Annotated in this window: 23 protein-coding genes; 7 read left to right on the top strand and 16 right to left on the bottom strand. The window is 62.6% G+C overall.

Annotated features, from left to right (window positions below; genetic code table 11):
* Positions 1 to 9: 9 nt before the first annotated feature.
* From GA615_RS26050 to GA615_RS26030, 5 genes are all read right to left on the bottom strand, one after another.
* Entirely contained in the window at positions 10 to 969 is a 960-nt protein-coding gene (locus GA615_RS26050) for a glycosyltransferase (RefSeq protein WP_152054281.1), read from the bottom strand.
* 33 nt (positions 970 to 1,002) lie between these two features.
* Complete coding sequence (gene asnB / locus GA615_RS26045; protein ID WP_152054280.1) at positions 1,003 to 2,976, bottom strand: asparagine synthase (glutamine-hydrolyzing); 1,974 nt, start codon at positions 2,974 to 2,976, stop codon at positions 1,003 to 1,005.
* A 33-nt stretch (positions 2,977 to 3,009) separates the two neighbouring features.
* Complete coding sequence (locus GA615_RS26040) at positions 3,010 to 3,861, bottom strand: WecB/TagA/CpsF family glycosyltransferase (protein ID WP_152054279.1); 852 nt, start codon at positions 3,859 to 3,861, stop codon at positions 3,010 to 3,012.
* Positions 3,862 to 3,897: 36 nt separating this feature from the next.
* Positions 3,898 to 4,839, bottom strand: coding sequence for an exosortase/archaeosortase family protein (locus GA615_RS26035; protein WP_152054278.1), 942 nt, complete (start codon positions 4,837 to 4,839; stop codon positions 3,898 to 3,900).
* Positions 4,840 to 5,003: 164 nt separating this feature from the next.
* Entirely contained in the window at positions 5,004 to 7,397 is a 2,394-nt protein-coding gene (locus GA615_RS26030) for an exopolysaccharide transport family protein (RefSeq protein WP_152054277.1), read from the bottom strand.
* A gap of 334 nt (positions 7,398 to 7,731) precedes the next feature.
* On the opposite strand from GA615_RS26030, the gene GA615_RS26025 reads away from it, so the two are divergent.
* On the top strand, positions 7,732 to 12,105 hold the full coding sequence (locus GA615_RS26025; protein WP_152054276.1) for a tetratricopeptide repeat protein: 4,374 nt from the start codon (positions 7,732 to 7,734) through the stop codon (positions 12,103 to 12,105).
* A gap of 514 nt (positions 12,106 to 12,619) precedes the next feature.
* On the opposite strand, the gene GA615_RS26020 is transcribed toward GA615_RS26025, so the two are convergent.
* Positions 12,620 to 13,285: a PEP-CTERM sorting domain-containing protein gene (locus tag GA615_RS26020; RefSeq protein WP_161602577.1), complete on the bottom strand. Its 666-nt coding sequence runs from the start codon at positions 13,283 to 13,285 to the stop codon at positions 12,620 to 12,622.
* 421 nt (positions 13,286 to 13,706) lie between these two features.
* Between GA615_RS26020 and GA615_RS26015 the strand changes: the two genes are divergently transcribed.
* Complete coding sequence (locus GA615_RS26015; RefSeq protein ID WP_152054274.1) at positions 13,707 to 13,985, top strand: hypothetical protein; 279 nt, start codon at positions 13,707 to 13,709, stop codon at positions 13,983 to 13,985.
* A 44-nt stretch (positions 13,986 to 14,029) separates the two neighbouring features.
* Here the strand turns inward: GA615_RS26015 and GA615_RS26010 are convergent, their stop codons facing one another.
* Complete coding sequence (locus GA615_RS26010; RefSeq protein WP_161602576.1) at positions 14,030 to 14,809, bottom strand: exosortase-associated EpsI family protein; 780 nt, start codon at positions 14,807 to 14,809, stop codon at positions 14,030 to 14,032.
* Between the two features lie 90 nt (positions 14,810 to 14,899).
* The gene (locus tag GA615_RS26005) at positions 14,900 to 15,628 is read right to left on the bottom strand and encodes a sugar transferase (RefSeq protein ID WP_201750328.1); all 729 of its coding nucleotides are present in this window, start codon (positions 15,626 to 15,628) and stop codon (positions 14,900 to 14,902) included.
* Between the two features lie 2,518 nt (positions 15,629 to 18,146).
* Here GA615_RS26005 and GA615_RS26000 point away from each other — a divergent pair.
* The 3 genes from GA615_RS26000 to GA615_RS25990 all read left to right on the top strand — a co-directional run bounded on the left by GA615_RS26000 (position 18,147) and on the right by GA615_RS25990 (position 20,999).
* Positions 18,147 to 19,037, top strand: a complete 891-nt coding sequence (locus GA615_RS26000; RefSeq protein WP_152054272.1) for a ParA family protein — start codon at positions 18,147 to 18,149, stop codon at positions 19,035 to 19,037.
* Between the two features lie 150 nt (positions 19,038 to 19,187).
* Positions 19,188 to 19,655 (top strand): hypothetical protein, encoded by a 468-nt coding sequence (locus tag GA615_RS25995; RefSeq protein ID WP_152054271.1) that lies wholly within the window; start codon positions 19,188 to 19,190, stop codon positions 19,653 to 19,655.
* 195 nt (positions 19,656 to 19,850) lie between these two features.
* Positions 19,851 to 20,999 carry an acyltransferase family protein gene (locus tag GA615_RS25990; protein WP_152054270.1) on the top strand — a complete coding sequence of 383 codons (1,149 nt, stop codon included), beginning with the start codon at positions 19,851 to 19,853 and terminating at the stop codon, positions 20,997 to 20,999.
* A gap of 41 nt (positions 21,000 to 21,040) precedes the next feature.
* Here the strand turns inward: GA615_RS25990 and GA615_RS25985 are convergent, their stop codons facing one another.
* Together GA615_RS25985 and GA615_RS25980 are read right to left on the bottom strand one after the other, a co-directional pair.
* Positions 21,041 to 22,579, bottom strand: coding sequence for a replication initiator protein A (locus GA615_RS25985; RefSeq protein WP_152054269.1), 1,539 nt, complete (start codon positions 22,577 to 22,579; stop codon positions 21,041 to 21,043).
* Between the two features lie 1,040 nt (positions 22,580 to 23,619).
* On the bottom strand, positions 23,620 to 24,744 hold the full coding sequence (locus GA615_RS25980) for an FHA domain-containing protein (protein ID WP_390622258.1): 1,125 nt from the start codon (positions 24,742 to 24,744) through the stop codon (positions 23,620 to 23,622).
* A 610-nt stretch (positions 24,745 to 25,354) separates the two neighbouring features.
* Here GA615_RS25980 and GA615_RS25975 point away from each other — a divergent pair.
* Positions 25,355 to 25,813, top strand: a complete 459-nt coding sequence (locus tag GA615_RS25975; RefSeq protein WP_152054267.1) for an Hsp20/alpha crystallin family protein — start codon at positions 25,355 to 25,357, stop codon at positions 25,811 to 25,813.
* A gap of 136 nt (positions 25,814 to 25,949) precedes the next feature.
* On the opposite strand, the gene GA615_RS25970 is transcribed toward GA615_RS25975, so the two are convergent.
* The 6 genes from GA615_RS25970 to galE form a co-directional block, all read right to left on the bottom strand.
* Positions 25,950 to 30,707, bottom strand: a complete 4,758-nt coding sequence (locus GA615_RS25970) for a LamG domain-containing protein (RefSeq protein WP_161602575.1) — start codon at positions 30,705 to 30,707, stop codon at positions 25,950 to 25,952.
* Between the two features lie 532 nt (positions 30,708 to 31,239).
* Positions 31,240 to 33,510 (bottom strand): tetratricopeptide repeat protein, encoded by a 2,271-nt coding sequence (locus tag GA615_RS25965; protein ID WP_152054265.1) that lies wholly within the window; start codon positions 33,508 to 33,510, stop codon positions 31,240 to 31,242.
* Positions 33,507 to 34,844, bottom strand: coding sequence for a glycosyltransferase family 4 protein (locus GA615_RS25960; protein WP_152054264.1), 1,338 nt, complete (start codon positions 34,842 to 34,844; stop codon positions 33,507 to 33,509). The genes GA615_RS25965 and GA615_RS25960 overlap by 4 nt, the downstream gene beginning before the upstream one ends.
* A 39-nt stretch (positions 34,845 to 34,883) precedes the next feature.
* A complete protein-coding gene (locus GA615_RS25955; RefSeq protein ID WP_152054263.1) occupies positions 34,884 to 36,158 on the bottom strand; it encodes a polysialyltransferase family glycosyltransferase in 1,275 nt (424 codons plus the stop codon).
* 85 nt (positions 36,159 to 36,243) lie between these two features.
* Positions 36,244 to 37,326: a glycosyltransferase family 2 protein gene (locus GA615_RS25950; protein ID WP_201750327.1), complete on the bottom strand. Its 1,083-nt coding sequence runs from the start codon at positions 37,324 to 37,326 to the stop codon at positions 36,244 to 36,246.
* Between the two features lie 28 nt (positions 37,327 to 37,354).
* A complete protein-coding gene (galE, locus tag GA615_RS25945) occupies positions 37,355 to 38,353 on the bottom strand; it encodes a UDP-glucose 4-epimerase GalE (RefSeq protein ID WP_152054262.1) in 999 nt (332 codons plus the stop codon).
* A gap of 869 nt (positions 38,354 to 39,222) precedes the next feature.
* On the opposite strand from galE, the gene GA615_RS25940 reads away from it, so the two are divergent.
* Positions 39,223 to 42,720, top strand: a complete 3,498-nt coding sequence (locus GA615_RS25940; protein WP_161602574.1) for a CARDB domain-containing protein — start codon at positions 39,223 to 39,225, stop codon at positions 42,718 to 42,720.
* Positions 42,721 to 43,570: the final 850 nt, after the last annotated feature.

Raw genomic sequence — 43,570 nt, 5'->3', positions numbered from 1 at the left:
AGCGGTAGATCAGGCGTACGAGCGATTCGACAGCGCACCGGAAGGCGGAGCGTCGGGAGACCACTGAGCGGCCAGTCGCTGCTCGTAGTTCCGGGTGGTCCGAGCCTTACCAAAGAGCAGGCAGCGGCGCTGATAGCCGCGCAGGAAGCGGCGGAACTTGGCGTCGTTGTAGCGATCGGCCCCTCGGAGTAAGGCCCCGAAGTATCCGGAGAGCATGGCCAGCCCCCCAACGACGAGCGGTGGCCGTGTCATCCGAAACAAGGCACTGGCAATCATGTACGAGGGGATCGTCCCCATGTAGTACTGACCGAACCCATGCCGGGCGCGTCCGGTCCACCACCCCTTGTGACTGCTTCCCATCGGCCGGAGGTGCTCGAAGCGCAAGTCCGGGTCATCCCAGCTCGCGGCGATCCAGCCGAGCATCCGGCAACGGTGCCCGTCGATCCCGTCCCACATGACTTCCTCGACGAACCCGCCGATCTGCTCGAAGCACTGGCGGCGGTAGAGCTTGGTCATGCCAACCGAATTTTCATCGCCGCACATCTCGCTGACGAGGTGCTCCCCCTGGCGAAAGTAGGGCTTGCCGCTACAGGTGCCGATCCGGGGGTCGGCCTCCATCCGGTCGATGAGGATCTCGAAGTAACGAGGGGGAAGGTCCAGATCGAGATCGAGCTTGCAAATGTAATCAAACTCAAGCGACCGAATGGTTTCATAGCCGGCATAGAACGCGTCGATCACACCAGGGCCGACCTTGCGGATCCCGCGATCCGGTCGCCGGATGACCCGAATGCAGTCGTGCTTCCGAGCGTAATCCTCGAGAATTTCCGGCGTTTCGTCGGTCGAGCCGTCATCGACGATCACCCAGAGATCCGGCGGCCGGCTCTGACCGAGTACGCTGTCGAGGGTCCGACGAGCATACGCGGCTTCGTCTCGGCAGGGGGTGATGAGGCAAAGGCGGGGACGGCACATGGCGAATGGTGAAGCAGCTCGGAGCAGGGGGGGTCAGGACAGGACGCCGTGAGTATGGCACCAACGAAGCAGAACGTAAATCGACCAGACTCGCGACCAGTAAAGCCCCGGCGCCCCCGATCGGTAGCCGTCCCACAGGAGTTCGACGGTCGGCCCATCGAGGCCAATCGCCGACGCGGCCGAGTGATCCCGCATCAAGGTATCAATCTCATCCCCCAGGCTCTGATCGATCCAGCGATTGAGCGGCAACTCGAACCCACGCTTCGGCCGGTCAAACAATGCAGGGTCGAGCCCGACCAGGCCCGACCGCCTCAGTGCCATTTTACGACCGATCGGATTGTATCGCGAATCGGTCGGCATCCGAAAGACATGCTCGGCCAGGACCGAATCGACCAGCGGCAAGCGAATCTCCAGCGACGGGGCCATGCCGGCGGCATCCGAGTCTCTCAGCAGGCGTTCTCCCAGGAAACAACGATGCTCCAACACACTGATGGTGTCGAGTACGTCCCGGCTGCGGATCTCGTCGGCCAGCTCGTCGGCCAGGACGGCCGGCAAGCCGTGTTGCAGGGCGGTTCCGCCAGGAGCATCGGGCATCAACCGGCCTTGCAAGTCGGGGAGAAAGAGGGCGTAAGAAAGCTGGTACAAGCGAAGCAAATCCTCTCCCGCAGCTGCCATTTCCGGCAGTTTTGCCCAGCGCGTTTGAGGAGGGATCGGCCCTCGACGCCGGGCCCCCTTCGCCGAGGAGACGATGCTCGCCGCAAGTTCTTTGAGCCGAGGCGGCACTCCTCGCGATCGCCGGGACCACTGGCAAAGCGTCGGCAAGACCCGGAAACTATCGTAACCGCCGAACAGCTCATCCCCTCCCGTCCCGACCAGGGCCACGGTCAAGCCGGCCTCTCGAACAGCCGTGGCCATGAAATACGTGTTCAGAGCATCAAACGTCGGTTGGTCGATCGCGTCGAGTGCCCGGGGCAGGTCGGCCACGAACCGCGATTCGCTCAGGACGACCTCGTGATGCTCCGAGCCGATCGCTTTGGCAATCGCCCGGGAGAAGGGGGCCTCGCTCAGTTCCCCTTCCTCGAAGGCCAGCGTGAAGGTCTGCAAGGGCCGGTCGGACGACCGTTGCGCGAGGTTGGCCACCGCTCCGGAATCGACCCCGCTCGACAGGAAGACCCCCAGCGGAACATCGCTGACCAGATGCAGGCCGATCGAATCGCGCAGGGCCTCGCTCAGGGAGTGGTCGATCGCCTCGTGCGAACCGTTGGCCGACCCGGATCCGGGGTCCGGTCGAGGGATCGACCAGCATCGATCCGATTGGATGGTCTTCCCGCCGGCGTCGACGATTCGAACCGCTCCCGGTCGGAGCGACTCGACCCCCTGAACCGCTGTGACTGGGCCGGGGATGAAGCCGTTCCAAAGGTAGCAGGCCGCGGCCACCGGATCGAGCCGGGGCTTTCCCAAAAGACCCGAGGCCAGCAGGGCGCGGACTTCCGAGGCAAAGGCCAGCGACCAGGCGGCGTCGGGGCCTCGGTCGGGATTCCGGGCGACGTACAATGGCTTGATCCCGAGCGGGTCACGGGCCAGGGTCAGGCGGCGGGTCGGCTCATCCCACCAGGCGAAGGCGAACATCCCCCGCAACGAGGGAACGGCCAACGCCCCTCGGAGGCTCAGGAGCTGGAGCAGGACCTCGGTATCCCCGGTCGATCGGAACGTCTGTCCCTCGGCCCTCAGGTCGTCCCGGAGGCTCCGGAAGTTGTACAGCTCGCCGTTGAAGACGAGGGCCGAGCCGGATCGAGGGTCGATCATCGGCTGATCGGCCGCGTCGGAGAGGTCGAGGATCGACAGCCGACGATGAGCCAGCAGGCAGCCGAAGCCATTCGGGTCAGGCGTCGAGGTCCATCGGCCGTCGCCGTCGGGACCGCGATGGGCCATCGCCGAGGCCATCCGGTCGAGCGCTTCGCGGTTGCGATCGTCGATCCGGCCGAGGATCCCGGCAATACCGCACATGAAGGAGTTGATCCGATCAGGTTGCTGGGATCGTCAGGAGACGGGGCCGGCCGGAGGAGCGGTCAGGCCGGTCGAGGAGCCGGCCTCGGCCAGTTGCGGAGGGGTGTTCGGAGTCCTCGATTCCGGCTCGGGACCGGGACCGCGACGGAGATCACCCAGGACCATCCACAGCAGGAAGGCGGCGTTGCGGGCGTATCGAGGGCCGAGCCGGACCGGATCGGTGCCGATCCGCCAGGCCCACTCCATGCCGATCCGCTGCACCCAGCGGGGAGCCCGGCGGACACAGCCGGCCACGAACTCGAACGAGGCTCCCACCTGCACACAGACCGGCACGCCCAGCTCGTCAAGGTGCTGGCGAATCCAGCGCTCTCCCTTCGGCTGGCCGAAGGCGACGAAGAGCAGGGCGGGCCTGGCGTCTCGGATCTGACCGATCAAGGCGGCCTGTTCCGTGTCGCTCAAAGGGCGAAACGGGGGACAGGCCACTCCGGCGACGATCAGGCCGGGATAGCGTTCCTGGAGGCGATCGGCCGCGGCCTGGGCCACGCCGGGAGGCCCGCCGAGAAAGAAGACGCGGTCCCCTCGGGCGGCGGCCTGGGCGCAGAGATCATAGATCAGGTCGGAGCCGGCGACCCGCTCGGGCAAGGGGGCGCGGCGCCACCGGGAGGCCCAGACCAAGGGGGCGCCGTCGGCCAGCAGGAAGGCGGCGTCCTCATTGATGGCTCGCAAGGTCGGATCGCCGTGCGAGACCATCGCGTAGTGCGCATTGGCCGTGATGAAGTAGGACGGCTGGCCGGCGTCGATCAAGGCCGCGACCGCCTCGGCGGCTTCGGATCGAGAGAGCGGGGCGAGGGGCAGGCCCCAGACGCGGGTCGGCGAGGGTCGCATGGGCTTCTCGGGCTGAAGTCTGGCCAGTTCACTGACTCATCGAGGCGGACGAGCCAGGGCGGCGGTCGTCAGCAGGGTGGGCGAGATCGGCTTGGCTTCCTCTTCCTCGGTAACCAGCCATGAGAGCCAGGCCAGCTCGATCAGGACCAGGATGAGGGCCAGGGGCATCATCAGCCATCCGGCGACGTCGTGGGCGATCTTCTCGCCCTGGGTCGAGCCGAGCAAGTGGTAGGCCCAGGCCGTGCCGGAGATTCGCAAGACGTTGCATAGCAAGGCGATCGGCACAACGCTCAGCAACAGGATGACCCGCTTCCAGTTGGCCATCGGCACGAGGATGATCGTGGCCGTGATCGTGGCCGCGAGGCTCATCAGCATGGCCAGGCCGTTGCAGGCGGCGGCCACCTCCAGCGTTTCCCCACCAACAACCAGAACGTTCCCCTCGTCCATGACCCACAGGCCCAGCAACCGCAACAGCGCGGCGCTGCTGACGCAGGCCATCCGTTGCAGCGGGAGCGAGACGTTGCTGTTCAGGGCCGGGGGGATCGGATACATGAAGACCAGGAACGCCACGGCGGGCCAGGTCCGCTTCAGCAGGGGCCAGCCGCCATAGGCCAGCACCAACGCGGCGACGGTCGGGACCAGGGTGAAGCCCTCGATCCAGAACTTCCCGTACTGCAAGGCGGCGTACCGGGCTCCCACGACCCCGACCAGGAGGACCCATCCCCAGACGGACGGGCGGAGGCGGTCGACCTCGGCCCCTCGGGGCCAGAGCCACCAGAACATGAAGCCACAGACCGGAATCACCAGGTATCCGTGCGAGTAGTTCGGGTCGTTTTCCCAGGTTTCGACCAGCTTCGCAAGCTGGGGAAGATAGGCCCAGACCAGGACCGACAGCACGGCGGCAACCGCGACCAGGTGGGTCGCAAGGGCCGCGGGTGCCGGCCCGCGTTCGGGCCGGGAGTCAGTCGGTTGGCTCATGGTTCGGGTCGCTCCAGAGGCACGATCAACAAGGAAAGAGAATCAAGGCAAGCGATCTGGGACCAGGGCCGCCGGCACCCCGATTGGTCCCGGCGAATCGAAAGGCAATGAGCGAGGCGATCACCGGACCCGATCCGCCCGCTCTTGGGCATAAGAGCGATCGATCAGACGACCGGGGAGGTTCCGGAGTCTTCCGGAACACGATCGCTTCGCGAGGTGTAGGCCGCGTAGTAGTCGCCTCCCGTGACGCGAGAGCCGGAGGGCCGGGCGCCGTTGACTACCACGCCGAGGACCGGGATACCGGCGCCGGTCAGCAGGTTGTTGGCCCGCTCGACGGCCGGGAAACGGCTCTGGTCGTGCCGGGTGGCGATGACGGCCCCGTCGGCCAGTCGGCCGAGGATCAAGGCGTCGGGAACAGGAAGGACCGGCGAGGTGTCGATGATCACCACGTCGAAGGTCCGTCGCAGCCGTTCGAGCATCGGGGCGAAGTTCTTGCCCCGCAGGATGCGGTTCGGGTTGGCCTCGGGCGATCCGGCGGGCAGGAGCTGGCAGCCGCCGACCTGGTTGATCGGCACCAGGGCGTCTTCGAGCGTGGCATCACCGCGAAGGACGTCGCTGAGTCCGGGGCAGTCGGGCACCTCGAAGAGACGGCCGAGGGTCGCCCGGCGGAGGTCGGCGTCGATCAGGACGGTCGAAGCTCCGGCCTCGGCACACCGGACGGCGAGCTGAGCGGCCAGGGTCGTCTTGCCTTCGCCGCCGACGGCGCTGGTGATCAAGACACAGCGGCCCCGGCCGTCGTGTCCGCCTTCGCCGCAGAGGGCAACCCGCACGTGGTCAAGCTGCTGGACGAACTGCTCGAACTTCGGATCGCGTCCAGGGGCTTCCAGGCTGCCCTGAGCGTTGGAGCGAACCGTCGGCAACGGCGGCACCGAGAAGACATCGGCGCCGAACCGGCCGGAGAGGTCATCGGGACCGCTGACCCGTCCGCCTCGCATCTCGACCAGCGTGACCAGACCCAGCACCAGGCCGAGCATCGCCAGGGGCGTGACGGCCATGAACTTGTCTCGCTTGTTGACCTGAAGCTCGGCTTTACTGGCTTTACTAATAACGGTGAAGGTCTTCGTGACTCGCAAGCCTAGCCCTTCCAGATTCTGGAGGGGAAGACTGTCATCGGAGTCGAACTTCAGCGCCTCGAGCCGACGATCCACGGTTTCCTGCATCTTGCGCTGCTGAGACAGTTCCGTAAGTAAGAAGTTCATTTCCAGGGCTTTGACACCCTGGCTCTGCTCTTCATGCTTCACGCGGTCGAGCTTTTTCTGGATCAGATCGCGCTGCAACAACAGGTTGTTCAGTTGTTGCTCCGCCTGGCGGACGAGGACGGTGGGGTCGTTTTCGTCCATGGAGAGCTGGGCGCGGAGGGTCGGCTCAAGATCGTCCCAAAGTTGATTGTAACGTTCGATCAGCCGCTGGCGGTCGGCTTGCAGACGGTTCAGAGCAGGGTCGCCCGGATTGCGGATGCGGCGGCGGGCCTCATCGTACTGAACATCGAGGTCTCGGAGGGCGTCTCGCAACGCTCGAACGGTCTCGTTGGCCAGGAACGCCTGTTCCACGCGGTCTTCGATCCGGGATCGGGGGTTCGCCGTTGCCGCCTGGCGTCGAACGGCTTCCAGTTCGGAACGTGCTTCGATCTCGGCGTATTCCAGATTGAGCAGTTCCTGATGGAGTCGCTTGAATTCACTGACCTCCACGGTGATCTTGCCGTCCGATTCGCCCTGGTCCTGGGAATCAGGGTCAACGTCGGTCAGGGTGGTGGTGTCCTTGAAATTGCGCAAAATCGAGGGAAGGTCCGATTCCTTGGCCAGTTCCTTTACTTCGTTTTCCAGGCGTTCGACCTCGTCGACCAGCTTATTTCGATAGTCTTCCATGTTTGCAATGGCCCCTTGAACACGGGCATTGGCCAAATCATCATCCAAATCCAGAAAGGCGTCGACGACGGCGTTGACAATGGTGGTCGCTTCGTCTTTTCCAGGGGTCTCGGCAGCAACTTCGAACAGCAACGCGGAGCCTTTGCCCGGAGTGACGGTGATCACGTCATTCAAAACGGCTTCGGGGTTCTCCGCCTGGCGAATCCAGTCAATCGACGCGATCATACTGTCGGGGTCATTAATAACGCTGGACAGGACTCTTTGGCTATTGACCAGTTGCAGGTGAGTCTGCATTCGGGGATCGGCAAGACCGCGGTTCGTAATGTCCCGACTCGAAGAATACGGGTTGGAGTTATCGACATTGACCATCACCTGGCTGGACGCTCGGTAGGTCGGCTCATATTTCAGATAGACCAGCGATGCCAATGCGGCCGAGCCGATGATCCAGAGCAACAGCGCCTGCCACCAGTGCCGGGCCAGGCCTCGGAGGACAAGCCGGGGGCTGATCGGCAAGCCGCCACTGCCGACCGGAGAGGTCGGCGAAACCGGCGGCAAGGGGGTGCGCAGGGCCGGAGGCAACTCGGTCAGACGGGCGAGTTCATAACGAGGGCGAGGCGTGTCGGCTGTATCCATCGCGGTGTGTTACCTGGGGCGGGACGATCGATGGTGCCGAGACGGTCGGCAGAGTCGGGCTAATCACATGAATGAGAGCGGGGCTCTGGTCAGTCTATCCCTCTGCCTCGAAGACGGTCAAATTGAAATTTCGTGACGCTCGGCCTGATGGGAACCCTTCGGTGCAATCCGAGGACCGTTGACACACGAGACAGCTCTAGCCGTATCATTTGGATTGATTTCCAACCGATCGTTTGTGTGCGTTGTGCGTCGAGCCCTTTTCAATCCTCCACCCCGGTTCTTGCACGTGGCTGAGACGAATCCTCCGACGAAGTGGCGGCTGAATCGGCGCGCCGTGGCAACTCTTGTCATTCTGTCCCTGGTCCTGGGGGGTGTGCTGTTCACCTTGCAGCTCACCCGGCCTGCCCGGCTCGGCAATGAAGCGGCCCGGCAAATTCGGTCGCTGGTCGCCGAGAGTGAACGATTGCTCGCCGAGAGCCGAGAGGCCGAGGACGCGGAAACAGCCGAGGCGAAACTCCGCCGGGCAGCCCGTCAGTCTGACCAGGCGCTGCGGCACCTCAACTCCTATCTCGAACGCAACCCCGACGATCCGGAGATGGCGATCCTTCGGGCCGAGTTGATGGCCGAACGCGCCACCGGAGCCGGACCGTATGAGGAGCGTGTTGCCCAGATTCACCAGCGGATTCTTGTGCGCTTCTCAAATCTGCCCAAGGAAGAACTCGACGAGGTCCGTTATCGCCTGGCCGATCTTTACATCCGCCTGAGTGACGCGCTTCAGGCCGATTACCAGCAAAGCGGGCTGGCCGAGCAAGTGGTGGCCCAGGGCCGCTATCCCGCCGCGATCGAGCTGGCCCAGGCCCTCGACCCGAACGACCCGCGGACTCAGGCACTGCTGGGCAAAGCCTACGAAGGCCAAAGGGACATTCCGACGGCGCTGGATGCCTATGAACGTGCCTGGGAACTCTATCCTGAGGCTCTGGCCAAGGCCCCGGATGATGAGAAACCCATCGAGGGCATTCTGGAGGTCGCCTGGCGGATGGCCCGGCTTTATCGGGATCACCCCGAGGTTGACGGCAACGCCGATGAGGTCCTGACGGAACTCGCCTCCATCCTTCCCGATTCCGCCGAGGCCTTGCTCGTTCGCTTTTTCTTCTACCGAGAGTCGGATGATCCCGAAAAGGCCGGTCAAGCCCTGGAAGACGCGCGGGACCAGGCCCCTGAGGATCCGAAGGTTCTGATCACACTCGTCGAACACAGCCTCGAACAGGGGGACACGGCAACTGCCAAAACCGCCTTTCAGGCCATCCCCGAGGACTACCACCGTGAAAACCGCCAGCGCGTCGCCATGCTCGGCGGCCTGATCGATCACTACGAGCGACGAACCGCCGATGCCATGACGCAGTGGGATGAGGGCCTGAAAGTCGCCGGCGGCAACGATGCCGATCTCGCCTGGTGGCTCGCCTACGTCTCCCTCAAAACGGGGGAAATCGAGAAGGCCAAGCAACTGATCGACCAGTTCAAGCGGCTCTCCGGCGGCAACGACAACGACCCACGTTATCAATTGCTCCTGGCACTCGATGCCAACGCTCGCGGAGACGTGCAAAACGCGATCACGATCCTCGAAGCGCTGAGAGCGCGGAGGGGAAACCCGCCGCTGGTTCAGAATAAGGCGACCCAGGAGCTGGCCTCTTGCTATGTGCTGGTCGGCAAAAACGAGGAAGCCGAAGCGCTGTTCCAGGACGTGGAGGCGGCCGATTCCGGTTCGTCGCTGGTTCTGGTGATCAGCCATGCCGACGTGCTGGAAAATCTGGGCCGCACACGAGAGGCCATCGACCTGCTGACGACAGCCCGAACCACCTTCGACGATGATCCCGCCTTGCTTCTGCTCCTGCTCCGGCTTCGTCTCAGCGAGCAATCCAGGCAGGAACCGGCCACCCGATCGTGGGCGGCGTTCGATCAGGATGCGGAACGGGTGCAGGAGATGTCGGAGGACGTTCTGCCTCCCCAAAGCCTCCAGCGTCTTGAGCTGGAATTGATGCGAGCCGATCGGCACCTTCTCGCCAACCAGCCCGACCAGGCCGACGATCGGCTCAAGGAGGCGCAGAAGACCTGGCCGACCAACTCCCGCCTCTGGGCCGCCCGAGCCGAGTTGCTCAAGCGATCGGGAGACCCCGAAGCGGCCCTTGCGTTGCTCGAAGAGGGGATGAAGCAAGCCGGCGACGGCCCGACGCTTCGATTGACCCTGGCGCGCTTGCTGGTCGATCTGGGCCGAGGACGAGAGGCTCAGCAACGGTTGATTGACGGCATCGACCAGCTTGGCTCCGACGCACAACGGGAACTCTGGCAAGCGCTTGGCCGACTCCGGATGGCCCAGGGGGATTACGACGGAGCCCGAGCCGCCTTCCTCTCCTGGAGCAAGCTCGCCCCCAACGCTCCGGAACCGATCCTGGAGCTGATCGAGGTTGCCTTGCTGGCTAACCGGATTCCCGAGGCGGAGCTTTACCTCGATCGCCTCAAGCTCTCCAACGGCGAGAACGCCATCTCCACTCGGATGGCCGCCGCATCGATCCTGCTGCACCAGGTCGAACGCGGCGACACCGAAGCGCGGGACCGATGTCTTACGCTGGTCGGGGAAGTTCTGCAGGAGGTCCCGGGGTTGTCCTCGGCTCACATGCTCAACGGACGCATTCAGGAAGTGATCGGGAATCCTGAAGGCGCGGCCGAAGCCTACCGAACCGCCTGGAAACAGGGGAACCGGGAAGCCTTGCTTCGCCTGGTCGATCAGTTGGTGAAACTCGGCCAGGTCGAGGAGTTGGAACAGCTCACGGCCGAATCGGGGCCGGGATCTGCCGCCGGAATCCGTCGCGTCTCGGCCCAGGCTTTGCTGGCTGTCGGTGCGGGGCTCGACGGCGCGGATCGGCTCCAGGACTCGGCGGTAGAGGATCCCGGGGCCCCGGCCGTCGCCAATACCGTGCGGGCCCGGGCGCTGTTGCTAGCCGGCCGCTATGATGAGCTGGAACAGTTGCTCGATGAGCAGGCCGAAAAGCAGGCGACTCCGAAGAACGCGGCGCCGTGGTTGGAATTGATCACCACTCAGGTCCGCCTCGGCCGCGACCAGGCCACTCTGGAGCGAACCATTGATCGCGCGCTCGAACGCTCGACGGGCATCCCGTCTGAACTGCTGGAAGCCCGGCTCCGCTGGGCCATCGGCGACCTTCAGGCGGCGGACAAGGTCCTGGAAGATGCGCTGGACAACGAAATCGTCAACCCGGACCTGATAATCGGTGCCGCCTCGTTCTACCAGCAGACCGGCCGTCCCGATCGGGCCGAACCGCTGCTCGAACGCCTGATGGACAACCCGAGCGTGGCCGCCGGCGCGGCGTTGCAACTGGCCATGGTGCTGACCGAACGCGCCCCCGGCGATCCGGAAACCTGGAAGCGGGCTCGGGATCTGGCCAGCAACGGCCCGATGACTCCCGAGCGTCGGCTGGCGATCGGCGTGGTGCAGTCTCGGGCACCGAAGCCCGAACAACGCCGCGAGGCGATTCCGGTGTTCGAAACCTTGATGGCCGACCTGCCGCTGACGGATGGCCGGGCGGTTCAGGCACGAAACCAACTGGCCCGGCTGCTCATCGAACTGGGAGAGTTCGACCGTGCGGCCCAGATCACCGAGATCTCGGCCGACCTCTCGACCGCTCCTGCCGAGGCGATCGTGCTTCACGTGCGAGCCTTGCTCAAGGCGGATCGACTGGCCGAGGCCGGTTCGCAGCTCAGCCGACTGGAATTGCTCCGCCCCGGAGATCCGGAGGTGGCCGACCTTCGCTCCGATCAGCTGATCCGAGCCAATGCCGGGAACCCAAGCGATCTGGTCGAGCAGGTTGCCAATCGATTAACCTCCCCCGGTGGCGACCTGTTCGCCCGTGCCGCCGCGTTGCAATTGCTAACCGTCGGCACCCCGGAAGCCCTGGAAGCAGCCGATCAGATTGCCCAGGATCTGGCTCAGACCACGCCGGGTTCCCAGTGGGTTTCCGGCCTGGTGCTGGCCGTTCGAGGCCGATTTGAAGAAGCTCTGGAACAGTGCGCCGCGTCGCTCGAAGCGGTTGATCTGACCGACCAGACTGCCCGGATCGGCCTGACCGAGGCCGTACTTCAGGCAGTTCAGGCTGCTCCCATCACCCAGCGCGTCGATCAGGTCGCCCGTGCCCGCCCCATCATCGCAACGCTGCTCAACAAGCGACCAGGAGACCCGGATTTGCTGACCGCCTCGGCGATCCTCTACCATCATGCGGGAGATTACCAGAAGGAGGCCGAGCTTTATCGCGAGATCCTCGAGCGACGCCCCGGCGACCTGCTGGCGCTGTACAACCTGGGCCTTGTCCTCTCGGAAGGGCTTGAACAGCCCGAGCAAGGGCTGGCGGAGATCGACCGCATGGAACGCCGGGTCGGGCCGGTTCCCGCGGTTCTGGGTGCCCGAGGCGTGATCTTGATTCGTCAGAAGCGCTTCGACGAGGCGATCCAGGCGCTTGAGCAAGCGGTTGCGATCGAGCCCACCGCCGCCCGACATTATTATCTTGCCCTTGCGTCGCTGAAATCGGGCCGAAACGATCAGTTCCGCACCCATCTTGACCAGGCCCGCACCCTCGGTCTCGATCCCAACACGATCGACCCGTGGCATCAGGACGAGCTGCAAGACATCCTCGCTCGCTGATCCGCGGTTGAGCAGCGTCTGAATCGAGTCCACGCAGCTCGGCCGCCCCTCCCTTGATTCACCATCAAGGGAGGGGTCGGGTCTTGACTTGCGCGATGCTCCTGATGCCCCCCAACCTCAGGGGATCAAGGCAAAAGCCGTTCGACTCCTTACGCTCTCACAAACGAATGAACGAGACTCGAAGGAGTGAACGAGACTCACATGAACCGGTCAGCCGACGACCGGTCACGACCGCTCGCTCCTGAGAACCTCGACCCCAAGGGTTGAGCCTTCCCCGCTCGCGCCTCCAGCCAACGGGCGACAGCGCTCATGCCGGGGGAGAACCTTCAGGGCCAGGAAATCTCGATGGCTACGCTTGACCGAAGTTCCCGAGCGTCCGGCAAACGAGCCGAATACTCGGACAAAGACCCGGCATTGAACGCTGGGAAATAAAAAAACGCCGCTCCGGCCAGAGAAGGCCGGGACGGCGTTGAGTTGTTGCACTGAGGGTTGCTCAGCTCAAGTCAAACTCAGATCAGTTGGCGGATCGGCGACGGCGAGCGGCCCGAACAGCCAGCGGCAGGGCGAAGATGCCCAGACCGGCCATGGCCAGGGTGGCCGGCTCGGGGATGGCGGAGAAGTCACCCGAGAGTCGGTCAGCCGAGAAGTTCTGGAACACGCCATTGTTGGCCAACAGGTTGGTGAAGCCACCAATGATGCTGAAGTTGAACTCCTCCCTGATCACCGGGAAGAAGATGTCCGACGTGAAGTCGACCGAGCCGGTTTCGAAGGCCGCACGGCCCGAACCCCGCTGGCTCAGCAAGGCCGAGTCGAAGGTGCCGCTCAGGAGGTTTTCGCCACCCGAGCCGATGATGGAGAACGTGCCGAAGAATCCTCCCTGAACACCGGCCGCGGCAGCCGTGTTGGATTCGGCCGTCAGGGTGAAGGTGGCGCCCGTGTAGTTGGTCGGGCCCAGCGGATCGATCATGAAGACCGGGTTGTTGATGGTGAAATTGACCTCGGTCGTGGCCGTGAGGTAGGCCGGCAGCGCACCACCGTTCGACGAGTAATCAATCGAGCTGGCGCCAGCAGACTGAGAGAAGCCGGCGAAACCAATCGTCGCGGTGCCCTGAGCCATTGCACTGGAGGCGAACGAGGCCACCAGCGCGAGCGCGGCCAGGAAGGTAAATCGTTTCGTCATAATGTTGATGACCTCGAAGGGAAAGGGAAACACCCTGGTGTCACATCGGTAACCACTGCTCGATTCCCACTCTGGGTCTCGTTCCAACAGTGATCCCGTCGCTCGACTACTGATCTTGCCGAGTGATTGCTGAAAGATCAACGGTGCGACCGAAACCATGCCCCGCCGCTCGGGCGTCGACCCGACTCAGCGGAACCCATTTCAGTTTTTTAATACTGGAAACCGCCATAAAACACGATTTTAGAGAGGAATGCCCATGACTTCGTTGTGTTCTTGACGTAGAATTTGTGAATTGAGGGGGCCACGTTTCCCCGATTCGCGTGGCATGATGTTGCAGAAACGCAACACGGGTCCATTTGTGTCCTATGGTCAGAGAGGGGTCAGGATTGACCCCATGATTCGAGCATGAGGAGTCGGATCCATGACCACGGGTGAGATGCGAGGCAACGAAGAGGACGTCCAACGCGGCAGGGATCCGCTGCGCCGGGTGATCTTGACGCTTCTTGCCATCTATCTGGCACCGGTTGCGGTTGTCGTGCTGGTGATTGGTGGCCTGGGAATGCTCTGCTGTGCGGTTGCGAAACGGCTCGAACACGAGTTGATATCGCAACGGGGCGGGTTGCGTCGAGATGGGACGGCGCGGATGCTCTCTGTGCCGCACCTGCATGGTGTGGTCAGAAGTCGATCGCATGGTTCGTAGGTTCGTCCCGGGGTCACGCATAAGGTGTCTGGATCGGCTTTCGGTCACTCGCTCACGTGGGGATCAGGATGATTGATCCACTCGTCGATGCGTTGGTTGAGTTCCGTGACCAGGGCCGCCACAAACTCTTCACTCGGGCTCTGAGAGGATTCTCGTTCCCTGGAGGTGATCGTCCGATCGACCTGAACCTTGAACATGGCCGGCCGATGCTGAAACTTGCGTTTCGTCTCCTTGGCGTCCGGGTCCCAGCGACCGTCGTGCCAAAACGAATAATGGGATTCGATGAACTCTTCCCGTCCCGCTTCAGGACGGCTGAAGGTCATCGCCCGGAAGGGAATGGTCGCGGTCGGCTCGGACTCGGAAGCAGGGGTCACGTCGGAGGTCTTCACCGGCACATTGACGCGCCGGGCCTTGCCGGTGGCTTGATACCCCTGAGAGGGGAAGCAAATCTCCGGCGAGTGAGGAAAGACCTGAGTGGCCGGCCCAAAGGCCACCAGCACCTTGAGCATGACTCCTGTGTGGGAGTTGGCATAGAACCGATACATATAATCCGTGCATCCGGCGATCTGTTGCGTCTCGGCTTCCAGCTCTTCCTCTCGAATCATCTCCCAGTGCCCACCCAGCACTTGGGGCAGGTCTCGCAACGGAAACGGCGATTGTTTCACACTCAGCGAGGCGTCGGCGAACAGTTGTTCTTGACGAACGCGCACCAACCCCGAGGCTGCCACCAGCACACAACCCACGATCATCCAGATCCAGGGAGACGGCCCAAGGGGGCGGCGCACGACCGGAGCGGACTGGTCAAGTTGAGGCTGATCAGGCACGAAACATCTCCTCCCAAGGCCACTGCGGGCCATGCAAGACGAACCGAGCAGAGCGCGAATCCGCCGAGTCTTCACGTCTGTTGAAATGCCTCAGCAGGCACCACGAGCAGACAGAACGGCCGGGACCGTCAGGACCAGAATTTTCAGGTCAGCCGAAAGGGACCAGTTCTCGACATAATCGAGATCCTGATGAACCATCCCGGCGGTCCCATCACTGCGGCCACCAATCTGCCAGGGGCCGGTAATCCCAGGCATCACACTCAAACGACGGTTGAACGCTTCGGGATCGAGCGCCTCGAGCCGGTACGAGTCGCGAAGCTGCAACGGCCGAGGACCGACCAGGCTCATTTCACCTCGGAGCACATTGATCAGTTGCGGCAGTTCATCGAGACTCGAACGCCTCAAGAAGCGACCCAGCGGGGTCACTCTCGGATCGCGCCGAATTTTGAACAGCACACCACCGGCCGCTTCATTGTGCGATTCGAGGTCACTCAGGCGACGCTCGGCATCAGCCACCATGGTGCGAAACTTCAGCACGTAGAAAGGTTCGCCACCGCGACCGAGACGGAGCTGTCGAAAGAAGACCGGTCCAGGAGAGCTCAGCTTCACCACTGCGGCGATCGCGAGCATCAGCGGCGCCAGCAGCACCAGCCCAAGGGCCGAGGCCGAAAAATCAATGGCCCGCTTGAAGCGTGAGGCAATCGTCGTCGGGGCAACGGCAAGCGAAGGTCCTGGCAACGCCTGTTTCGCAGACTCCCTCTCCACCATCCGGGCAATTTGCTCGGACAAGAGAATGGATTGGGGCGCCGTAGTGCTCATCGGGCGGTATCTCCAGGGTGGGTGCTCAGGAGTGAGATTCAGCAGGAGGTTCTCATGACCGCGGACTGAAGGGGGCTTCAGTGACAGTCAGAAAAACGCTTCTTGAAGCCAGGAAGAGAGGTGATCGGTTGGAAGATCGCTGCGAGCTAACAACTTGTGTTGATAATCATGCGATCAGAAAATGCCTGAACCGAAGCGTTCGGAGGATAACCGTGTCGGCAGCATAGCAACGCGTCCAGGCATCGTCAACTAGCAGCGAAGCATCACCGCTCCCATGTCGCTTCAACGCAACACGCAGAAGGATTGCGAAGAATCGATGAGCAGCCGCGGAACTCTCCAGCGGCGGCCAATGCCCAAGATGGTCGGTTCCCAACGTCCAGCACTCGCCATGCCATTGCTCGCTCAACGGTCTGAAACACCATCTCACTCCTCAGCCGGCACTCAAATCGTTAAGTCCTAAACGTCCATGTCGAGACCACGCTTCACGCCGTGGCCTCCCTTGTGATAGAGACCAACCCGGTGTTCGTGACACCGGTTCTCCTGTTTTTGGTCATCGCAAAACCGATCGTGGTCATGGCAGCACCACGATTCGCTCCGACTGAAGACGATCGAGTCCTCCGGTTTGTGCCTGTCTCGATCGCACCACTGCCCACCAAACGCTCACCGAAGAACCAGGACGCGAACCGGACAACGTCGTCCTTCACCATTCTCCCACCCCGGCTCCGAGAGTTACCTGATCTCCTGTTCGGAGCCTTCCTCGCAGAGGTCGTTGGCACGTCGGCGCTTGAAGACCGTTGTCCAGTGACAGCAAACCTAAGCACGCCGGAGCCGATTTTCATAAGCCTCCACCAATGCGACCATAATATTGATTATCGGACCGTAGAATCGCGTCTCAGAACGCCAGTCGCGCCAACCGTTTCCAGGCGGTTCAGACGGCCGGAATCCCTCACGATCACCCCTCAATGACACACCAGGAAGACAGGTCGAGGCCGTCGGCGATCGGGTCCGTGAGTGTTTCGACACTTAAGGCAAAGAATCTCCGCCTTGCTCCGGATGGCCACGCGACCGCTCAAGACACTATCAGGAGTCCACAAAACGGATCTTCTGCTGTCCATCGCTTCCGGATCACCGCCGGCTCGAACCTGTTGCGCCAGGCTGTGACCGGCGAATAGATCAAGGACCCGCTCAAACACACCGACGACCGCGCGACGGATCGGCCGAACCGAACCACCCAGGAGATCCGCCGCCGCCGTGGTGAGTCGCGCTCGCGGTGAGACCTGGCAACGGAACCTCGGGCCTCCATCTCGGGCTGTCCCCCCCTGCCCTGGTTCTGCGCTCTCCCTTGTTTCTTCATGACCGTCCTGCGCTGACCTCTGCTCGATCTCTGTCGGATTCGAACCGGAACGGCCCTCTCCCCTGCCCTTCACGAGGGACGGCAAGACTGACCGTTCGGCCCCGGTTTCACGCCCGCCTTCGCCCAACAACGCACCGAGGAATCAAGGGCCCTCGAAACCTTGACGCCTTGGTCACCTGGCACCCTGACAACGCATCACTTTGATACCTTGGTTCAAGAGGAACCAGGTTCACTGGGTCTTCTTGCGGACCTTTGGTTTTCAGGAACCAAGGCGTTTTGACCACACTGGCACCGTGTGAACCAATTTTCCTCAGGTTCCAGGTCGTCCATAAACATGACAAACCATGATGCTCAAGCGACCTGGAATCCAAGTCGTCAAGGAACGCCTGGCACCTTGAAACCAAGGCAACCATATCTTCTTGGCCCCATGATTCCCTTGGACCTGGAAAGATTGCCAATGATGGCACCTCTGACACCAAGGCCATGAATGGTCCTTGGAATCAAGGCACCGAGGCTTCAAGACGCCCTGGCAACATCGGTTGCTTCGTCTTCTTGGTTACCAGGGCCATTGAAGACCTTGGCGCCTTGGTTAATAGATCACTTGGCTTCTAGCGTTCGAGACGCTTAGAGAAACTTGGCTTTTGGATCGTCAAGGTGACTCAGGTTTCAAGTGAACTTGGTTGCCAAGCCACCTTGGCAACTCGGGATAAGTGACGACCTTGGCGTCTTGGTTATGCAGCCACCAAGACCACCCCTCCACCTACGATTCCGAGGAACCAAGCCGCCTTTCTCACCAAGTTCTCATGGGAATCAAGGCTTCCTGGTGCATGGTCGAACCGTCAAACCAAGGTGTTCCAGCCAACTCGGTTGTCAAGGAACCGAGTCTGACTGGCACCTTGATTCCCGGGAACATTGGAGTCGAGCGTGATGGCGAACCGATACGCACAAGGACAATGGTTCCCAGGAACCAGGATGCCTTGAACGTTTGGTTGCCTGTTGTGCAAGGTTTCAGGAAACCTGGTACTCAAGCAAACCATAAGCCAATCTCACGCCGTAACACGATCTCTAGTCGTTATTTACGGCCGAACCCCAAACGTTTCCGGCCGGCGAGGTCTGCCGATCGAGAAGACGGGCAGGGGACTACCGATCGGGGAGGAACGGTCGATGCGGAGCGTCGCCGTGACCAACGCAAAAGGGGGGGTCGGTAAGAGCACGACCGCCATCAACCTGGCAGCCAGCCTGGCTGACCTGGGACGGCGAGTCCTCTTGATCGACGCCGACCCGTCGGGCAATGCGTCGCTTGGCCTCTTCCCGGCGGGGTTACCGTCGGAAGGATTGGCCGACCTCTTGCTCGACGACGCAGAAATAGCCGACGTGGTCTTGCCCACCTGTGTCGAGGGACTCGACGTGATCCCCCCCGGAGATCGCCTCGGTTCCTGCTCCGATCAGATGGGGGGCAGCCAGGGGCTTGGCCAGGGCAGAGAGTTCCGGGTCCGCCGCGTGCTGCGTCGGGTCTGTGATCACGATGTCGTGATCCTCGATACCAGCCCCGTGCAAACGCCGCTCAACGTGGCCATCCTTTACGCTGTCGGCGAGGTCGTCATCCCGATCGATCCGTGCATCGCCGCCCTGGCCGGGGTCAAGACGCTTGAAACCTTGATCCGAGAGGTCGGCTCGCTTCGCCAGGAATTCACCGACGCCGGGCCTTTGATGCTCACCGGCGTCCTGATCACCCGGGTCGATCGAACCCTGGTGGCCCGCCAGATCGAAGCCGAAGTGCGCGACTACTTCGGCGACCTGGCCTTCGAACGGTCGGTGCCGACCTCGGTTCGCTTCCGGGAAGCTTATGCCCGGGGCGTTCCTCTGGTCCGTTACGACCCTTACGGAGCCGGGAGCCGCGCCTATCAGGCCGCGGCCGAAGCGTTCCTGATCCGGGGGGGCGAGTCGGTCGAACCGACACGCAGCGATCCCGACGGGGACGTGCCGCACGAAGCACCCTCCGAGGATGACGCACCGATCGAGGAGCAGGGCGGCGCCTCTGGCGCCGCTGCGTGAGAGCCGTCGACGCGGCGCGACGGCCGGCCACCGGGCGAGGGTGACTGGCCGTCGCGGCGACGGTTCAACCAACGCACCAAATCCAAAACACACGCCGAGCCAGGCCAAAGCGCTCAACGAACCATGATCAAGGGCAGGGGGGGCATTCGAATGAGTACAACCAGACGTGGGGGAATTCCGGGCCCCGAAAGCCGAACCGGACTGGTCCGACCCGCGATGACCGAGGCCGAGTTCGAGCGCCGGATGGCCGCCGCCGAGGCCACCGCCGGCCCCCGCTCCTCCTCCTCCATGAGCGACGGCGACGACCGTCAATCAGTCGATTCGGAGCCCGCCGCCGAGGTCGAATCGGCCCCGAAGTCGTCAGGGGCATCCTCCTCGACAGGATCATCTCGGTCCAAAGGCCGGGGCAGGGGATCTTCCAAGCTCCGGCGTGTTCAGCGCATGTTCGCCATCGAGGAGGAGCTGGACAAGAAACTCTGGCTCTATGCAATCCACGTGGGTAAGGACCGCTCCGAGGTGGTCAACGATCTGCTCCGGCCGCTCGTCGGGTCGATGGTCCTCTACGACTCTCGCGATCGACGTTCCAACCGCCAAGGGGACGGCGACTCGGAGAATTGACCTGGTCCCCCCGTGACGAAGCCGTCAAAGCGGGGGATCGGGAATCGCGCCGCTGACCTCCACTCTGTGGGGCGTGGCCAGTGCCAGGGGGCATCCGGTAAGCTGCTTCCCGATCTTGATTGCTCAATCGGTGACGACGACACGTCCCGAAGGCCGTTCCTTTGATTGTGCCACCCCCCCCCGGACCGACCTCGCATGCTCGACACCCAGGCCCCGCCGGCCACGGCCCCGCCCCCTCGATCCGATCGCCTGCTTTCGATCGACGCCCTCCGAGGGTTCGACATGCTCTGCATCGTCGGCGGCGATCGCCTGGTCCTGGCCTGGGCGGCCTGGTCCGGGTCGGCAACCGCCTCGACCCTCGCCCGGCAATTCGAGCATGTCGACTGGGAAGGATTTCGCTTTTACGACCTGATCTTTCCCCTCTTCCTGTTCCTCGTCGGAGCCGTCTTGCCGTTCTCCCTGAGCAAGGCCGCCGAGCAGGGCAAGGGGGCGGTCTCTCGTCGGATCGGACGACGGGTGATCCTGCTGTTCGCCCTCGGCCTGCTCTGTAACGGTGTGTTGCAGTTCGACTGGGACAATCTGCGGATCACAGGGGTCCTGCAACGGATCGCCCTCTGCTACGGGATCGCCGCGTTGATCGTGATGTCCACTTCCATTCGCACCCAGATACTCATCTGCGCGGCCATTTTGCTCGGCTACTGGGCCTTGCTGGCTGGGGTTGCTCCCCCGGGAGGGATGGCGGGCGACTTCACCAAGGAAGGAAACCTTGCCGGATGGGTCGATCGCCACTACCTGCCGGGGAAGATCCTCGAACCGTATTACGGGTTCGGTGATAATGAGGGATTGCTCTCGACGATCCCGGCCGTCGCCACAGTCCTGATCGGCGCGTTCAGCGGCGCCTGGCTGCGATCGAGGCAACATTCCCCCTGGCAGAAGGCACTCGGCCTGCTCCTGGCCGGCATCCTGAGCGTAATCGTCGGCACCCTCTGGGGGGCGTGGTTTCCCATCATCAAAAATTTATGGACAAGTTCGTTCGTGCTCGTTGCCGGAGGATGGAGCCTGATCCTGCTTGCCGCCTTTTACACCCTGATCGACGTCTTGAAGTGGCGGCGATGGTCCTTTGTTCTGGTGGTCGTCGGCGTCAACGCCATCACCATCTACGTGGTTCCGCGGTTCCTCGACTTCGATCAGATCGCGCGGTTCTTTCTGGGAGGGGTCATTACGCTCTCAGACCGTCTGGTTCCCGGCAACTTCTTTCCCGTGGCCACCGCGATCGGGACCCTGCTGGTCCAATGGCTCTTCTTGCTGTACCTCTACAAGCGACGTCTCTTCCTTCGCGTCTGACACGGCATGGCCTCCTGATCACGACCACGAATGACGCCTGATCAGGCATCATCATCCGGAAACAAGAACGGTTGACCGGGAGGGCCTTGCCCGTTGAGTCGAGCGTCAAGTGTTTCCAGGCAGAAGCGTTCCAGCGCGACCCGGGAACGACGAAGCCCGGGGTGAGCCGCCTTGACCTGAGCTTTGATGGCCTCTCGATCGGCCGAAGACAGGGCGTCCCATCGCGTTCGAAGTTCGGCAATGCGAGCAACCTCGGCCGCTTCTTCTGCCCGAAGTCGCTCATCGGCCTCAATTTCTGCCTCTCGACGCCGACGCTCTTCCTCAGCAACCGACGCCTCAGCCCGGGCGAGTACCTCCGCATCGTCAGGGGGAATGTACCCCTCGGGAGCCTGGTAATCGTCTCGGATCGAGGCCACCAGATACCCCGCCGGATTCCTGGCCAGGCGCTTGTCGTCCTGCCCCGCCATCCAGTCAAAAATAGCGACCTTTGCGCGAAGCATCTCCGGCGGGTATCGCTCAACCAGCTCGACGGCAATCCGAGAGGTGACGCCCCGATTCGTCAGCATCGCCATCAGCTCGAGGCGTTCCTCGGCGGTCGGCTCGATCGTGGAACGCCCCCGGGGACCTCGCAGAAAGACAATCTGCCAGGATCCTCGTGCCTTGCGGAGGTAGCGATCCTCCTCGCTCATGGCTTCCAAAAACCCTTGCTGCTCCAGTTCGGCGATGGCAGGACGCAGGCGACGTTTCAGTTCAGTCGGCTTGTACGAGCGGCTCAGGCCGACATGCTCACAGGCGAACGTCCGCAGGTCGAATTCAAGCCGATCGACTCGATAGAATCTTTTATCGAGAAATCGGAACAGTCGTTTTGTTGTGGGCAATCTCAACTTTAAATAAAATTCAAGATCGATCTGTTTCAGGTTTCCGCTCTGAAAACTGCGGAAAATCACCTCATTCCACTTGAAACTTGAGAGGGGAGGAGGGGCGTTTCCCCGCTTGCCTCGCTTCCGAACTCCCGCCTCCTGGGCCGCGCCGGCACTCCGGGAAGGGCGACGCCGCTCTTTGTCAAAAAGCGTAACGTTATCTAAAACGTGAAAGTTTTCATCCACCCAACTTTTCTCAGTGTTATCCCACCATGCATTTTCATATGAGAGAACAATACCAACCCAGCGATGCAACGCCTCTTCGATTCTCCGGTAGCTCTGGCCCGTCTGAGGCCAACCCAGCAGTTCGATCAATTCGTAACGGGAAAATTTGACTTTCGGCTCGGTGAAATTGTTCCATCGCTTGGTCAGCTGGATCAGGCCGACGAGAATCTCATCATCCATCGACGTCGGCAATCCATGCTTCGCTGTCCCCATGATGGTAAGACGGCGAACGATCGGCGGACCATCGCGACGATCGAGCCGGTCCTCGAACACGAGCGTGGTCTGGCCGTCGGGAACCCGATCCGCGAGCGAGGCGATCGGAAACTCGGCCAGGTTCAGCTCGTCCTTGAAGACGGGTTCCGCCGTCTTTTCATCGGTGAGTTCCGGGTCGTCCGCATCGTCGAAAAGCGAGGGGTCTCGGTCGGGCTTGTCCACGGTGGCGGTCCTGTTCCAGGGGCGTTCCGGGAGCCGAAGTCCGGAACGGTCTCTCTCCGTCCCCGTGGAGAAATCATGCAACAACAATGGCAAAACCTCCAGCAATTGCCCGCCCTTCGCGCGTGCGCACGTACGCGAGCGCGCGCGTTGTTGTTGTTCTTAAAACAAAAGTCTTAAAACAAAAGTCTAGGGGAACGCAAGTCTTTTCTATCAAAAGACTTGCGGATCCAAAGTATGCTCGGTTAATCGTTAGGTGCACGCGAAAGGGTGTCCGGTTAATCGTTAGGTGCACCCCAAAGTATGCTCGGTTAATCGGTAAAGGCGCCCAAAATTTTGAGAGGCCAACGCCAAAGGCGCCCAGAATCTTTTCTGGCTGTTTGTTCGGTATGGGCGGTCAATCGTGAGTGCACGCTGTTCGGCAGAGGAGGCCCTGACCCAATCAACACGGTTTCACAAGGGTGTCCGGTGAATCTGTAGGACCGGTGTTCACCGTGTCATCCGCCCCGAGGGTTTGGCCCAGGCCGGGAACGAGTTGATTGGGCCTTTGAGAGCCACAGCGTCAAAATCTCCTTGTCAATGCATGATCGTTTGCATGGTGTTGGCTTGTCGTCGCGGCGGCGATTGACAGGAAGGGTGTCCGGTGAATCTCTAGGACATGAGTTCACTTGGGTTTGAAGAATTTCAGGGAGGGCAGCAGTGGGGGCTCAGCTCGGAATCTGGGTTGGTCGGACTACCAACCGGTGACGGGTGGGCTTCGACAAAACAGGAACGAAAGGTGTCCGGTTAATCGGTAGAAGGCGCGGGGAATGCGAGAGGGGCGAATGATGCCCGAAGGGTGTCCGGTTAATCGGTAGTAAGAGGCGGTTCGCGTGGGGTCTGAGTGGCTTTTGCTCCAAATCACCGCGACCGCCGGCGGTGCAGGGGCCGCCAGACGTCCCAGGATGCCTCCAGGGGCGATTCTGGGACGCTCGTCGACGTTCTGGTCGTTTCGTCACGACGAGCCGTTCTGGGGCGTTCTGGCGGCTCGGCGATTTGAAGGCTCAGAGGTCGTCTCGGGCTCGCAAGGGGGTTCCGAGCCGCGAGAGCAGGTCGCGCCAGCCCGATCGTGATTCCTGTTCGACTTCCCCTTCGAGTTCGCCGAGGCGGTCGATCAGCCACGAGGTTGCCCGTTCCGAACCGGGAGTCGGCGAGGGGTGGGGGATGTCCAGAGGGGCGGGAGCAGGGGGGGGCAAGATGTTCGAACGATCGGGGGCAGGGGGGAGCAACGGAGCTGGGCCAAGACGCTCCCGAAGTTCGGCCCGGAGTTCGGCGACCTCGTGCTGAAGGCGGTCGAGGCGATCGAGGTGACGCTCGAACAGGGCGGTTTGTTCCTGGTAGAGCTGTCGGACGGCGGCAACCAGGGCGTGCTGAAACTGGTCGTTGGTCCGGATCAAGTCGTCCTGGCCGTCCCGGACCGCCTGGAGGGCGCGCGTCACGTCGTCATGATCCGGAGCATTGGGGAGCGGAGGGGCCACGAGCGACCCGTTCGAGGAGACAACGGGAAACGAATGCCCCAGCGTCGCCGGTAAAGTCGCAAAACCCTCCGGAAGCCCCGGATGGAGTTGCACCAGAAACCGACGCTGACCCAGTCCCAGGTGATCCCCATCGTGCAACCCGACGACCAAGGGGGCCGGCTCGTCGTTGATCGTCAGACCGGAACCGGCGAGGTTGACCAGGAAACTCCCCGAGGCGGATCGAACCAGGACCGCGTGAACCCGCGCAACCGTCTCTCCTTCGACTCGGAGGGCACAGGCCCGGCTCCGACCCAGAAACGACAGCTCGGAAAGCATCGAGGCCGCCTGATCGGGATGATCCTCGGGCCGCAGCACCAGGGGCGCAAGGTGAGTTTCTTCGGCCAGCGGATCAATCTCGGGCAAAACGGCCGGACGACCCTTCTCCGAGCCGGGTTCGAGCAACTCGATTCGATGTCCCGCCAACTCCAGGCCCTGGCCGGGCCGGAGCCAGGCGGCTCGGGAACGGGGCGGCGCGCCATCAAACCGCGTTCCCGTGCGGGAAACCAGATCGACCGCAAACACCCCGTGGGCATTCCGGTGCAAGTAGACATGCCTCAGGCTCGCGTCCCGGCTCAAGACCGGGATGTCTGCCGTTGTGGCTCGTCCAATCAACGCAAACGGCCGGTGGACGATCGCAATGGTTCGCTGGCCCTTGGGATCGATCAGCCGCAGACGGAGCCCTCCCGCGGCCCAGAGCGTGGAGTGCGGAGCCGGAGCCTGGAAGCCATTCGGTTCAGCGTGACCATCGGGAATAGCGATGAGGGTCCTCCCTCGCGTGCTCGAAGGATTCCAAAAGGGCCAATCACTGCCCGCAGTACAATCTCAGCAATCGCTGTACCGAATGAGATCATGTTAGGTGACGCTCATGGAACGGTGTCAAGTTCAAGTCGCACTTGCCAAAATGGCATGATTGCCGAGGGGCGCCACGATGGCGACAGGGGGGTTGGTGTCATTTTGGCAGTACTGATCAATTGGCTTCCAGAGGACATTTGACGCAAATGATTTTTTCGTATGTGGTTAAGGAGAGCATTTTGCGGGCGGCACGCTGATTGCAACTAATTGCCCGATGCGATTCGGGGCATGTCCGACTGAGCAGCATCGGTTTGGCTCAATGACGACCCGGATTGAGCGCAGCGTGTTGTTTTCAAGAGACGTCCGGGTTCCGGGCAACGCCCTTGGTACGCGCCGGGCACATCGACAAAAGAATCGGGGAGGGAGAACGATGGCGATCGAACGCTGGGATCCGTTCCGCGAGATGGTGAGCCTCCGCGATGCGTTCAACACGCTCTTGCAAGAGAGCTTTGTGCGGCCTGACAGCCTCGCTTCAGGAGGATCGGCCCTGGTGCTTCCCCTGGATATCTCGGAAACGCCAGAGGCTTTTGTGGTCCGGGCGTCGCTGCCCGGAATCAAGCCCGAAGACGTTCAGGTAACCATTCATGGCGATACCTTGACGATTCAGGCCGAGACACAAACCGAGCAAGAGCAGGAGCAAGAAACGTGGCACCTCCGCGAGCGGCGTCACGGTACCTTCCGCCGGACGGTGACCCTCTCGGTCCCCGTTGACGCGGATCGCGCAAAGGCGGAGCATGACCACGGTGTCTTGCGGCTGACGTTGCCGAAGGCCGAATCGGCTCGTCCCAAGCAGATCAAGGTCGGGCCGGCCGCCTCTCAGTCCTCCTGATGGGGGGAGACACGGTCCAACCAGGCCATGCAACCGGTAACCGACACTTCGGAATGAGCCCTGGCCGATTGGCCGAATGCTCCTGTTGGGAGCGACGGCAATCGGCCAGGGTTCTCAATCGAACGTTCCATCATCCTCAACGTTTGCGGAACCAGGGAACCAGAGGTCGCCCGGTGGATGCGGAAGGTTCCCGGTTCGGCCGAAAGGCCTCGCCGTTGGGAACTGGTGGCGCAACTGGTAGGTGACCGGGAAGGCTCTCAGGAGGTGGCGTTCCTTCGGAATGACCTCTCCTCTGAGGAAAGCCCGCCAGGCCCCGACCATTGTTCCCGACCGGAGGAGTCACGTCGGGGATCAGTCTGAGGCGAACCGGTTTCGGCCGGGGTTGCTTCGGGGGATCTGCTGGCGGATCAGTTGGATCAGTCGGATCAGTCGGATCAGTCGGCGGATCCGTGGGGTTAGTCGGTGGGTCTGTAACACGCTCCAAAACCGTGAACGTTTCGGCTGCTGGGTTAACCAGACCGGCATCATTGCTTGTCGAAATCAGCCATGTTCCGACTCCTCCTGGGGCCGGATCCGGGGAAAACCGGAACTGAGCCGACGGAGTTTCGGCGGAAAGGACGACAGACGTGGGATCAAAATGTCCTGGTCCGTTGCTGCTAGGAGTGATCGTGACCGGGCTGGTCGGAGGATCGCCCTGGAGCACGACACGGAAGGATGTTGAAGACTCGTCCGCGAAACATTCCGCCGGGCTTGGAACCTCAATCCGATAATCGGATTGCGTGCCCGGAATCTCAATCGTCACCACGTCCGATCCAACGGCCTCAAGACCCGATTCCGTGACCAGATCGATCCGGTACTCGTAGGCCCCGGGCGCTGGGCTGAGATCGACGATGCTCGCGCTCTTGTGACCAACCAGCGGCTCGAACGGAGCGTCTCCTCCCGCCGGCCGCCGCATCCAGCGAAGTGACCAGGGCTCCGGTCCTCCCTCGCCAAAGCCCGAGGCCGCCAAAATCGCCCCTCCCGGAACCTCCGCAACCGGAACAATCGTCGGGGGGACGAGTACGGATTCCGGAGCGTAATTATAGTTTGACTCATTCACAAGGAGGGTTCGATCCGAGAGCCAGTGGCGCACGACCATGGTCGGAAGCAGTTGATTGCCGTACCCTCGGCCATCCTCGGCGCGTTTGCTGCGCGCTGCCCCCTCATCACGCCAGTAGATGTGCTTGTTGATCTGGTTCGGTTGAGCAAGATCGACCACCATCACGTTGCCGCGAGCCGTGGTCGAACTACTACTGTGCAGGTCGATGAAGCGCAGGTGATTGCGTTCGATGAGCCCCCACTGGGGGCCCGTGTAATGCTGCTCGGTTGTGCTGATGACCGTTTGCAGATTATCACCGGCCGAGTCGGTCACCACGAAATAACGGGTCTGGTGTCGCGGAGTGAACCACGTTTTCGTCGAAGGGAAGGGGCTCTCATGACGGTAGCAGTGTGCCACATGTGACCGTTGGGATTGATTCAGTCGAACAAAGTGTTGCCCCGGAGATGCCTCCAGCGCGCAACGAGTCATGCTGAACTCAAATCCTCCTGTGGTGTAAATTGTGTAATCCGACGCCGATCCAAGATAAGACCGATCAATCATCAGACCACGATCACCACTCCCAAATTGAAAACACATGCCCGCTTCGCGAATATCAAGATCATGAAAGAGGAGATTTCGGTTCCTGGTCCAGATCCTGAACACCGGTTTCGACCGGGTCGTGAGCTCACGAGATGCGATTCCCGAAATCCGCAGGTCAAAGGTTCCTTCAAAGCCGATGTGGCCAAGATTTCCTTCGGGATACGGCGGAGCAAGGATGATCGGTTTTTCCGCGGCCGGATCCCCGTAAGCACCGAGCAGTAACGGGCCTCGCCGATAATTCAGATCGAGCGTATCACGAAACGGAAACACGTCTCCGCGTTTCAGTAGCACTCGCGTGTACGCACAATTGAACCGTTTGAACGCCTCGGTAATGCTCTCCAGAGGCTCCTCCGGAGATGTTCCCGGGCCCTCGTCGCTTCGATTCGGATGCGTCGACGAGACGTAATACGTTGTCCCAGTTTCCGGCCAGGGGTCGACCTGAATGGTGGCCACCTTTCCGGCAAACAGGCATGTCTGCGGTTGCGCTTCCCCTTTCCGGTTGTAGCGCGGGGTCAGCACGACCAGATGGGCGTCATACGTTCCTTCATTTTCAAAGACCTGAGAGACATAAAAGCCGGTCGATCGGGCGTAAGCCTGGCCACTGACCGGAGAGAGATACGGATCATGAAGTTCCTGAGTGCCTGACCTTACAAATCGCCAGAGATAATCATAATCCTGGGCCGCCATGCGATCGACGAGCGGAAACAAGGTGGCATCAAACTGAACCCCTAATGGACCCATCCCATTGGTCTGGCTTGGCCGCACCGAGAACTGAGCCGCCAATCCAAAAATGGCCGGTCCGTCCAGCACGCTGCCGGTCAAATGCACATGCTCGATGGCACCATGAGGCGCACCGAGCCGGTTCGAGGTCCCAAGTACCCGGGACACCCCTGACGAGGGGCCCAGGACTTCGGGCGGAAGGCTTCCCGAACCGATCAGCGCGGCGTTGCGAAAAAAGGAGATCTCCGATCCGGATCGACGGACCGTCAGCACCCAGCGTCGATACTCCAGCGCTTTCCCGGCATCCGTGGAAAACTCATCGGCGATCTGCGTGCATCCGGTCCCAAAGACGTGACCATCCGAGTGTGCCGAGCTGAACGGAATGCCTCCGCCAACCCCTTCCCCCGATGCCACCACGCCTCGTTCCGTCAAGGCAAAGTGCCCCGAAGCATCCAAAGCCGTGCCGGAAACCTCGTCGAAGTCGTACCAGGCTGTGACGTCCGACCTCAGCGGTTCCGGAAGCCCTGCAAAGGACAACCCCGTGCCGCTTCCGTGAAGCGTCTGGACCTCGGCCGATGATAACGCCCGACCCAGCCAGACGCCCCAGTTGTCCAGCAAGCAGGGCAACCCCGCGCTCAGCTCGGCGTTGCCACCAAAACTCAGGCCTGAGAAGGTCGAACCAAGCTCCGGATCGGTTGAAACATCGAGCGTTCCCGACGAAATTCCATCATAATACAGCGTGATCACATTCCCTGATCGAACGGCGGCGAGATGAACCCAGCTCTCCAGCGGGGCTGCCCCGAACGTCGCCGACGGACCTCCCGGAAGATCCAGCTGATACGAACCCGGAGAACCGTCCCCCGCATGAAGAATCTGGGGTCGCGTGCTCAGCGCTCGAAGGTCGGAACAGTCCTTCGCGGCGAAGAGGCCGCTACCACCGATCTGACCATCAACACTCTCGCTGGTCTTGCGCACCCAGCCCGCAATCGTCCATTCCGACCCCGACCAATCCTCCCGGAATCGGTGGTCCAACGTTGCGGACACGACACCTTCCGGAGCGGGATTTGTGGCCGGCGATCCCCCGGAAAACCGTCGAGACCCAGCCGTGTCCGGTGGGGTCGCCGGGTTATCGACGATGTAGTAGACTTGCTCCTCGGTGGCATGAGTGACCCAGTGTTCACCATCAAAGGGCGGTCCCAAACCCGAAACCCGGATGACATCCGTTGTGGCAAACGGATGCTCGGAGCCCACCGTCACCTTGCATCGCAGGCGAGGCACGTTGTCGCTTTCCAGAGGAACGGATTCGGTTTCCGCGAGAGTGATCGAGCGTCGGCCGGTAATGGCGTCCGAGGCTCGGACGACCATTTCGGCAGCTCCGACCGGTTTGACGGCCAACTCCGGAACACCGTCATGATCGACGCGAAGCTCCAGGTACTCCTCCTCTCCGGCCCCATCCGACTCACTATAAAGCCCAAACCCGAGCCCCGATCGTGTTGCTCCCGTCAGGGTCGCCGTCCACTCCGATCGACCCGAGAGGAGGACCTCGCCGTGCTCGAATTGACGATCCCGAGCATTCGAGAACAAACGGGCCGAGTCTCCTCGCCACGGGCATCCGGCCGACGAAAAGATTCGCCCGTTGATCTGATCCGTCCAGCCGGTCACCAGGCTGTCGTGCGCTGCCCGACCAGCTAACGGCCCCCCAACGCTCTCAATTCCTGTCGAGTCCAGCAGCCTATGGTCAGGATGCGACCTGTAGATGTTTTGACGAGTCCCTCTGAGTTCGTCCAGCGGCCAGTAAGCCACCATGCCCCAATTGCGAAGATCTTCCGGATTTAACTGATCAAGATCGGCTCCTGCCCCCGCGTTGTACATCGACGCAATCATCGCGTCGATGTTCGCCCCGATCCCTCCCAGTGAGTTCTTGAAGAACGCGGCGCGGCAGAGACTGATCGGAGGATAGCCAACCGTTTTGGCGGTGGCTCCCAACGTGAATGCCGTCCAGCTATTGATCGGCGAACTGCTGTAAGACGTCGAACCAACGGTCACGCCGTCAACGCTCAAATTGAGCGTCCGGGCCGAGGGATCGGTGGTGGCATCGTGCCAACCGACCACGAAGTACCAGCGCCCGACTTCAATTCCGCCGGGAAACGCCGATCGAGGGGCATTAACGCTCCCGGCTCCTCGGGCCGTGAAACAGAACTGGTCTGCTCCGGTCGGAGAGTTCAGGCACAGCAACCATTCCGAGCCCGTTCCCCACTTGCTGGCAATGTGAGTATTCGGGTTCGACAACCCGACCTCCGAAGGGATCGCGTTGACTCGAACCCAGCACGCAAACGCAAAATCGACATTGCCGGTTTGCAGATCGGCTTGCCCAGGACCAACAAGCTGAGTGTGAGAGGTCCCATTCCAGTGCGCGGCGCCGTGTCCGAAAACACCGCGGTCGGCACGAAGCCAGAGCAAGGGCTCGGGCAGGGTGTCCGGATCGGTAAAAGACATGATTGGCCCCGATGAGATGGCTCCGGGGCCGGCCGCCGGCCGTCCAACGTCGGAAGGCAGGTTTCCATTCTGAACGAGTGTTGCCAAGGTCCTGATCGGTGGCTCGTGACCGTGATCCCAGCAGATCACGGTTGCGTAACCAACAAGCAGCCCCAGCAACGCCCCGACAACCGCGACGGTCCTGCCCAAAGGCACGATCGAACGGCATTGCCGGAGACGGGAATCGTCAAGGGGGGGAGTCGCAGCAGGCCCGCCCGGCTCTGGCGGCCGATCGTTCATCGTCGAGCAAAACCGGGCACTGTGGCTCCTCGGCGGGATCATTTCGCCGGGCTCGACGCAACCTGCGGCCGGCCCCGAGACAATGCCCCCCCTGATGTTACTATCAGAAAAATGAGCCGCTTTAAGCACCTTTTTTTGTCAAAGAACCCCATGGCGAAACCCCTCCGGAGCGTTCCCGGCTCATCGGCACTCCTGGAAGGAGAATCGAACCTCGAAAACACCCCTGGATCGGTTCGAGTCCGATCATGCCTGGTTACCGTGATTGAACCACGGCCGGGACCGAGGAGCCCAGCAGGTTCGCGGCCTCGGCGCGCAGTCGAATCAGCGAGGCGGAGGCTTCCTGATTCCCTTGCAGCAACTGATCAACCCGGCCAAGCGCCTCTCGGGCCCCCTCGATATCCCCCAGCGAGGCCATTGCCAGCGCCCGAAGAACCTCGTCAAAGCCCGTCTCGTCGGGACCGATTCGTAAGGAATGACGCAGCGCCGACAGCGCCGCGCTGGGATCGCCCACCCGCACATAGGCCGCCCCCAGCGTGTTCCAGTACGACTTGCAATCCGGGCGAATCCGAACGGCCTGCTCGGCCATCGCCACCGCCCGGGTCGGGTCGCTCATGGTTGAGTCGCCGCCAACGGCCAGCAACCAGGCCAGGTCGTTCAGGTCGTCGGCATAGGCAATCAAGGCCCTCGGATCCTCTGGGAACACGGCCGCCACGGCCGCTCGTTGCTCCAGGGCCAGTTCCCGAAGCTCGACCGCCTCGGTCCCTCGATTCCGGGTCACCAGATTCCGCGAGAGCCGCTCGCAACACCCCGCCAGGATTGCCCTTGCCGCCGGATCGTTCGGCGACGAGGCCGCCACGGCGATCCGCAGTTCCAGCGCCTGGCGCCGGGCCGGCTCCGCCTCCTCGAACCGATCGAGTGTCTCCCGCAAATCCGCCAGCCGATCGTAGGCATCAGCCAGCGCTTCATGCCCCGATCGATCGGCCAACCGAACCGAGATCACGCGATGGCACAATGCCTCGGCCTCATCGACTCTCCCCATCGCCGCCAGCTGCTCGACTTGCTCAAGCTCTCGGTCACTTCGTCCCTGTGCAACCCAGCTTCGAGCCTGCCCCATCACGGCGGGAAGGCCCATGACGAGCCCCACGATCAACGGAACCGGAATCATCGTATAGGCATTAAGCATACTGTCGTAGGTGTAGATCAAAATCGCGATCGCCAGGCCGATGGCGGCCCCCTGACGCGGCTCCGACCAGGTCTCGACCGGCCGTCGACGGCTCGTCAACACCACGGGAAGGCAGAGCATCGCATAAAGTGCCGTGATTCCGACAATCCCATAGATCCCCATAAACACAATCCACATGCTGTCGAGGATCCGGACATCCGGCGCCCGAGCCCGTCCCTCGGCATAGGTCGCCCATCCAAAAAGCGGCCGTTGCATCACATGGCGAAGCATCCGATCTTCCATGATGATCCGAAACGTGTACGACCAACCCCGTTCGCGTCCGAGGATTGCATAGATGGTCGATGTCAACGCCTCTCGGGTCACCAGCTTGGTAATCCGTAAAAATAGATAAACCGGAGCGATCAAGCTCGCCATCGTGATCAGCAGGCGAGCCCGATGAAGCGAAAGGTAACGGACAAGGCCGATCCCGGTCAGACCCATCAACGCGACCCTGAACCCCGCCTTCGGAATGACAAGGAGTACCGCTCCCGAGGCCAGCAACTCGGGCAACGGACCAAACCGCGATCGTCCCGCCGTGATGGCGATCAAGAAGATCCCCATGATCAGAAAGCCCAGCGCCGCCGTTTCCAGGCAAATCACTGCCCCGGCAATGGCCGTCGCTGTCCAGAGGCCGAAGGGCACACCAGCCAGTTTCGGAACGGCACGGGTCACCCACAGGCTAAACGACACGATCCCCGTCAGGGTTGACCAGAGCGCCAGTTCCAGCGCATTGGTCGCCATTACAATCGGTCGATAAAATCCATACTTGAAACCATTGTACTGTCGAAGTCCGTAAACAAGCTCACTGATCGATGTCTGGCCGAAGACCTCGTACAGAATGGCCGGCGTCATCAGCACACCGGCCACGGTCATCCCGATCGCCAGCTCTCGGTCGGCTCCCGGTTTCCCGAAGTAAAGCCTGCCAACGAAGTAGGGAAGACCCCAGGATTGAATCACGGAGTTGACCGCCGAAATCAATGGCCATGCCCCCAGCCCATTGAGCAGGAACGACGCGATCGGGGTGCAACACACAATCAGCGCCGCCGCGTCGTACCATCGCGGCCGGAAGGTCCCAAACCGACGGCTATCGAAGATCAGGATGCCGATCAAAACGCCCAGGTTGGCCGCTGTGAACTTCGTGTAGTCGGGGAGGCCCGACATCGGCACGATGACCTTGCCCGACAGGAGTAAGTACGATCCGATATAAGACGTGATCACTCCTTTCCACGGTCCGAGGACCGCAAAAAAGAGCAAACAGAGGACAGGCCAGGCCAGCAGGGCGACCACGGCGGTCTGACTCACGGACGGGACTCCTTCGATTCAAGGATGCCTGGCGTCGCGCGCTTGGCCAGCACTCGGCGATAAAAGCGAATGGTTTGCTCGGCGACAATTTCCGGAGTGTAATTCCGGCGACAGTACTCCGCCGCGGCGGCACCCAGCTTGGCCGATCGCGCGGGATCGGCCAGCATCCAGGCGAGGGCCGAGGCCATCCCCTCCGGGTCTTCCGGGTCCACGTAACGGCCGTGCAAGCCGTCCTCGAACAACTCGCTTGCTCCACCGGCTCGGGTGGCCACCAGGGGGCACCCGGCGGCCATCGCCTCGGTAATGGTGATGGCAAACGTTTCATAGCGAGAAGCGACCACCGTCACCGCGGCTCGCCGCCGAAGTTCCGCCACGTCCGAGGGAGGGCGACGGCCGAGCCATTGAACGCGACCCTCGGCCAGGGCCCCCGGGAGCCGATGCTCCAGGTACTCCGGCAACGTCCAGTGCCGACCGTCGCGGTCCAGCCCCCGATCCGGACCCACGAACGTCAGCCGCGCCGAGGGACGATCGCGCAGCAGCACGGCGAAGGCGTCGAGAATCGTGTCTCCGCCCTTATGACGATCAAAGCGACCAATGAAGACGATATGATCCGGTTCGCTGGTCTCGACCCGCCATTGACGATCGGCCGGCACCAGGCGAACCGGATTCGGAATCGCCTCGGCCTCGGGTAACGGTTCATTGTAATACGCACGTGTTCGGTCAATCACGTCTTGCGAAGGGCCGGTGATCCCCTCGACGACTCGCAACACCTTCCCCTCGATCCGCACCCGGCGAGCGAACTCCCGAGACAACGGATCACCCCCTTGGTTCGGACCGTTCAGGAACCAGGGGCCGTGCAGCCGAGCCACCACCGGTACCCGTCTCCGGCGTCCCAGGGTTCCGGGAAGGCCCAAGGTCTCCTCCACTTCCAGGATGTCCAGCCGGGGGTATCCTTCCGCTCCTTGGATCACCCGCCGTAATCCTCGAGCGATCCGCATGATGCGCGTCGCCGGCGCCTTCGGATCGAGACGATAGGCCAGCGCCTCGGCCACCTTCCCAGGCAATCCCGGTGCATACAGCGGCCGCAAATCCAGCACCGGAGCGGGGGGAGCCTCCGAGATCGGCTCGGCCACCGAGCCGGCCAGAATGTACGGCCGATGGCCCAGCCGGGTCATTCCCTCGGCGATCGCCTCAACGTAGGTAATGATCCCATTGGCGAACCCCTCCGGCGGCCATCCGGGACAGTACAGGCCAATCGACAGTGGCGGACCACCGTCCTCCGCCGGTGCGGCTGAGGGATCAAGGGAGGGACTTAACGGCCTCGAAGGGTGCAATCCAGCAATCTCCTGGGTAGCTTCTGGTTCGTGATCCGATCAGACGCCAAGACGTGCCCCCGGCTGCCCGTCGATGGCGTCTCGGTGGTCCGGATCGGGAATCGCAAGCCCTGACGGGGAGCCGAGGGTGGTCACCGTCTGCGTCTCTTTCGACAGGCTCACGGCGCGCGTCACCGGAGGAACAGAAGCCACCACAAACCGCGCCATCTGATCGTTCGGGTATCGGAACAACGCCTGAATCGCATCGGTCATCATTGTATAGGACGGCAAACCGAACAGCAGCGGGAACGAAAAGAGGGAGGTCGACGACACCGCCGCGCAACACGAAAGCCGCAACCGTTCGGCAAACAGCTCGACCGGCCAGGGACCAAGCTCCGGCATCGCCACGATTCCCTCAACCTCGCTTGCCAGTGCCTTCAGAAACGGCTCTCGAGTTCGAGGATGCTCTTTCCAGAGCACGGAGAAGCCCGCCTTGCGCAACGTAATCACCGTCTCTCGATAACAGGAAAGCTCCTCGTCCCGAGGGAGATCGCCGTAATTCGAAAAGCATTGGCCAAGCACGAGGGCCCGGGGCTCCGCGCTCCGATCCATCTCCGACGCAACCGATGGAAGGGGAGCAACCCTCGACCCGTCCCGAATGGTTTCCCGAAGCACGTTGGCCTGAAGCCGGACTCGAGGCAAGTGCCGCTGATATGCCGGTACGGGAATGACCTGATCCGTCCAGAGATAGCTCCCCCCAACCCGATCCAGATGCCTGCGCAGCAACGACCACCGTTTCAGGCGATCCGGGAACCGTCGCTGCGCGAGTCTCGCTCGGATCGCGCGGTAGGTACGTTTCGGCTCGTTCAGAAATCTTCCAATTGAAAGATGATGGTCCTCGTGTTCGACAAACGTGTGCAGGCCGTCCTCATAGAGCATGATTCGAGCGTTCGGAAAGGCTTCGGCCGCAACCTTCTCAATTCCTCCCCAGAGACAATCGAGCCAGATCTCATCCGCTCTGGAAGCACCCACCCGCGACCGGAGCGAGGCAATGGCCTCGGCCACCCCCTCGGCAGACAGATCACGCAACGGCTGATCGACCGTCACCACCCGGTCCCATGTCCAGGTAGCTCCCGCCAGACGCTCGATGACCTCCCGCAGTTCCGGAGTGCTTGGCCCCGTATCCAGCGGAAAGATCACCAGAATCGATTCGGTCGGGCCACCGGATCGGGATGCTGACGCGGACGCCTGGCGAACCGCCGCGGTCGCCACCAGCAACTGCCAGGGACCATGAACGAACACAAGCCTTCGAGACGAATTGGAAAACTCGTTCATGCGATCCTCGGTGCAGCGCGCCTCGTGTCCTCGAAGAAGCCAGAAGCAGCACCCGAACCGCCTGGCAAGGCCCTTTTGGGAGTCCTCATCGCCGACCCTTCACCGCACGGACGGCCTGAAGATTGGCAGGCGACTCGGGGCCTTTATATTCGATCAGAGCCCCCCGACGTCCTCGTAAGCGATTGGCCACGAACCGAAGCTCTCCAATCGCCTGCGGGAATTTCGAGACGGCGCACGAAACACCGAAGATCGCCGATTGCCCCCCCGGCGTTCCCCGCTTCCGCTGCCTTCGAGTGGCCCGGAAGGCGATCAAGGGGTAGCCGAGCAGACCGAGCAGGCTCAACCCTCCGGTCGGCCAGGCCAGCCCGAGGCTGGCGATCGGCACGGCCAGGCCCCAGACGCCGTTGCTCATTGCCTGGCGAAACCACGGGCGGCCGGGCTTCTGAAAATGACGGCAGGCCCCCTCGGCATAGGCGTGCCCCGCCCGGACATGACGACGCCACCACTGGCCAAACCGGGCCATCGCCAGGTCGTGCCGGGTCATCTCGGCGTCGATTCGGGCGACCTTCCACCCTTGATCCCGAAGCCGGAAGCAGAGGTCCGGCTCCTCCCCGGCAATCAAGGTCGGGTCAAACCCGCCGACCTGCCGCAACGCCTCGACCCGCATCAAGGCATCGCCGCCGCACGCCTCGGCATCGCCGACCGGCGTATCCCACTCCAGATCGGCCAGGCGATTGTAAACGGATGCCTCTGGATACCGCTCCCGACGCCTCCCGCACGCCACCGCCAGCTCGGACCTTGACTCCAGTTCCGAACGGGCCCGATCAATCCAGCCGTCGACCACTTCGCAATCGCCGTCGACGAACTGGACGAACCGTAACCCCGGTTCCAGCTCCAGCAACCGCTCAAGCCCCGCGTTCCTCGCCCTCGCGGCCGTGAACGGAATCCTCGTGTCCAGCTCGACGACCTCGACCCCCCTGGCCCTTGCCTCGGCGACGCTCCCATCCTGAGATCCCGAATCGACATACACGATCCGGCCCACCCGGCCGATCAGCGAATCGAGGCAGGCGATCAGCCGATCCCCCTCGTTGCGGCCGATCGCCACCGCGCCGATCGCGTCGAGGTCCTGGGAGGTCGAGGGCTCCGGTCGGGGCAGGGGGGCGGTCACGGATGCGAAATCCTTCGAGGCGAGAGGCTTAGTGCCGGGACGGCTTCGGGCCGTAGCCGTCGGGGTGGGATTCGAGCCATCGCCAGGCGGTCTCAACGATCGCTCGGATGTCAGTATAACGGGGGCTCCAGCCTAATTCCGAGGCGATTTTCTCGGGGCTGGCGACCAGCTCCGGAGGGTCTCCCGGCCGTCTCCCGGCCAGATCCCGAGGAATCGGCCGCCCGACCACCTCCTCGCAGGCCCGAATCACCTCCAACACCGTCGCCCCGTGGCCGGAGCCGACGTTGTAAATCCGACCGTCGCCCGGCCCAATCGCCTCGACGGCCTTCTGATGCGCGTCGGCCAGGTCCTCGGTGTGAATATAGTCCCGAACGCAGGTGCCGTCTCGTGTCGGCCAGTCGGTGCCGAAGACGGTCAGCTTCGGACGTAAACCGGCCGCCGCCTGAAGGGTCAACGGAATCAGGTGCGTCTCGTGACGCCGATCTTCCCCGTACGTTCCGTCCGGATCGGCTCCTGCGGCATTGAAGTACCGCAAGATCGCATAACCGAGGCCATACGCCGCCGCGTAATCCTTGATCAAGCGCTCCGCCGCCAGCTTGGTTGTCCCGTACGGATGCTCCGGATCCTGCGGCGTGGTTTCGGTCAACGGCATCTCCGCCCGATTGCCGTACGTTGCGCAGGTGCTGCTGAAGACGATCCGGGGCACCTCGGCCCGCCGCATCGCATCGAGCACGCTCTTGGTCCCGATCACGTTGACCCGGTAGTAATTATCCGGGTCCTTCACCGAATCGGGCACAATCGCCAGCGCCGCGAAGTGCATCACCGCCTCGGCCCGGTGTTTCTTCAGGGCTTCGGTCAGGGCGTTCGTATCGAGAATGTCTCCCACCACCAGGCGATCGCTCGGCACGCTCGGCGGGTTCCCTTCCGACAGGTCATCGAAGGCGATCGGGTCGTGCCCGTGCTTCAAGAGCCACCGCAAGCAGGCGCTGCCGATATAACCGGCGCCTCCGGTCAACAAGAGCTTCATCCGATCAATTCCTCCGAGGGCCGAATCCCTGACTCAAGGCCCAGGACCCACCGCATCCGAGACCGCGCTCGGGCCGATCACCCAGGGGCTGCATATCATAACCAATCGGTCCCGACGCGGGGACCGGCCCCCAACCCACCTGGCCAGCCTCTCTGGGCCATTCCCGGCCAACCTCGTCTCCTCGCTCTCATCAAATCACCACGCCGAGAAAATTCGTCGTTCAGGATGTTTGCGGTGCCGGGCGAAATTCTGTCGAATAAGCCGAATAAGCATCTTGCGGTCTCGGTCGGGCCGCGCCACAATGAAGACGGTCCATTCGAGAAGGATGGTGCCATGGCCACGGTGGCCCTGTCGATGCATCGCACATGATCGCATCGTCAGGGCTTTTTTTATGAATGTGATCGGCTGACAGAGCGTCATCGAGGTCCGAGAACAAGGGCGGGCTTTTCCCAACGAGCCCGAGTGCGAGGTTCAACAACGCTGATCAAAAGGGCCGTGCAAGCGGTCCGAACCGTCCCGAAGGTGTGTGCGCCGTTGTGTGATCTCCAGGCATTTTGACTGATCCGCCTGATCGCGGCGGTCACATCACGCAAGGAATCGTGACGGGGAGGATGGGCTCGTCCGGCCTGCGCTCGTCGTCCGCGCCGAGATGATCATCAGCCTTGCCGACCACCACCGGTGGGTAATGCCGTTGCCGGTTCCGCCGGAGATTGAACCCTCATCTGATCTTCCCTGAATTCGAGGTTTTGACACGGAAAGCCGGACCGGCCGAATCGAACGTGAGGATGTCGTTTTGCTCGAAAGGATGCATGTTTTCCGCATGTCGATCTGGCGATCCGTGGAATCCTAGATTGAGGCATCGTTCCGTGATGACAACCACACGATTCTCCCGCGGATCAGGACGCAAGCGATTCCGTCTCGGCCGGCGGCCGACCCTGGAACTCATGGAGTCACGGACGCTCCTGGCCACCTTCACCGTCACCAGCATCGGTGATAACGGCGGCGTGGATCCGCTCCCAGGCGCGGGAACGGGAACGCTCCGGCAGGCCATCGTCGACGCGAATAACGCCGCAGGGGCCGACGACATCGTCTTCAACATCGCCGGGGCCGGTCCGCACGTCATCGCCCCCGCGGCTGCCCTGCCGCTCCTGACCGACGTGGTGACGATCGACGGCTTCACCCAGGCCGGGGCCTCGGCAAATACGCTGACCAATGGCAACGACGCCGTCTATCAGATCGTCCTCGACGGTACCGGCGCGGGGGTCGGAAGCGACGGTCTCCAACTGGCGATCGGCTCCGATCAGAGCACCATCCGCGGCCTGGTGATCCAGAACTTCTCCGGCGACGGCATCGAGATCAACAGCTCCAGCCTCAACACGATCGAGGGGAACTTCATTGGCACCACCCTCGACGGCTCGACCGCCGCGCCCAACGGTGGCAACGGCGTCTTTATCCACGCCGTGAATGAAGCGGCCGATCAGAACACCGTTGGTGGCAGCACTCCGGACGCTCGCAACCTGATTTCCGGCAATGGGAGTAATGGCGTCCATATCCTCGCCTTCGATGGACCCACGGCCGATGGTAACCGGATCGCGAACAACTACATCGGCACCAACGCCGCCGGTACCGGGCCGCTGGGCAACGGCAGTAACGGCGTGTTTATCGAGAACACCTCGTTCAATCGGATCGGCACCACCGGCGGCGCCGTCTTCCCCGGTGCTCCGAACCTGATTTCCGGCAACGGGAACGACGGCATCCTGATCCGGGGTGTTGCCCTCGACGGCAGGGCCGCCAACAGCAACGAGGTACGAAGCAACCTGATCGGCACCGATGTCTCGGGGGCCGTGCCGCTCGGGAACGCCCTTCACGGTGTCGAGGTCTCCTTCGATGCCAACGACAACTCAATCGGCGGTGCTCCGGCGATCGCCGGTGTCGGCAACACCATCCGCTTCAATGCAGGGGACGGCGTGGCTGTCACCGGATTGCCGAACGGTGGGGGCGCACCCCGCGGCACCATGATCATGACCAATGCGATCGACGACAACGGCGGCCTGGGCATCGACCTCGGCGACGACGGTGTCACGCTGAACGACCCGCTCGATCCCGACCTTGGGCCGAACAACTTCCAGAACTTCCCCGTGCTGACCTCGGCCGTGAGCACGGCCACCAATCTGACCATCATTGGCACGCTCAACAGCCTGCCAAACCAGACGTTCGTCGTGCAGTTCTTCTCCAGCCCGGTTGCCGACCCGAGTGGATTCGGTGAAGGGCAGACCTTCTTGTTCGAAACCACCGTCACCACCGATGCCGCAGGCAACGCGCCGATCAATTCCGTGTTCGCCACGCCCATTGCTGCCGGCCTGGCCGTCACCGCAACCGCCTCGCTCGTGACCGCGGCGGCTCCTCGGATCGAGACATCGGAGTTCTCCGAGGCGATTCTTTCCGAAATCGTCGGCGTCGACCTGGCGATCACCAAGACCGACGTGCCCGATCCTGTTCTCGTCGGCCAGAACCTGACCTACACCCTGACGGTGACCAATAACGGCCCGAACGACGCGACGGGCGTGATCGTGACCGACACCCTGCCGGCGAACGCCACCTTCGTCTCGGCCACGCCGAGCCAGGGGACGGCGAGCGAGGCCGCCGGGATCGTCACAGCGAACCTCGGCAACCTCGCTGCGGGCGCCTCGGCGACCATCACCATCGTCGTCACCCCCACCGCCGCCGCCGCTGGCACGACGATCACCAACACCGCCGACGTCGGCGCCAATGAAGAGGACACCGACGACACCAACAACACCGCCACCGCAAGGACCGACGTCCTGGCCGCCATCGACCTGGCAATTGCCAAGGCCGACACCCCTGATCCGGTCCTGGTTGGTCAGAACCTGACGTATACCCTGACGGTGACCAACAACGGCCCGAACGACGCGACGGGCGTGATCGTGACCGACACTCTGCCTGCGAACGTTGCCTTCGTCTCGGCCACGCCGAGCCAGGGGACGGCGAGCGAAGCGGCCGGGATCGTCACGGCAAACCTTGGCAATCTGGCCGCGGGCGCCTCGGCGACGCTCACCATCGTTGTGACTCCCACCGCCGCCGCTGGTGGCACGACGATCACCAACACCGCCGACGTCGGCGCCAATGAAGAGGACACCGACGACACCAACAACACCGCCACCGCAAGGACCGACGTCCTGGCCGCCGTCGATCTGGCGATTGCCAAGGCTGACACCCCCGATCCCGTCGTCGTGGGTCAGAACCTGACGTACACTTTAACGGTCACTAACAATGGCCCGAGCGGCGCGACCGGCGTGGTCGTGACCGACACCTTACCGGCGAACGTCGCCTTCGTCTCGGCCACGCCGAGCCAGGGGACGGCGAGCGAAGCGGCCGGGATCGTCACGGCGAACCTTGGCAATCTGGCCGCGGGCGCCTCGGCCACCGTGACTATCGTCGTCACTCCCACCTCCACCAACGGCGGGACTCGGGCGACGATCACCAACACTGCCGTCGTTGTGGTCAATGAGACCGACACCGACCCCGCGAACAACACCGTGACCGTGACCACCGAGGTCGTCAGGCCCCCGGTCGTCACCGACCTCGACCGGCTTGGCGTCCACCACCAACCGACCGTTCTGGTCGTCACCTTCTCCGACCCGATGGACGTCGGACCCGCGACCAATGTCGCCAACTACAGCCTGATCGTCTCGTCCGGCCCACATGCCGTCGGGCGCGAGATCGACATCGTCGACGCCGTGATCAGCGCCGATGGCCTCTCGGTCCAGCTCTACCCGGCCATTCGTCTGCCGATCCACGCGTTCCGCTATCAGCTTACGATCAACGGCATGCCGGAAGACGGCCTGGCGAGCGACGGTGTCTTGCTCGACGGCAACTACGACACCCTGCCCAGCGGCAACTACGTCTCTGACTTCGGCCGCGAGATCCTCGTCCTTCCCACTCCCATTCACACGCCCAGACCCACCCCGATGCCCCCCAACGGCGTCCCCCACCAACCGAGGCCGCACGTTCCTTCGTGGTTCCCCCACGAACTGCTCTCGGTCGGCAGCGTCGCGGAGCTTGACCAGTGGCTGGCCGATCGCGGCCATAGCGACCGGGTCGCGTTCCGGAACTACGTCATCAACCTGCTCAAGCTGCCGACCGAACCGATCGGCTCGGCCGTCGAGGTGCAGGCCGCGGCCCGGACGATCGCGCCTTCCACTCGATCCCCGCTCCCGGCCTGGGTTCCGACCTCCTTCCGCAGCGTCGAAAGCCTCGCCGCCCTCGACGCCGAACTGGAACGCCTCGGCCAGACCAGCAGGGGCCGCTTCCGGGCCTTCCTGGCCGACAAGCTTGACCTGAACTGACCTGATCCGTTCCCGGCGCGTTTCCTCCCGACCCCGCTCCGCCGCTTCCTCGGCGACGGGGCGGGAGGGTTGTCTCCGTTGCTTGGATCGATGGTCCTTCTGGTATCCCGGGCTTCAAGGCGGGCTCACTTGCCACCTGTGCCGGAGAGGCGCGGGTCGGCCGGGGGAGAGGTAGGGGCTTCGGCCAAGGGGCCTGGCGTCGGCGACGTACTCGAACGTCCCCTTGCCGCTCAGGATCGCCGCCCAAATCCCGATTCCACGGAATCTTCACCCTCCAATCGTGCTTGAGCGAGCAGTCCTCACATCGACTCTCCGCCTCAATTTCCACGATCGCCCGATTTTATGTGACTGCCGGTCCTCCGTTTCTCGATGATCAAAGCGTGGCTTGTTGGCCCCCTCGCTCCTCGGCCTCGTCTCTTTGGCAACTCGATTCCAAGGCAGTTTCCGAGCGGTGCCTTGATGGTCCTCGGTCCTCAGATGCCTGTTTGTTGGCCCGGCCCTTTGCGGCGCGAAACGAAGTCAAACGAGCAAAGCCGTTCTGACGAAACGAACCGGGGTCAATTGACCGAAGTCCTTGACTTCAAAGCACCATCCGCCCCAATGCACCAGCGCACCCGAAGCGCACCCACCGGCGCACCTTGGGGCGCACCGCACCACGAGACGACCCACCACACGACCTCAGAATGGCTTCCGCCTCGCGAGACGAAACAAACCCAACCGCCAGGCGCCCGTTTGACGAAACGAATCGAGGCCGATTGCCGCAAGTCCTTGAATCGCAATGGAGATGAGCTTGCCGAGCTTGCGCACCGGGGGCGCACCGACCAGCGCACCCGAAGGCGCACCGCACACC

Source organism: Tautonia marina (assembly GCF_009177065.1).
Classification (GTDB): domain Bacteria; phylum Planctomycetota; class Planctomycetia; order Isosphaerales; family Isosphaeraceae; genus Tautonia; species Tautonia marina.
Note: the sequence above shows the minus strand (reverse complement) of the source record. Positions and strands in the feature narration are given on the sequence as shown.

Excerpts from the sequence above, each read along its gene's own strand:
- GA615_RS26050 (WP_152054281.1), bottom strand. The coding sequence starts at position 969 with ATGTGCCGTCCCCGCCTTTGCCTCATCACCCCCTGCCGAGACGAAGCC.
- asnB (WP_152054280.1), bottom strand. The coding sequence starts at position 2,976 with ATGTGCGGTATTGCCGGGATCCTCGGCCGGATCGACGATCGCAACCGC.
- GA615_RS26040 (WP_152054279.1), bottom strand. The coding sequence starts at position 3,861 with ATGCGACCCTCGCCGACCCGCGTCTGGGGCCTGCCCCTCGCCCCGCTC.
- GA615_RS26035 (WP_152054278.1), bottom strand. The coding sequence starts at position 4,839 with ATGAGCCAACCGACTGACTCCCGGCCCGAACGCGGGCCGGCACCCGCG.
- GA615_RS26030 (WP_152054277.1), bottom strand. The coding sequence starts at position 7,397 with ATGGATACAGCCGACACGCCTCGCCCTCGTTATGAACTCGCCCGTCTG.
- GA615_RS26020 (WP_161602577.1), bottom strand. The coding sequence starts at position 13,285 with ATGACGAAACGATTTACCTTCCTGGCCGCGCTCGCGCTGGTGGCCTCG.
- GA615_RS26015 (WP_152054274.1), top strand. The coding sequence starts at position 13,707 with ATGACCACGGGTGAGATGCGAGGCAACGAAGAGGACGTCCAACGCGGC.
- GA615_RS26005 (WP_201750328.1), bottom strand. The coding sequence starts at position 15,628 with ATGAGCACTACGGCGCCCCAATCCATTCTCTTGTCCGAGCAAATTGCC.
- GA615_RS26000 (WP_152054272.1), top strand. The coding sequence starts at position 18,147 with ATGCGGAGCGTCGCCGTGACCAACGCAAAAGGGGGGGTCGGTAAGAGC.
- GA615_RS25995 (WP_152054271.1), top strand. The coding sequence starts at position 19,188 with ATGAGTACAACCAGACGTGGGGGAATTCCGGGCCCCGAAAGCCGAACC.
- GA615_RS25990 (WP_152054270.1), top strand. The coding sequence starts at position 19,851 with ATGCTCGACACCCAGGCCCCGCCGGCCACGGCCCCGCCCCCTCGATCC.
- GA615_RS25975 (WP_152054267.1), top strand. The coding sequence starts at position 25,355 with ATGGCGATCGAACGCTGGGATCCGTTCCGCGAGATGGTGAGCCTCCGC.
- GA615_RS25970 (WP_161602575.1), bottom strand. The coding sequence starts at position 30,707 with ATGTCTTTTACCGATCCGGACACCCTGCCCGAGCCCTTGCTCTGGCTT.
- GA615_RS25955 (WP_152054263.1), bottom strand. The coding sequence starts at position 36,158 with ATGAACGAGTTTTCCAATTCGTCTCGAAGGCTTGTGTTCGTTCATGGT.
- galE (WP_152054262.1), bottom strand. The coding sequence starts at position 38,353 with ATGAAGCTCTTGTTGACCGGAGGCGCCGGTTATATCGGCAGCGCCTGC.
- GA615_RS25940 (WP_161602574.1), top strand. The coding sequence starts at position 39,223 with ATGACAACCACACGATTCTCCCGCGGATCAGGACGCAAGCGATTCCGT.